This window comes from Alloyangia pacifica (assembly GCF_020524285.1).
GTDB classification, from domain to species: domain Bacteria; phylum Pseudomonadota; class Alphaproteobacteria; order Rhodobacterales; family Rhodobacteraceae; genus Salipiger; species Salipiger pacificus_B.
This window is the reverse complement of record NZ_JAIVKX010000003.1, coordinates 1-54,227: the sequence shown is the minus strand read 5'-3', so window position 1 is coordinate 54,227 and position 54,227 is coordinate 1. Positions and strand designations below refer to the sequence as shown.

Annotated in this window: 57 protein-coding genes and 1 tRNA gene; 37 read left to right on the top strand and 21 right to left on the bottom strand. The window is 68.9% G+C overall.

All coding sequences use genetic code 11. The features are described 5' to 3' along the window. The first annotated feature begins 118 nt into the window (after nt 1-118). Nucleotides 119-1,093: an N-acetyl-gamma-glutamyl-phosphate reductase gene (gene argC / locus LC039_RS04355; protein ID WP_226621843.1), complete on the top strand. Its 975-nt coding sequence runs from the start codon at nt 119-121 to the stop codon at nt 1,091-1,093. 156 nt (nt 1,094-1,249) lie between these two features. Here the strand turns inward: argC and LC039_RS04350 are convergent, their stop codons facing one another. Together LC039_RS04350 and LC039_RS04345 are read right to left on the bottom strand one after the other, a co-directional pair. Next, a complete protein-coding gene (locus tag LC039_RS04350; RefSeq protein WP_226621842.1) occupies nt 1,250-6,118 on the bottom strand; it encodes a translocation/assembly module TamB domain-containing protein in 4,869 nt (1,622 codons plus the stop codon). After that, entirely contained in the window at nt 6,115-7,911 is a 1,797-nt protein-coding gene (locus tag LC039_RS04345; protein ID WP_226621841.1) for an autotransporter assembly complex protein TamA, read from the bottom strand. The genes LC039_RS04350 and LC039_RS04345 overlap by 4 nt, the downstream gene beginning before the upstream one ends. A gap of 239 nt (nt 7,912-8,150) precedes the next feature. Here LC039_RS04345 and LC039_RS04340 point away from each other — a divergent pair, with 239 nt between their 5' ends. Next, nucleotides 8,151-9,062, top strand: coding sequence for an NAD-dependent epimerase/dehydratase family protein (locus LC039_RS04340; RefSeq protein ID WP_226621840.1), 912 nt, complete (start codon nt 8,151-8,153; stop codon nt 9,060-9,062). 18 nt (nt 9,063-9,080) lie between these two features. Further along, nucleotides 9,081-9,644 carry a DedA family protein gene (locus LC039_RS04335; protein ID WP_226621839.1) on the top strand — a complete coding sequence of 188 codons (564 nt, stop codon included), beginning with the start codon at nt 9,081-9,083 and terminating at the stop codon, nt 9,642-9,644. A 60-nt stretch (nt 9,645-9,704) separates the two neighbouring features. Here the strand turns inward: LC039_RS04335 and LC039_RS04330 are convergent, their stop codons facing one another. The 4 genes from LC039_RS04330 to LC039_RS04315 form a co-directional block, all read right to left on the bottom strand. Then, a complete protein-coding gene (locus LC039_RS04330) occupies nt 9,705-9,992 on the bottom strand; it encodes an HlyU family transcriptional regulator (RefSeq protein ID WP_226621838.1) in 288 nt (95 codons plus the stop codon). Nucleotides 9,993-10,008: 16 nt separating this feature from the next. Next, nucleotides 10,009-12,006 carry an RNA polymerase sigma factor RpoD gene (gene rpoD / locus LC039_RS04325; RefSeq protein ID WP_226621837.1) on the bottom strand — a complete coding sequence of 666 codons (1,998 nt, stop codon included), beginning with the start codon at nt 12,004-12,006 and terminating at the stop codon, nt 10,009-10,011. A 141-nt stretch (nt 12,007-12,147) separates the two neighbouring features. Next, nucleotides 12,148-14,142, bottom strand: a complete 1,995-nt coding sequence (gene dnaG, locus LC039_RS04320) for a DNA primase (RefSeq protein WP_226621836.1) — start codon at nt 14,140-14,142, stop codon at nt 12,148-12,150. 152 nt (nt 14,143-14,294) lie between these two features. After that, on the bottom strand, nt 14,295-14,576 hold the full coding sequence (locus LC039_RS04315) for a hypothetical protein (protein WP_226621835.1): 282 nt from the start codon (nt 14,574-14,576) through the stop codon (nt 14,295-14,297). A 175-nt stretch (nt 14,577-14,751) separates the two neighbouring features. Here LC039_RS04315 and LC039_RS04310 point away from each other — a divergent pair, with 175 nt between their 5' ends. From LC039_RS04310 to LC039_RS04295, 4 genes are read left to right on the top strand one after another with little or no spacing between them, the layout of a single operon-like run. After that, entirely contained in the window at nt 14,752-14,976 is a 225-nt protein-coding gene (locus LC039_RS04310) for a hypothetical protein (RefSeq protein ID WP_226621834.1), read from the top strand. Continuing rightward, nucleotides 14,973-16,493, top strand: coding sequence for a CHAD domain-containing protein (locus LC039_RS04305; protein ID WP_226621833.1), 1,521 nt, complete (start codon nt 14,973-14,975; stop codon nt 16,491-16,493). Before LC039_RS04310 ends, LC039_RS04305 begins: the two co-directional genes overlap by 4 nt. After that, nucleotides 16,490-17,242, top strand: coding sequence for a ParA family protein (locus LC039_RS04300; RefSeq protein ID WP_226621832.1), 753 nt, complete (start codon nt 16,490-16,492; stop codon nt 17,240-17,242). Before LC039_RS04305 ends, LC039_RS04300 begins: the two co-directional genes overlap by 4 nt. Continuing rightward, the gene (locus tag LC039_RS04295) at nt 17,239-17,712 is read left to right on the top strand and encodes a CYTH domain-containing protein (protein ID WP_226621831.1); all 474 of its coding nucleotides are present in this window, start codon (nt 17,239-17,241) and stop codon (nt 17,710-17,712) included. The genes LC039_RS04300 and LC039_RS04295 overlap by 4 nt, the downstream gene beginning before the upstream one ends. Nucleotides 17,713-18,088: 376 nt before the next feature. Here the strand turns inward: LC039_RS04295 and LC039_RS04290 are convergent. Beyond that, nucleotides 18,089-18,163, bottom strand: a tRNA-Thr gene (locus tag LC039_RS04290). Between the two features lie 135 nt (nt 18,164-18,298). Here LC039_RS04290 and LC039_RS04285 point away from each other — a divergent pair. The 3 genes from LC039_RS04285 to LC039_RS04275 are packed head-to-tail and all read left to right on the top strand — an operon-like array spanning nt 18,299 to nt 20,207. Then, entirely contained in the window at nt 18,299-18,472 is a 174-nt protein-coding gene (locus LC039_RS04285; protein WP_226621830.1) for a hypothetical protein, read from the top strand. Further along, entirely contained in the window at nt 18,472-19,743 is a 1,272-nt protein-coding gene (gene murA, locus LC039_RS04280) for a UDP-N-acetylglucosamine 1-carboxyvinyltransferase (RefSeq protein ID WP_226621829.1), read from the top strand. The genes LC039_RS04285 and murA overlap by 1 nt, the downstream gene beginning before the upstream one ends. Next, on the top strand, nt 19,740-20,207 hold the full coding sequence (locus LC039_RS04275; RefSeq protein WP_226621828.1) for a DUF2948 family protein: 468 nt from the start codon (nt 19,740-19,742) through the stop codon (nt 20,205-20,207). The genes murA and LC039_RS04275 overlap by 4 nt, the downstream gene beginning before the upstream one ends. A gap of 70 nt (nt 20,208-20,277) precedes the next feature. Here the strand turns inward: LC039_RS04275 and LC039_RS04270 are convergent, their stop codons facing one another. Continuing rightward, complete coding sequence (locus tag LC039_RS04270) at nt 20,278-20,691, bottom strand: c-type cytochrome (protein ID WP_226621827.1); 414 nt, start codon at nt 20,689-20,691, stop codon at nt 20,278-20,280. 169 nt (nt 20,692-20,860) lie between these two features. Between LC039_RS04270 and hisD the strand changes: the two genes are divergently transcribed. From hisD to LC039_RS04205, 13 genes are all read left to right on the top strand, one after another. Continuing rightward, a complete protein-coding gene (gene hisD, locus LC039_RS04265) occupies nt 20,861-22,162 on the top strand; it encodes a histidinol dehydrogenase (protein WP_226621826.1) in 1,302 nt (433 codons plus the stop codon). Between the two features lie 143 nt (nt 22,163-22,305). After that, complete coding sequence (locus tag LC039_RS04260; protein WP_226621825.1) at nt 22,306-22,785, top strand: UPF0262 family protein; 480 nt, start codon at nt 22,306-22,308, stop codon at nt 22,783-22,785. 4 nt (nt 22,786-22,789) lie between these two features. Next, nucleotides 22,790-23,236, top strand: coding sequence for a low molecular weight phosphatase family protein (locus LC039_RS04255; RefSeq protein ID WP_226621824.1), 447 nt, complete (start codon nt 22,790-22,792; stop codon nt 23,234-23,236). Further along, on the top strand, nt 23,233-23,631 hold the full coding sequence (locus LC039_RS04250; RefSeq protein ID WP_226621823.1) for a ketosteroid isomerase-related protein: 399 nt from the start codon (nt 23,233-23,235) through the stop codon (nt 23,629-23,631). Before LC039_RS04255 ends, LC039_RS04250 begins: the two co-directional genes overlap by 4 nt. Beyond that, the gene (locus LC039_RS04245; RefSeq protein ID WP_226621822.1) at nt 23,628-24,245 is read left to right on the top strand and encodes a GNAT family N-acetyltransferase; all 618 of its coding nucleotides are present in this window, start codon (nt 23,628-23,630) and stop codon (nt 24,243-24,245) included. Before LC039_RS04250 ends, LC039_RS04245 begins: the two co-directional genes overlap by 4 nt. Nucleotides 24,246-24,378: 133 nt before the next feature. Further along, complete coding sequence (locus LC039_RS04240; protein WP_226621821.1) at nt 24,379-25,263, top strand: carbon-nitrogen hydrolase family protein; 885 nt, start codon at nt 24,379-24,381, stop codon at nt 25,261-25,263. Between the two features lie 108 nt (nt 25,264-25,371). Continuing rightward, nucleotides 25,372-25,590 (top strand): translation initiation factor IF-1, encoded by a 219-nt coding sequence (infA, locus tag LC039_RS04235; RefSeq protein ID WP_005978431.1) that lies wholly within the window; start codon nt 25,372-25,374, stop codon nt 25,588-25,590. Between the two features lie 66 nt (nt 25,591-25,656). Continuing rightward, a complete protein-coding gene (locus LC039_RS04230) occupies nt 25,657-26,235 on the top strand; it encodes a Maf family protein (protein ID WP_226621820.1) in 579 nt (192 codons plus the stop codon). Nucleotides 26,236-26,251: 16 nt separating this feature from the next. After that, entirely contained in the window at nt 26,252-27,295 is a 1,044-nt protein-coding gene (locus tag LC039_RS04225) for a ribonuclease E/G (RefSeq protein ID WP_226621819.1), read from the top strand. Then, complete coding sequence (locus tag LC039_RS04220; protein WP_226621818.1) at nt 27,292-27,480, top strand: DNA gyrase inhibitor YacG; 189 nt, start codon at nt 27,292-27,294, stop codon at nt 27,478-27,480. Before LC039_RS04225 ends, LC039_RS04220 begins: the two co-directional genes overlap by 4 nt. Before the next feature lie 187 nt (nt 27,481-27,667). Further along, entirely contained in the window at nt 27,668-28,405 is a 738-nt protein-coding gene (locus LC039_RS04215; protein WP_226621817.1) for a 5-oxoprolinase subunit B family protein, read from the top strand. Next, nucleotides 28,402-29,427: a biotin-dependent carboxyltransferase family protein gene (locus LC039_RS04210; RefSeq protein WP_226621816.1), complete on the top strand. Its 1,026-nt coding sequence runs from the start codon at nt 28,402-28,404 to the stop codon at nt 29,425-29,427. Before LC039_RS04215 ends, LC039_RS04210 begins: the two co-directional genes overlap by 4 nt. Nucleotides 29,428-29,454: 27 nt before the next feature. After that, entirely contained in the window at nt 29,455-30,231 is a 777-nt protein-coding gene (locus tag LC039_RS04205) for a LamB/YcsF family protein (RefSeq protein WP_226621815.1), read from the top strand. 31 nt (nt 30,232-30,262) lie between these two features. Here the strand turns inward: LC039_RS04205 and LC039_RS04200 are convergent, their stop codons facing one another. The 6 genes from LC039_RS04200 to LC039_RS04175 all read right to left on the bottom strand — a co-directional run bounded on the left by LC039_RS04200 (nt 30,263) and on the right by LC039_RS04175 (nt 36,313). Beyond that, nucleotides 30,263-31,291: a siderophore-interacting protein gene (locus LC039_RS04200; RefSeq protein WP_226621814.1), complete on the bottom strand. Its 1,029-nt coding sequence runs from the start codon at nt 31,289-31,291 to the stop codon at nt 30,263-30,265. Between the two features lie 15 nt (nt 31,292-31,306). Further along, nucleotides 31,307-32,119, bottom strand: a complete 813-nt coding sequence (locus tag LC039_RS04195) for an ABC transporter ATP-binding protein (RefSeq protein WP_226621813.1) — start codon at nt 32,117-32,119, stop codon at nt 31,307-31,309. Then, nucleotides 32,116-33,093, bottom strand: a complete 978-nt coding sequence (locus tag LC039_RS04190; RefSeq protein WP_226621812.1) for a FecCD family ABC transporter permease — start codon at nt 33,091-33,093, stop codon at nt 32,116-32,118. Before LC039_RS04190 ends, LC039_RS04195 begins: the two co-directional genes overlap by 4 nt. Beyond that, a complete protein-coding gene (locus LC039_RS04185; RefSeq protein ID WP_226621811.1) occupies nt 33,090-34,076 on the bottom strand; it encodes a FecCD family ABC transporter permease in 987 nt (328 codons plus the stop codon). The genes LC039_RS04190 and LC039_RS04185 overlap by 4 nt, the downstream gene beginning before the upstream one ends. Further along, nucleotides 34,076-35,071, bottom strand: a complete 996-nt coding sequence (locus LC039_RS04180) for an ABC transporter substrate-binding protein (RefSeq protein ID WP_226621810.1) — start codon at nt 35,069-35,071, stop codon at nt 34,076-34,078. The genes LC039_RS04185 and LC039_RS04180 overlap by 1 nt, the downstream gene beginning before the upstream one ends. Nucleotides 35,072-35,266: 195 nt before the next feature. Beyond that, complete coding sequence (locus LC039_RS04175) at nt 35,267-36,313, bottom strand: zinc ABC transporter substrate-binding protein (RefSeq protein ID WP_226621809.1); 1,047 nt, start codon at nt 36,311-36,313, stop codon at nt 35,267-35,269. 149 nt (nt 36,314-36,462) lie between these two features. Here LC039_RS04175 and LC039_RS04170 point away from each other — a divergent pair, with 149 nt between their 5' ends. Genes LC039_RS04170 through LC039_RS04160 form a run of 3 tightly spaced genes read left to right on the top strand, consistent with a single transcriptional unit; the run spans nt 36,463 to nt 38,524 of the window. Then, complete coding sequence (locus tag LC039_RS04170) at nt 36,463-36,954, top strand: transcriptional repressor (protein WP_226621808.1); 492 nt, start codon at nt 36,463-36,465, stop codon at nt 36,952-36,954. Further along, a complete protein-coding gene (locus LC039_RS04165) occupies nt 36,951-37,730 on the top strand; it encodes a metal ABC transporter ATP-binding protein (RefSeq protein ID WP_226621807.1) in 780 nt (259 codons plus the stop codon). The genes LC039_RS04170 and LC039_RS04165 overlap by 4 nt, the downstream gene beginning before the upstream one ends. Then, nucleotides 37,730-38,524 carry a metal ABC transporter permease gene (locus tag LC039_RS04160; protein WP_226621806.1) on the top strand — a complete coding sequence of 265 codons (795 nt, stop codon included), beginning with the start codon at nt 37,730-37,732 and terminating at the stop codon, nt 38,522-38,524. Before LC039_RS04165 ends, LC039_RS04160 begins: the two co-directional genes overlap by 1 nt. Before the next feature lie 63 nt (nt 38,525-38,587). Here LC039_RS04160 and LC039_RS04155 read toward each other — a convergent pair whose 3' ends face one another. From LC039_RS04155 to LC039_RS04145, 3 genes are all read right to left on the bottom strand, one after another. Beyond that, nucleotides 38,588-40,513, bottom strand: a complete 1,926-nt coding sequence (locus tag LC039_RS04155; protein ID WP_226621805.1) for a capsular polysaccharide biosynthesis protein — start codon at nt 40,511-40,513, stop codon at nt 38,588-38,590. 116 nt (nt 40,514-40,629) lie between these two features. After that, the gene (locus LC039_RS04150; protein ID WP_226621804.1) at nt 40,630-41,772 is read right to left on the bottom strand and encodes a polysaccharide biosynthesis/export family protein; all 1,143 of its coding nucleotides are present in this window, start codon (nt 41,770-41,772) and stop codon (nt 40,630-40,632) included. A gap of 95 nt (nt 41,773-41,867) precedes the next feature. Further along, entirely contained in the window at nt 41,868-43,178 is a 1,311-nt protein-coding gene (locus LC039_RS04145; RefSeq protein ID WP_226621803.1) for a capsule biosynthesis protein, read from the bottom strand. Between the two features lie 155 nt (nt 43,179-43,333). Here LC039_RS04145 and LC039_RS04140 point away from each other — a divergent pair, with 155 nt between their 5' ends. From LC039_RS04140 to LC039_RS04090, 11 genes are all read left to right on the top strand, one after another. Continuing rightward, nucleotides 43,334-43,921, top strand: a complete 588-nt coding sequence (locus tag LC039_RS04140; protein ID WP_226621802.1) for a riboflavin synthase — start codon at nt 43,334-43,336, stop codon at nt 43,919-43,921. Nucleotides 43,922-43,965: 44 nt separating this feature from the next. Then, nucleotides 43,966-44,391 (top strand): bleomycin resistance protein, encoded by a 426-nt coding sequence (locus LC039_RS04135; protein WP_226621801.1) that lies wholly within the window; start codon nt 43,966-43,968, stop codon nt 44,389-44,391. 217 nt (nt 44,392-44,608) lie between these two features. Beyond that, nucleotides 44,609-44,767 (top strand): hypothetical protein, encoded by a 159-nt coding sequence (locus tag LC039_RS04130; protein WP_226621800.1) that lies wholly within the window; start codon nt 44,609-44,611, stop codon nt 44,765-44,767. A gap of 127 nt (nt 44,768-44,894) precedes the next feature. After that, the gene (locus tag LC039_RS04125; protein ID WP_226621799.1) at nt 44,895-45,815 is read left to right on the top strand and encodes a cation diffusion facilitator family transporter; all 921 of its coding nucleotides are present in this window, start codon (nt 44,895-44,897) and stop codon (nt 45,813-45,815) included. Between the two features lie 111 nt (nt 45,816-45,926). Further along, a complete protein-coding gene (locus tag LC039_RS04120; RefSeq protein WP_226621798.1) occupies nt 45,927-46,553 on the top strand; it encodes an ATP-dependent Clp protease proteolytic subunit in 627 nt (208 codons plus the stop codon). A 157-nt stretch (nt 46,554-46,710) separates the two neighbouring features. Further along, nucleotides 46,711-47,976 carry an ATP-dependent Clp protease ATP-binding subunit ClpX gene (gene clpX, locus LC039_RS04115; protein WP_226621797.1) on the top strand — a complete coding sequence of 422 codons (1,266 nt, stop codon included), beginning with the start codon at nt 46,711-46,713 and terminating at the stop codon, nt 47,974-47,976. Nucleotides 47,977-48,064: 88 nt separating this feature from the next. Next, nucleotides 48,065-48,619 (top strand): hypothetical protein, encoded by a 555-nt coding sequence (locus LC039_RS04110; protein WP_226621796.1) that lies wholly within the window; start codon nt 48,065-48,067, stop codon nt 48,617-48,619. A 6-nt stretch (nt 48,620-48,625) separates the two neighbouring features. Beyond that, the gene (locus LC039_RS04105; RefSeq protein ID WP_226621795.1) at nt 48,626-48,988 is read left to right on the top strand and encodes a RidA family protein; all 363 of its coding nucleotides are present in this window, start codon (nt 48,626-48,628) and stop codon (nt 48,986-48,988) included. 80 nt (nt 48,989-49,068) lie between these two features. Continuing rightward, a complete protein-coding gene (locus tag LC039_RS04100) occupies nt 49,069-49,452 on the top strand; it encodes an NADH:ubiquinone oxidoreductase subunit NDUFA12 (RefSeq protein WP_226621794.1) in 384 nt (127 codons plus the stop codon). Between the two features lie 17 nt (nt 49,453-49,469). Next, complete coding sequence (mlaD, locus tag LC039_RS04095; protein WP_226621793.1) at nt 49,470-49,919, top strand: outer membrane lipid asymmetry maintenance protein MlaD; 450 nt, start codon at nt 49,470-49,472, stop codon at nt 49,917-49,919. Further along, nucleotides 49,916-50,278, top strand: coding sequence for a DUF2155 domain-containing protein (locus LC039_RS04090; protein ID WP_226621792.1), 363 nt, complete (start codon nt 49,916-49,918; stop codon nt 50,276-50,278). Before mlaD ends, LC039_RS04090 begins: the two co-directional genes overlap by 4 nt. Here LC039_RS04090 and aat read toward each other — a convergent pair. From aat to LC039_RS04070, 4 genes are all read right to left on the bottom strand, one after another. Further along, nucleotides 50,242-50,877 carry a leucyl/phenylalanyl-tRNA--protein transferase gene (gene aat / locus LC039_RS04085; protein WP_226621791.1) on the bottom strand — a complete coding sequence of 212 codons (636 nt, stop codon included), beginning with the start codon at nt 50,875-50,877 and terminating at the stop codon, nt 50,242-50,244. The two genes, LC039_RS04090 and aat, sit on opposite strands and share 37 nt — an antisense overlap. Before the next feature lie 66 nt (nt 50,878-50,943). Beyond that, nucleotides 50,944-52,296 (bottom strand): acetyl-CoA carboxylase biotin carboxylase subunit, encoded by a 1,353-nt coding sequence (gene accC, locus LC039_RS04080; RefSeq protein ID WP_226621790.1) that lies wholly within the window; start codon nt 52,294-52,296, stop codon nt 50,944-50,946. Nucleotides 52,297-52,305: 9 nt separating this feature from the next. After that, complete coding sequence (gene accB, locus LC039_RS04075; protein WP_226621789.1) at nt 52,306-52,797, bottom strand: acetyl-CoA carboxylase biotin carboxyl carrier protein; 492 nt, start codon at nt 52,795-52,797, stop codon at nt 52,306-52,308. A gap of 210 nt (nt 52,798-53,007) precedes the next feature. After that, nucleotides 53,008-53,925 carry a hypothetical protein gene (locus tag LC039_RS04070; protein WP_226621788.1) on the bottom strand — a complete coding sequence of 306 codons (918 nt, stop codon included), beginning with the start codon at nt 53,923-53,925 and terminating at the stop codon, nt 53,008-53,010. Nucleotides 53,926-54,227: the final 302 nt, after the last annotated feature.

Below are 54,227 nucleotides of genomic sequence, written 5' to 3'. Positions count from 1 at the left end.
CACGGTAGCCCTACAGGTAGATACCGCTCGCCGGAGCCTCTCCGACCCGCGTTCCTGAACCCCCGCAGCCCTCGGCTCCGGGGGTTTTCTGTTTTCTGCACTCTGGAAGGACATCACCATGAGCATTCGCGTCGGCATTGTCGGCATCAGCGGTTTTGGCGGCGGCGAAGCGCTGCGTCTGATCGCGGGCCACCCGTCTTTCGACCTTGTCTACGCCGCGGGCGAAGGCAGCGCGGGCAGCCGGCTGGTCGACCGCTTCCCCGGGGTTCCGCAAGCGCTTGCGGATCTGGTGATCCGGAAGTGGGATCCGGAGGCGCTCCCCGACCTCGACCTGCTGTTCGCCTCGCTGCCCACCGGTGCCTCGGCCGAGGCACTGGCGCGGGTTCCCGAGGGGGTGAAAATCGTCGACATCGGCGGCGACCATCGCTACGCGCCGGGCTGGACCTATGGCCTCGCGGACGTCTGGCCGGAGCAGATCAGGGGCAAGACCCGGGTGGCCAATCCCGGGTGCTTCCCCGCCGCAACGCTGATCGCGCTGGCGCCGCTGCTCGCGGCCGGTCTGATCGCACCGGGCAATATCGTGATCGACGCCAAGACCGGCATTTCCGGCGCGGGCCGGGGCGGCGGCGGAAGCTTCGGCTACGCCGAGAGCAACGAGAACCTGCAGCCCTATGGCCTGCTGCAGCACGTCCATATGCCCGAGATGGCGACGACGATCGAGCAGATCGGCGGCGGCAGCGCCGCCGGTCTGGTGTTCACGCCGCATCTGGTGCCGATGACCCGCGGGGTGCTGGTCACCATCTATGGCCGCGGCTCAGCCACCACCGCGCAATGCCAGCAGGCGGCCCGGGCCTTCTACGCGGAGCGGCCCTTCGTTCGTGTCACCGACCGGCCACCGCAGACCAAGTGGGCGACCGGGTCGAACCTTGCCTTCGTCGGCTACGCGGCCGACCCGGAGCGCGATCTGGTGATCGCGATGGGTGCGGTCGACAACCTTGGCAAGGGGGCCGCCGGACATGCGGTGCAGAATGCGAACCTCATCTGCGGGTTGCCGGAAACCGCCGGGCTGGAGGGCGCGCCCGTCTGGCCGTGACCGACCGCGCAGCGGCGGCTTCCAGCCCGTGGGATCGGGGAAGCGTTGCCTCTGGATCGCCCGAGGGCATTGGTCCGCTGCCGCCCCCGGGAACCTGCCCGTCTCAAAAGCAAAGGGCCCCGCGAGGGGCCCTTTTCGCAGCACGCAGGTGCGTGCCTAGTAGTCGTGCTCGTAGTAAAGACCGATGGTGCTGTCGCCCTCCGAGGTCACGCTGCCCTTGGCCTTGAGGCTGGGGGTGATCTTGATGTTGAGGTTCACCGCGCTGCTGCCGCCGGAGTTCACCTCGACATCGGTGTAGATGTCCTCGGAGATGTACTTGCCGAGCCGCAGCCCCGCCTCGCCCTCGTCGTTGGTGGTGACGTCGAGGTCATCCAGCCCGAGCCCCTGCCGCAGGTTGTCCACTGCGCCGGAGCCCCGGCCCGCGAGGGTATTCACCGCCGCGGCGATCTGCAGCGCCTGGAAGCCCGAGATCTCGGTGATGTCGCGGCCGAAGAGCAGCAGCGCCAGAACCTCCTCCTCGGGGCGCGAGGGGTCCGAGGTGAACTCGACCTCCGGCTCGGTGGCCAGTCCGGTGATGCTGACAGTCACCGTGGTGCTCTCGACCTCCGAGGTGGCGGCAATGTCCAGCGTCGGGATGAAATCGCCGGTGAGCGCCATGGTCGCGGTGTCCAGTGTCAACCGCTGGCCGAGGATGTCGAGCCGGCCGCGGATCAGGTCGAAGCGCCCCTGCGGGATCACGTCGGTCGAGCTGCCGGTGATGCGCAGCGCGCCGCCCAGCTCCATGTCGAGGCCCCGGCCGCGCACGAAGATCTGCTGCGGGGCCCGGATCACTAGGTCGAGCGGCAGAGAGTAGGCCGCGCCGCTGGTCTGCTGTTCCTCGTCGATCAGACCGGCCCGGATGCGGGTGATGCGCGAGCCGAAAGGCTCCCGGACATGGGTCAGCGCGAAGCCGCGGCTTCCCGGCCCGAGCCCGGTTTCCGGGATGCGGATCTCGGCGTTGTCGATGAGGATCTCGCCGCCGATGGTCGGTCCGGTGAGCAGCGGCCCCGAGATCGTGACGTTGCCGCCGAGCTGCACCTGGTAGAGCCGACGGTCCTCGAGCACCAGCTGGTTGAGCGCGATGTTGAGGTCCGCGGGATAGTTGCCGCTCATGCCGATGGTGCCGTCGACATTGATCTGCCCGCCGGTGGCGAGCGCCGTCGTGGCCGTCAGATTGGTCTGCCCGCCGGCGATATTGGCGTTGAGGTTGAGCCCGGTGAACTCGAGCCCGGCGGTGGGCACGATGACCCTTGCGCCGTTGACCGTGACGTTGCCCGACAGCGAGTTGACCGCCAGCGGCCCGTTCAGCCGCATGTCGATGTTCGCCATGCCGGACAGCAGGTTGGGCGCGGCGACCTCGTTGGCCAGCTCGAGCGGCGCGTTGCCGGTGATCGCGAGGTCGGCGCTGCCGAAGTCCTGCGCGATGCTCCCCGAGACCTGCGCCTGCGTGCCGCCCGGGGCGGTGAGGTTGGTCTGCACCTGGTACTGGCCGCCGTTCAGCGCCAGCGTGCCCTCGGCGGTGGCGCGGCCCGGAAGCTGCGGCACCAGCAGGCCGAGATCGCGCAGCGCGACGTTGTAGGTGATGCTGCTGTCGCCGGTGCCGTAGGTGCCGTTGGCGGTGGCGGTGATCTCGGCGGTCTGCACCTCGAATTGCTGCACGTTCAGCGCGCCGTCCGCGTCTCGGCTCAGCTGCACCACGGCGCTGCCGTCGCCGCCGACCAGCTGGTCGACGGTGGGGATGCCGACCGCCAGCGACCGTGTGTCGAGCCGCCCGTCCGCCGAGAGGCTGCCATCCGCAAGGTTGTAGGCGACGGTGCCGTCGAAGTTGACCCCGCCCGCGAGCGGTTGGCCGACCAGCGGCGCATAGGCGCCAAGCGAAGCGACGGAGGCGGTGCCGTCGAAGCCCAGGGTGCCGAGCTGGCCGTCGCCGAGCTTCTCGGCGGTGAGCTGGCCCTGCGCGCTCGCCTCGCCCGGGCCGGAGCCGGTGAAGTCGAGCTGGTAGGCGCCGTCGCTCTCCTGCAGCGTGCCGCGGAGCTGCGCGCCGCCGGTGACGCCGGGCTGGATCAGCGACATGTCGGGCAGCGAAATGTCGAAGCTCGCGTCGCTCAGGCCGCTGGTCTCCGATGGCGCCTTGCCGAGCAGCGCGGCGGTGTAGACATCTCCCTGCGCGGTGACCCGGATCGCCTGGCCGTTCACGTCGAGCTGGCGGATCTGCACCAGGTCGCCGTCATAGGCCACCGAGGCGTCGAGATCGACGGTGCCGGTGAGCAGCCCGTCGACCTGCGCGATGCCGGTGCCGAGGTCGCGGGTGGTGCCGTCGAGCACGGCGTCGGCGGCGCCGGTGGCCATGTCGTAGGAGACGTCGGCGGTCAGGTTCAGCCCGCCCGACAGCGCCCGCCCGGCGAGCGGCTCGTAGATCGACAGGTCCGAGGCCGCCACGTCGCCGTCGAAGGTGACCGTGCCGAGGCTGCCATCGGCCAGTTTCTCGGCGCTGGCCTGCCCGTCGATGCGCAAATCGCCGGGGGCGGAGGCGTCGAGGTCGAGCTGGTAGGCGGTGCCGTCTTCCTGCAGCGTGCCGGTGATCCGCGCGGGGCCGGTGATCTCGGGCTGGATCAGCGACATGTCGGGCAGGGAGATGTCGAAGCTGGCGTTGCTCTGGCCTGCGCCGGGGGTGGGCGTGCCGCCGAGCAGAGCGGCCGTATAGACCTCGCCCTCGGCAGTGACCTGCACCGCCTGGCCGTTCACGGTGAGCTGGCGGATCTGCGCCAGATCGCCGTCATAGGCCACCGAGGCATCGAGATCGACGGTGCCCGTGAGCAGCCCGTCCACCTGCGCGATGCCGGTCTCGACGTCGCTCAGCGTGCCGTCGAGCACGGCGTCGATGGCGCCGCCGTCGAGCGTGTAGGTGACGTCGGTCTTCAGGTCGACGCCGCCCGCCAGAGGTTTTCCGGCGAGCGGGGCGAAGGCCGAGAGATCCTGTGCGGCGGCGTCACCCTCGAAGCGCACGGCGGCGATGCCGCCTTCTTCAAGCTTGGTGGCAGTGACCAGACCGTCGAGATCGGTGCCGCCCGGTGCGCTGCCCTCGATATCGAGGCGATAGGCCTCGGGGGTCTCGTCGAGCGTGCCGGAGACCTGCACGGCGCCCGAGAGCCCGTCCTGCACCTTCGAGACGTCGGGGATCGAGATGTCGAAGGTGCCGGTGCTGCCGCCGGTCTGCAGCTTGGCTTCGGCGACGGCGGTCAGGCCCTCGCCCGAAAGATCGAGGCGGCGCAGCTCGGTGCCTTCCTCGTTGCGCACGGCAGAGGCGAAGAGCTCGACCTCGCCCTCGAGCAGGCCGTCGGCCTGCGGTACTCCGGTCTTCAGGTCCAGCGTGCGGCCCTGCGCGGTGATGTCGAAGCGGCCCGCGACCGGCTCCAGCGTGCCCTTCACGGCAAGGTCGGCATCGCCGCCCAGCTCGCGCCCGGCAAGGCCGGAGAAGCGGCCGATGTCCTCGGCCTTCACGCTGAGATCGGGCTCGATTATGATATTGCCGCTGTTGCCGAGGCCCGAGAAGGTCACGTCGCCGGCGAGCGAGAGGCCCGCGCCGCCGAAGTCGATCTGGCGCAGGTAAAGCGGATCGCCCGCCTGCCAGTCGATCTGCATGACGCCCTTCAGCTCCTCGCCCGCGGCGTCGGCCATCGAGGCGTCGGCGAAGTCGAGGCCCGAGGCGTCGAAGGTCAGCTGCGCCTCGACCCCGCCGGGCAGGGAGTCGCCGGCGCTGCGGCGGATGGTGCCGCGCCCGGCGATGTCGGCGCGGGCGATCACCATGTCGGGGCGGTCGATGCCTTCGGCGACAAGATCAAGCGTGAAGGCCTCGCCCTGCGACGCGTCGAAGTCGAGGGTCAGCGTGGCATTGTCGACCATGGTCACGTCGCCGGACATGGCCAGCCGCACCGGGCTGCCATCGTCCGAGGCGATCTCGCCATCGAGCTGCATCAGCTCGGGCCAGCCGTCGGCGCCGATGCGCGCCGAGCCGGTGAGCGAGACCATGGCGGTCTGCAGATCCAGCGTGTCGAGATCGAGCGTGCCATCGGCACCCTGCAGGCCCGAGACCTGCAGGCTCTGTTCGGGGCCGAAGAACTCGCGGTGCTCCTCGGGCAGCAGCGGGCGCAGGTCACCAGACAGGTCGGCGCTGAACTGGCGCCCGGCCTCGGAGCTGCCCTGCAGCGTGACCTGCCCGCCGAGCCGTTCCTCGCCGTCGGTGGCAAGCTGCAGGTCGGCGGTGAAATCGTCGAGCTCGCCCTCGCCCTGCACGGTCATCGCCAGCGAGGGGGCGCCGGGCAGGCCGAGTTTGCTGCCGACGATGCCGCCGCTTTCCTCTTCCAGCGCGACGTCGATGTTCAGCGCGCCGCTCTCGTTGGCATAGCTGCCCGCGAGGGTCAGCGAATCCTGCGGCCCGTCGAGGCGGTTCACCGACAGGTCGGCCTCGCCCTCGCCATCGGCGAGCCGGGCCGAGCCCTGCACCTCGAGCGCGATTTCCTCGCCCATCAGCGGGGCGCCGAGTTCGACGCGGGCGATGTTGAGCGCGCCGATGTCGACCGAGACCGGCAGCTCCGGCAGGGCAAAATCGCCCGACGCCTCGGGGGCGGGGGGCTCTCCCTCGGAGATCGGGGCACGTGCGACGGCCAGCCGCTCGGCGCTCAGCTCGTTGACCACGAGCTGGCCGCGCAGCAGCGCGGTGCGGCGCCAGTTCAGCGTGGCGTTCTCGAGCGTCAGCCAGACGCCCTCGGAATCGGCGATGGTCATCCGCTCCAGCGTGGCCTCGGAGCTCAGCGCGCCGCGAAACCCGACGATGCGCACATCGCGCCCGGCGCCGGAGAGCGAATCCTCGATCAGCCGTTCGAGAAAGCCGCCGCCGTCCTCGTCTTCCTCCTGCGCGAGGGCAGGGGGCACCGCCAGAATGAGCGGCAGGATCAGAACAAAAAGAAATCTCTTGAGAAGGGTCAAAACGCCTGTCCTATCCCGAGGTAAATCTGAACGCCGTCGCCGGTGTCGCCACCGGCGGGCATGGCGACGTCGAAGCGCAGCGGGCCGATGCCCGTCTTGTAGCGCACGCCGATGCCGGCGCCGGCGTGCCATTCGCCGTCATCGCCGCCCGGGGTGCTGTCGCGCCCGACGTAGCCCGCGTCGTAGAAGAGCACCGCGCCGAGGCTCTCGCCGATGTCCTGCCGAAACTCCGCTGAAAGGCCCGCGAAGCTGCGGCCGCCGATGGTGTCACCGTCGCCGACGTCGATGGCCAGCGACTGGTAAGGCTGGCCGCGCACGGTGCCGGCGCCACCCGAGTAGAACAGGTAGTCCGGCGGGGTCTCGTCGATGTCCGGCCCGACCACCGAGCCGAGCATCACCCGCCCGGCCAGCACCGAGCGCTCGCGTTCGCCAAGCGCGAGGTAGCCGCGGAAGTCGCCGTAGAGCCGTGCGCCGTTGGGATCGTCGCGCAGGTTCAGGAAGGGGGTCGCTTCGGTCAGGATGTAGAAGCCCTTGCGCGGATCGAACTCGTTGTCGCGGCGGTCGTATTCGGCTTTCATCGGCAGGGTCAGCAGCTCGAAGGTCCGGTCGCCAAGGTCATCGGAGGTTTCCGAGTAGAGATAGCCGACACCGATCTCGGTGTAGAGATACTCGGTGAGCTGGCGGCTGATGCCGAGGGTCAGCTCGATGCTGTCGAGGTCGTAATTCGGCTCCTGCAGGTGCTGCAGCTCGGCCTGCAGGTAACCGTCGGTCTCGGAGCCGATCACCGCGGGCACGTCGAGCCGGCCGGTGAGCGTGTAGTCGAGCGTGTCGGTCTGATCGCTGATGTCGGTGATCGAGGCGTCGAAGCGCAGCCGCTCGGCGCCGCCGAGAATATTGCGGTGCAGCCAGTAGCCGGTCAGCGACAGGCCCTCGAGCGAGCTGATCTCGGCGCCGGCGCCGATGCGGCGGGGCTTCGAGTCGACCACCTGCAGCGTGTAGTCGAGCGTGCCGTCGGGATTGGGCTGGTCGTTCTCGCGCAGGGTGACCGTGGCGAAGGCGCCGGTGCGGGTGAGCCGATCAACCGCCGCGTTGACCTCTGCGGGGTCATAGATCTCGCCGGTGGGCAGCCCGGCGATCCGGCGGCGGGCGCTGCCCCGCACCTCGCTCTTGCCGACATTCAGCAGGCGCCCGAAGCGCAGCCGGGGGCCGGTGGTCACGCCGAGATCGACGTCGACGTAGCGGCTCACGTGGTTGGCGGTCACGTTCTCGCGCGTCAGCTCGGCCTTGGGGTAGCCGACGTTGCGCCAGCCGTCGACGGCGGCCTGGGCGGCGCTGGTGATGGTACTGGCGCGGGCGCGCTCGCGCCGCGCGAAGTCATTGGGCAGCTCGGTGCCGGGGGCCAGCGGCGCAACATCGGTGCGGCCGAAGCGGAAGCTGGGGCCGCGCTTGACCAGCACGTCGACCCGGTTCACCGCATCCGGGGTGCTCAGCAACGGGATGTCCGCCGCCTCGCGGCCGTCGATGCGGATCGACACCTCGGGGCCGTAATAGCCGTTGGAATAGAGCGTCTCGACGATGATCCCGTAGTCCTGCAGCGCCGCGGCGAGCACGTCCGGTCCCTCGGTCTTGCCGTCGGATTTGACCCGCACCAGCGCGGAAAAGCTGGTGATCTGATCCTGGATATCCTCGTCGAGTTCGGGAAATGCGAAGCTGAGCGTTTCAAAGGCCGAGGCCGGCAGGGCGGCGAGGCCCAGGGCGAGGCTCAGGGAAATCAGAGAGTGCCGAGGGCGCAATGAACTGTCCTTTCTCGAAACCATGCGGGCACCTTAACGCAGCGGAACACGGGCGGCTAGGCGCAGCGGCAATAAGGGCAGTGTTCCGGGTGATTTAGCGCGCACCGGTCACAGGCCCATCCCCGGCGCGAAAGGCGTGTGGCCAGGGGGCGGCGCGGAGCGGCTGCCGCTTGCCGGGACCTCGGAGCCTGTCTATCCCGGTAGGGGACATTTCCGGATCGAAAAGGCAGGGCATCAGCATGGCGACGCAGACTTACGTGACCGGATGCGCGGGCATCCTCGGCTTCGAGATCCTGCGCCATTTCCACGCGGCGGGGCTGCCGGTCACCGGGATCTCGCGCAGCGCGCTGCCCGAGGGCGCGCCGGAGCTGCCGCACGTGCGGGTGAGCGACGCGCTGCACCCGGGCTGGCTGGCGCCGGGCGATGCGCATGCCACCATCGTGCATTGCGCCGGCCTGTCGGACGCGCGGCGGCGCTTCGGCTCGATCGCCGAACTGGCGCAGGAGGTCACCCGCCCGCAGACCGACTTCGTCGAGGCGTTGGTGGCGCGCGGCTGGCGCGGGCATTTCGTCTACCTGTCGACCGCGGCGGTCTATGGCGACACCGAGGATCTGCCGATCCCGGAGACCCGCGAGCCGCAGCCCAAGGGCTACTACGCGCTGCACAAGCTCTCGGTCGAGGAGGCGCTGCTGTTCCTCGCGGCGCAGCACGGCTTCCGGCTGACCCTGCTGCGGCTCGGCAATCCCTATGGCACGGCGATGCCGGGGCGCGAGCGCGGGGTGATGCGGCTGCTGCTGGATGCGCTGGCCAGCGGTGCCGCCTTCACCGTCTACGGCAGCGGCGAGACCTCGCGCGACTACCTGCACATGGATGATTTCTGCGCAGGGGTCGAACGGGTGGTGGCCGGACCGCTGCCGGGCCCGGTGACCCGGCTCAACCTCGGCGCGGGGGAGGGCTGTTCGCTCAACGGGCTGATCGCGAAGATGGAGGCAGCAACCGGCCGGAATCTCAACCTCGTCAGCGAGCCCTCGGCACTGGAGGTGAAGTCGAGCGTGCTGGACATCTCCCGCGCCCGGGAGGTGCTGGGCTGGGCGCCGCGGGTGTCGCTGGACGAAGGACTGGCCCGCATGGTCGCGGACTACGGGATGTAAAAGGGGGGTGCCACGCGGATGATCGATGCGCTGATCGCCAAGTACGGGTTGATCATTGTCTATCTCGGCTGCGCGCTCGAGGGCGACACCGTGGCGATCACCTCGGGGCTTCTGGCGCATCACCAGCTCCTGCCGCTCTGGCCGACGCTGGCCGCCGCCTGGGCCGGGGGCTGGACGGCGGATGTGGCGATCTTCCTGCTGGCGCGGCGCTACCGCGACCACCCGCGGGTGCTGCGCATCCTGGCGCATCCGGTCTCGAAGGGCATGGCGCGGCGGTTTCTCGGGCGGCCGGTGCTGCTGGCCTCGGTGTTCCGCTTCCTGCCGGGGATGCGCACGGTGACGCCGGTGCTGCTGGCCACCGGCGCGCGGCTGCGCCCGGCGCTCTACCTGCCGATCACTTGCCTCTCGGCGTTGGTCTGGGCGGTGGCAATGGTGGTGATCGGCCATGGCATCGGCACTCTGGTGCGCCGCATCTGGGGGCACGTCGACCGCACCGAGTTGCTGCTGGCGCTGCCGGTGCTGCTGGTGGCGCTCTTCGCCGGGCACCGGCTGTGGCGGATGCGGCGGGACCTTGAGAAGTAGCCGGGCAAAGAGAAACGCCGCCCCGGGGGGCGGCGTTCTGCATTGGGACAGGCCGACGGGTCAGCCGAAGAGTCGGGCGCCCTGTTCGTCGATCATCTGCTTGGCCTTGCGCAGCGAGGCTTCCACGGCCTCTCCGTGGTCGCGGATGACGTCGGCGCGGATCAGCTCGTGCACCTTGGTCTCGCCGTTCACCTCGCCCTCGATCCGGGCGGCGATGCGGAACTGACCGTCTGCCGGCTGCGGTTCGGGGTAGATGCGGAAGCCGTTGTACTCAACGGCCTCCGCCTGAGGCTGGGCCTTTGCGGTGTCGGAGCTTCCGCCGCCGAACAGGCGGGACCAGAAAGACATGGGCGAACCTCCGGGCTTACTGGTCGAGGAAGGAGCGCAGCTTGCGCGACCGCGACGGGTGCTTGAGCTTGCGCAGCGCCTTGGCCTCGATCTGACGGATCCGCTCGCGCGTCACCGAGAACTGCTGGCCGACCTCTTCCAGCGTGTGGTCGGTGTTCATGCCGATGCCGAAGCGCATCCGCAGAACCCGTTCCTCACGCGGGGTGAGCGAGGAGAGCACGCGGGTGGTGGTCTCCTTGAGGTTCTCCTGGATCGCCGAATCGAGCGGCAGGATGGCGTTCTTGTCCTCGATGAAATCGCCGAGCTGCGAGTCTTCCTCGTCGCCGATCGGCGTTTCGAGCGAGATCGGCTCCTTGGCGATCTTCATCACCTTGCGGACCTTCTCGAGCGGCATCTGCAGTTTTTCCGCCAGCTCTTCCGGGGTCGGCTCGCGGCCGATCTCGTGCAGCATCTGGCGGCCGGTGCGGACCAGCTTGTTGATCGTCTCGATCATGTGCACCGGGATGCGGATGGTGCGCGCCTGGTCGGCGATCGAGCGGGTGATGGCCTGGCGGATCCACCAGGTGGCGTAGGTCGAGAACTTGTAGCCGCGGCGGTACTCGAACTTGTCCACCGCCTTCATCAGGCCGATGTTGCCTTCCTGAATGAGGTCGAGAAACTGCAGGCCGCGGTTGGTGTACTTCTTGGCGATGGAGATCACGAGGCGCAGGTTGGCCTCGACCATTTCCTTCTTCGCCTGGCGTGCCTCTTTCTCGCCCTTCTGCACCTGCTGGACGATGCGGCGGAATTCGCTGATGTCGAGGCCGACGTACTGGCCGACCTGCGCCATGTCGGCGCGCAGCTCTTCGGCCTTGTCCGAGAAGCGCTCGATGAACATCTGCCAGCCGCGGCCGTCCTTGGCCGCCATGTGATCCATCCAGTTCGGATCCAGCTCGCGGCCACGGTACTCGTCGATGAACTCGCGGCGGTTGATGCGGGCCTGGTCGGCCAGTTTCACCATCGAGCTGTCGATCGACATGATGCGCTTGTTGATGCCGTAGAGCTGGTCGATCAGCGCCTCGATGCGGTTGTTGTGCAGGTGAAGCCCGTTCACCAGCACGACGATTTCCGAGCGCACGCGCTGGTATTGCGCCTCGTCCTCGGCCGAGAAGGAGCCGTCCTCGTTCAGCGTGGCGCTGATCCGGGCGTCCTGCATCTCCGAGAGGGTCTCGTAGTCGGCGGCGATCGTGTCGAGGGTTTCGAGCACGCGCGGCTTCAGCGCGGTCTCCATCGCGGCCAGCGACATGTTGGCCTGATCGTCCTCGTCCTCGTCGTCATCGCGGCGGATCGGGTTGCCGTCGGCGTCGAGCTCGGGCTCGTTGCTCTTCGGTTTCTGCGCCGCGGCCTCGGTGGTGCCGGTGCCGACCACGGGCTCGTCGAGCTCGCCGTCCTCGTCGAGCTGGTTGCCGAAGGTCGCCTCGAGGTCGATCACGTCGCGCAGGAGGATTTCCTCGCCGAGCAGTTCCTCGCGCCAGATGGTGATCGCCTGGAAGGTCAGCGGGCTCTCGCAGAGGCCTGCGATCATCGTGTTGCGGCCGGCCTCGATGCGCTTGGCGATGGCAATCTCGCCCTCGCGCGAGAGCAGCTCGACCGAGCCCATCTCGCGCAGATACATGCGCACCGGGTCATCGGTGCGGTCGAGCTTTTCGGTGCCCCCCGACGACACGGCGACGTCGCGGCCGCGCGAGGCGTCGACGAGATCGGTCGACCCCTTGTTCTTGTCGTCGCCGTCCTCGGATTCCTCGTCCTCTTCGGTGACCTGGATGCCCATTTCGGAGAGCATCGACATCACGTCTTCGATCTGGTCGGAGCTGACCTGATCGGGCGGCAGAACCTGGTTCAGCTGGTCGTAGGTGATAAAGCCACGCTCGCGCGCCTCGGCGATCATCTTCTTGACCGCGGCCTGGCTCATGTCGAGGCTGTGTGCGTCGTCCTGAGTTTCCGGCTTGGCGTCGTCGTTGTCTTTGGCTGCCATGAAGTGCTCCGTCAAAGGGAGGGGCCGGTTCTGGCCGGCACTCGCGCAAGTGAAGTGATTCGATTTCGCGAATCATGGGGGGAATCAAATGATTCGGCCACCCGTGTACCCGTTTTTCCTCCAGTTTCCCTAAATGGTCATCTAGTTCTGACCCTTGGAAAAGCGAATCTGCTGCAGCAGCGCGTCGAAGGCGCTGCGTTCTTCTTTGTCCATCCGGGCGCCGTTTGCGCCCACGTCGAATTCCACATCGTCTTCCGAGCGGTTCATCACCGCCTGGTTGCGCGCCTGTGCTGCCTGACCCAACCGCCAGGTAAGGGCTTCGTCCGCAAGGCTTTCCATATCCTCCAAAGCCTCCGCAAGTTCAGCCACGAGACCTGCCTGGGCGGCGATTTTGGCGAATTCCTCGGCCACCGTGAGGCGGGCGAGCTCGGTGTCACCGAAATGTCGCAGGCAGGGTACGACTGCCACATGGCGTGCCGCGAGGAGGGAATCAAGGGCCTCGGGTCCGATTCTCTGCATCGCCTCGTCCTGCAGCGTGTCGGGGTCGTCGGAAACGCCGGAGAGCAGCAGGCTGCGCAGGGTCGCATGAGCGGGGTCCTGGCACGGCAGGGTTTCCAGCGGCGCCTCGAACTCCGGCAGCAGCCCGGGGTAGCGCAGCAGCACGGCGAGAATGACATCCTCGCGCAGCCGCAGCTCGGCGGTCTCGCCGGCGGCCACCAACAGCGACGACTTGGCCGCGGCGCTCGGCGCGATGGTCACCGCCTGGCCCCAGCGCTGGTTGCGCTGGCCGCTGCGGAACGGGCTGCGTTGGCCGGAGCCGCCGAAGCTGCCGCCCGCATTGCCGCCGCGGCGGGCGCGGAAAAGCTGCCAGCGCAGATCCTTGATCTCGTCGCCGTAGTGGCGGCGCAGGTCGGGATGCTGGATGCGCTTGATCGCGGCGCGCAGCGTGGCGTCGAGCGCCGCCTTGCGCTCGGGGCTGTCGAAGACCTTGCCCTCGGTCTCGCGCCGCCAGAGCAGCTGCACCATGGGCAGCGCCTGGTCGAGCACCGCCTTCACCGCCTGCGGCCCCTTGGCGCGCAGCAGGTCATCGGGGTCCTGCCCCTCGGGCATGATGGCAAAGCGCAGCCCCTTGCCCGGCACCAGAAGCGGCAGGGCGAGGTCAATCACCCGGTAGGCGGCGCGCAAGCCCGCCTTGTCGCCGTCGAGCGCAATCACCGGCTCGTCGGCGATGCGCCAGAGCAGGGCGAGCTGGTTTTCGGTGACCGCGGTGCCGAGCGGCGCCACGGAGGCGCCGAAGCCCGCCTCGCTGAGCGCGATCACGTCCATGTAGCCCTCGGCGACGATCAGCGGCTGGCCCTTGCCCGCTGCCTCGCGCGCGGGCGCATGATTGTAGAGGTTGCGGCCCTTGTCGAAGAGCTCGGTCTCGGGCGAGTTGAGGTATTTCGCGTTGTCGCGCGGGTCCATCGCGCGCCCGCCGAAGGCGATGGCGCGGCCGCGGCCGTCGCGGATCGGGAACATGATGCGGTTGCGGAACACGTCATAGGGCGCGCGGCCCTTGTCCGAGGGCTTGGCGAGCCCGGCGCCGAGGATCAGATCCTCGGCCACGCCCTGTCCGCGCAGGTGGTCCCAGAGATTCTGCCAGCCAGCGGGGGCGAAGCCCAGCTCGAAGCGGTCCTGCACGTCCTGCTTCAGCCCGCGGCGTTCGAGGTAGTCGCGCGCCTCGGCGGCGGCGGCGGTGCGCAGCTGCATCCGGTAGAAGCGCAGCGCCTGCTCCATCACCTCGGCGAGCTGGCTGCGGCGGTCGGCCTTCTGCGCCGCCTGCGGGTCGCGCGCGGGCATCTGCATCCCGGCCTCGCGGGCGAGGATTTCGACGGCTTCCATGAAGTCGACGTTCTCGCTCTCGCGGATGAAGGAGATCGCGTCTCCCTTCGCGTGACAGCCGAAGCAATAGTAGAAGCCCTTGCGGTCATCGACGTGGAAGGAGGCGGATTTTTCCTGGTGGAACGGGCAGGGCGCCCACATGTCACCCTTGGCCTGGTTCGATTTTCGGTTGTCCCACATGACCTTGCGGCCCACGACCTGAGACAGGCTCGTGCGCGTGCGCAACTCGTCGAGGAAACCGGGTGGAAGACTCATGCTCGGAGTATCAATGCACAATGGGGCCGAGTCCATGCGACTCGACCCGGGATTTCATCATTCGTTGCGGATAGCCGACTCCGGTGCCACGCGGAAGCGCGACGTCGGAGCCGTTCAGGGGTGAGGGCAGCGGTGCGGGCAGATGCGCGCGCTCACTGCGAGAGGCACTTCTGCTCCCAGTCGCGGCCGACGTCGAGGGTCAACTGGTCCTCGGGCAGCTCGTAGATCCATTGCGCCAGCGTGGCGCCGGTGTCGCGGTCGAGCGCCCGGCGCAGTTCGCGCTCGGTGCGTCTGAGGGGAATTCCGTCCTTACGCGCCTGCACTGCTTCCATGACCGTCTTCGCCGAGGTCTCGCAGCGTGCCGCCTTGTCACTCTGCGCGGAGGCGGGCGTGGCGGCGGCAAGCACCAGCCCGAGTACTAAGAGGTTCCGCATGGTCTGCATCTCCTTCGTCAGCCATGCGATCCATCTATTCATTCGCCGCGCGCCTGTCATCAACAGGCCCTTGTTCATTCACGAACAGATGAAGTGACCGGCCTGCGGGACCGCGTGACCGGCTCGCGCGAGTCTCCGGGAAATCGCGTTGCAGGCCCGGGGTTTGGGTGACATCATGACGTCACTTTTTAAGCGGGTGATCGACATGGCGAAGGTCAAGCTGTCCAAGGACAAGGGCGGAAAGGATGGGGAGGAAAAGAAGAACACCTCCCTGCGGCTCAGCGGCAAGACGCTGAAGGCGCTCAAACTGCGGGCGATCGAGGAGGATTCGAGCGTGCAGAAGATCGTCGAGACGCTGATCGAGGACTACCTGGGCAAGAGCAGAAAGAAGGCACGATGACTCCAGAAGACCTACCGCTCTATCTGCTGCCCGAGGCGGGGCCGGAGGGGCTGACGGATGCGGTCTCCGGCGGGATGGTCGCGGCGCTGTCCTGGCAGGAGGGTGCGGCCCCTTTCCTGGTGCGCGACACGTTCGACCAGGAGCTGCGCACCTCCGGTCGGATGCTGATCGCGACCGAGGGCCGGAGCGAGCTGCTGCAGCCGGGCGGCGCGCCGCTCTGTCAGGCCGGCGGAACGGCAGCCCGCTTCGTCGCCGACTTCCCCGAGGGGCCGGTGAAGGCGGCGCTCTCGGACCTCTCGCCGCTGCGCTGCCTGCTGCCTGTGGGGGCTGGCGCGCTGCGGCGCGGAACTCTCGCGCTGCTGGACGATGAGCAGAAGACCCAGGCGCGCGCGGTGCTGCTGGAACTCGACGCCACCGACGGCGGCAGGGCGACGGTGCTGCAGCTGCAGGGGCTGCGCGGCTACGACAAGGCATTGGCGCGGCTGCGTCGCATGATCGAGGCGGCGGGCGGCAGCGCGCTCGACGATGACGCGCTCTACAGTCAGCTCTTCCCGGGGCTCGACGCGTACAGCCCCAAGCCGGTCGTGCCGCTGGACCGCTACACCGAGGCGTTCGACGCGGCGAGTGATATCATCGCCGCCTATCTGCCGGTGGCGCGGGCCAACGAGGCCGGGGTCATCGCCGATGACGACACCGAGTTCCTGCACGACTACCGCATCGCGCTGCGCAAGATCCGCTCGGTGCTGAGCCTGTTCAAGGATGTCTACGAGCCGGAGCTGACCGCCGAGCTGAAGACGCGCTTCTCGGCGCTCATGGTGCCGACCGGCCGGCTGCGCGATCTCGATGTCTACCTGCTGGAACGAGACGCCTTCTACGGCATGGTGCCGGACAGCCTGCACGCCGGGCTCGACCGCATGTTCGCGCTGTTTGCCGAGGAGCGGAAGGAGGCGCAGAAGGCCCTCTCCGGTCACCTGCGCAGCGCCGGCTACCGCAAGGAAATCACCGCGCTCATCAAGCTCTTCGACAAGCGCAAGAAGTTGGCGCAGGGGAAGCGGGCCGATCTGCCTGCCTACGACTTCGCCTGCAAGCTGATCTGGAAGCGCTACCGCAAGATCTGCGCCATCGCCGAGGGCATCGATGCGGGCACACCGGACCACGAGGTCCACGAGCTGCGCATCCACTGCAAGAAACTGCGCTATCTCATGGAGTTCTTCACGCCGCTCTTCCCGGCGGGGCCGTTCAAGCGGCTGATTAAGCCGCTGAAGAAGCTGCAGGACAACCTTGGCCTGTTCAACGACTACTCGGTCCAGCAGGAGAGTCTGCAGGAGTTTCTCGGCCGCCTCGAGGGGGGCACGCCGGGCAACCTGCAGGTCGCGCAGAGCGTCGGCGCGCTGGTCCTCGTGCTGCACGAGCGCCAGCTGGCCGAGCGCGCGCGGGTGGTGGACAGCTTTGCCGCCTTCAACAGCGACGAGACCCGCCAGACGTTCCGCGATCTATTCCACGGGGGAAAAGAATGAAGATCATCGCCTGCTATTCCAACAAGGGCGGCGTGGGGAAGACCGCGACCTCGGTCAACCTCGCCTATGCGCTGGCGCAGGGCGGGCGCCGTGTGCTGCTCTGCGATCTCGACCCGCAGGGCGCGTCGGGGTTCTATTTCCGGGTGAAGCCCTCGAAGAAGCTGACAGAGGCCCGCTTCTTCGAGGACGTGGCGCGTTTCACCAAGGCGATCCGCGGCAGCGATTTCGACAACCTCGACATCCTGCCCGCCAATATGACCTTCCGCGACTTCGATGTCTTCCTTGCGCGGATGCGCAACTCGCGCTCGCGGCTGAAGAAGGCGCTGAAGGCGGTGAAGGGCGACTACGACGTGATCCTGCTGGATTGCCCGCCGAACATCTCGACCCTGTCGGAGAACGTCTTCCGTGCCTCGGATGCCATCGTCGTGCCGGTGATCCCCACGACGCTCTCGCAGCGCACCTTCGAACAGCTCAAGGAGTTCTTCCGCGAGCACGACCTGCCGGTGAAAAAGCTGCACGGCTTCTTCTCGATGGCGCAGGGGGTGAAGTCGCTGCATGGCGATACGATGGACGAGATGCGCCGCGAGCACGGCAAGCGGCTGCTGAAGTCGGCGATCCCCTTCACCTCGGACGTCGAGCGCATGGGCGTGCATCGCGCGCCGGTCATGGTCTCGGCGCCGTCGAGCACGGCGAGCACAGCCTATGGCGCGCTGCATGATGAGCTCGTGGCGCGGGTGTTCGGCAAATGAGCGGCGGTGTGGAGATCGAGCGCAAGTTCCTCGTCGCCCGCCTGCCGGTTCTGGAGGGGCTGAAGGCCAAGCCGGTGCGGCAGGGCTACGTCACGCTCGAGGGCGATTCCGTCGAGCTGCGCCTGCGCGAGAAGGGTGGGGCCTATTTCCTGACGCTGAAGTCCGAGGGCGGGCTGACGCGCATGGAGCGCGAGATCGAGATCGGCCGGGAGCAATTCGAGGAACTCTGGCCTGCAACCGGGGGACGGGTGGTCGAAAAGACCCGCTACGTCGGCGCGCTGGCGGATGGCACCGGCTTCGAGCTCGACGTCTTCGCCGGGGCGCTGGCGCCGTTGGTGCTGGTCGAAGTGGAATTCGACACGGTCGAGGCCGCCCGTGCCTTCACTCCGCCGGACTGGTTCGGCGCGGATGTCACCGAGGACCGCCGCTACCGCAACCGGGCGCTGGCCGATGACGGCGTGCCCGGCTGAGCGGGCATTTGCGCGCCCGCGAGTCGCACGGGGTAGGTCACTTCGCGCGAGTCGCGGGCGGTTTTCGAGCCGGGGCGATGTGGAATCGGGAGGAGGTGTCGCGACCCGTTTTCCGGCCCGCAGCCGGATGGCGTTGGGGCGGCTTGTCAGGCGTCGGAGCGGCGCTTTCCTCGGGCCCTCCGCGGGTGTCGTCGCGGCAGGTCTTGAGGCGGCGGTGCGGTCCAGGTGGCGCGCATTCCGACAAGTCTCTGATTGTCGGGAAAAAGCCGCGTGTACGAACGACAACCGCGACGTGCGGAACCCTGCGATGCGCCGTGCAGGCGCTGCGGCGCGCACCAACTCGTACCGAGAAACGTAAGTTTTTCAGGGGGATGAGTGGTGCTGCTGGAGAGAATTGAACTCTCGACCTCTCCCTTACCAAGGGAGTGCTCTACCTCTGAGCTACAGCAGCGCCGTCTTGCCTTTTTGGCGTCCCGCGCTTGTTTGCGTCGGTGTGCCTCGTGGCGTGGCGCGGTGTCTAAGGGCAAACGCCGGGGGGTGCAAGCGCAATCTGGACGGTTTTTTGCGTCTCAAGTAAAGAAAGTTCATGAAGCCCAAATCGAGCCCGCAAAAAAAGCCTGCGACCGACCGGGATGCCCGCCTCAAGGCGGCGTTGAAGGCGAATCTCGGACGGCGCAAGGCACAGGCGAAGGCGCGCGATGCCGCGTCACCAGACGACAATAAGCCCGAAGACGGGCCGAGCAGTGAAAAGGACAGCTAATGGATTCGATCGTCGTCACGGGCAATGGCCCGCTCTCGGGACAGATTCCGATTGCCGGTGCAAAGAACGCCTGCCTCACGCTGATGCCGGCGACGCTGCTGTCGGACCAGCCGCTGACGCTGACCAATGCGCCGCGCCTGTCGGACATCCGCACCATGACGCTGCTGCTGCAGTCGCTGGGAGCGGAGGTGCAGGCGCTGAACGACGGGCAGGTGCTGGCGATGTCGAGCCACGCGCTGACTTCGACCCGCGCCGACTATGACATCGTGCGCAAGATGCGCGCCTCGATCCTCGTGCTCGGCCCGCTGCTGGCGCGCTTCGGCCATGCCGAAGTCTCGCTGCCCGGCGGTTGCGCCATCGGCGCGCGCCCCGTGGACCTGCACCTCAAGGCGCTCGAGGCGATGGGCGCCGAGCTCGACCTGCGCGAGGGCTACGTGCATGCCAAGGCGCCCTCGGGCGGCCTCAAGGGCGGTATCGTCGAGTTCCCCTTCGCCTCTGTGGGCGCCACCGAGAACGCGCTGATGGCCGCGACGCTGGCCAGGGGCACCACGGTGGTCCGCAATGCCGCGCGCGAGCCCGAGATCGTCGACCTGGCGCAATGCCTGCGCAAGATGGGCGCACAGATCGAGGGCGAGGGAACATCCACCATCGAGATCCAGGGCGTCGAGACGCTGGGCGGCGCGACCCACCGTGTGGTCACCGACCGCATCGAGCTCGGCACCTACATGCTGGCCCCGGCGATCTGCGGCGGCGAGGTGGAGTGCCTCGGCGGCACCATCGAACTGGTGAAGAGCTTCTGCGAGAAGCTCGACGAGGCCGGCATCGGCGTCGAGGAAACCCCGACCGGCCTCAAGGTGGCGCGCAAGAACGGCCGGGTGAAGGCTGTGGACGTGACCACCGAACCCTTCCCGGGCTTCCCGACCGATCTGCAGGCGCAGATGATGGCGCTGCTCTGCACCGCCGAGGGCGAGAGCGTGCTGGAAGAGAAGATCTTCGAGAACCGCTTCATGCATGCCCCCGAACTGCTGCGCATGGGCGCGAAGATCGACGTCTCGGGCGGAACCGCGCGGGTCACCGGAGTCGACAAGCTCCGGGGCGCGCCGGTGATGGCCACCGATCTGCGCGCCTCGGTCTCGCTGATCCTCGCGGGTCTCGCGGCGGAGGGCGAAACCGTGGTAAGCCGGGTCTACCATCTGGACCGCGGCTACGAGCACGTGGTCCGCAAACTGCGCGGCGTGGGCGCCAAGATCGAACGGGTGAAGGGCGAGTGACCGAGGACGCAAGATTCGAGGACGCGGGCGGGCAACCGCTCAATCTCGGGGCGATGGACCCCGAGGATCTGCAAGTGCTGTCGGCGCTGGCGCAGGATTCGGTGCTGACGGTCGGCGACGTGGCGTGGGAAAAGCGCCACCACCGGCTGGCGCTGCTGATCAACCGGCTGCGCCGCGAGGACGGCGTGCATGCCTCGCCGCCCGAGCGGGTGCGCGCGCTGCTGGTGATCGAGAATGTGCAAAAGGTCGCGGCGCAGGGGGTGAACCCGGGCGAGCGCGACACGGTGCTGTCGCTGCTCTCGGTGACTTTCGAGCCGGGCGAGGATGGCGCGGGATTCGTCGAGCTGACCTTCGCCGGCGACGGCGCGCTGCGCGCCGAGGTCGAGGCGCTGGAGCTTCGGCTCAAGGATGTGACCCGGCCCTACACCGCGGTGTCGGGGCAGGTGCCGGATCACGGGGCTTGAAGCAAAGCGCCTGATGTACGGGGCCTGAGGTACAGAGGCTAGTGCACCGGGGCGTAGACCCCGCTGCACCCTACTGCGCCTGAATAGATTCCAGGTGCTGCGCGAGGGCGAGAATGCGTCCTCGCGTAACGATCTCGCTGGCATAGGCGCCGATCTCCACCGACAGCGCTTCCTTGAACCGCTGCCCCCAGACCGGCATCGGGTAGCCGTGGCCGCGAATGCCGCTCCGCCCGTCGATGATCTGGATCACCTCGAGCATCGGGAATTCCCCGTCGTTGTTCGCCGAGATCTGCGTCAGGTCGGGCAGATCGACGGTCATCAACTCGGCCAGCGGCCCGTCGCCGACGCCGGTCTCGCCGTGACAGGCGGCGCAGGCGTTCATGTATTCGGTCTCTCCCGCGCTTTGCGCGAGGGCGGTCCCGCCCGCGCAAAAGGCGGTCAGGGCCAGCGCCAGTCCAAGGGCGCCAATGGATTTTTCAAACATTATAGCTCCTCCGAAATGCATCGGCTCTCCCATGCCGACTCGGAGATATTACGCCAGCGGCATGTGTTTGGGGCTGATCCATGTCAAGGGATGCGGGCGAATCCCCTTCCGCGCCACTTGAGCCGGGCGGCGCTTCTCTCTAAGCAGTCCCGCGACAAGGAGACCGCCCATGCCCGTCTTTCTCGACACGACCGACCCGGACTTCGAGCTGGAGTTCGCCCAGCTTCTCAGCGCCAAGCGCGAGGACAGCCCCGACGTGGATGACATCGTCGCCGGGATCATCGCCGACGTGCGTGCCCGGGGCGATGCCGCCGTGCTGGAGATGACCGCGAAGTTCGACCGGCTGGAGCTCGACGCGGCGGGGCTGCGCTTCACCGCCGAGGAAATCGACGCCTATTGCGCGCAGGTGCCCGAGGCCGAGCGCGCCGCGCTGGAGATCGCCGCCGAGCGCATCCGCGCCTACCACGTGCGGCAGATGCCCGAGGATGCGCAATGGACCGACCCCGACGGCGCCACCCTCGGCTGGCGCTGGACGCCGGTCTCCGCCGCGGGCCTCTACGTGCCGGGCGGGCTGGCGAGCTATCCCTCCTCGGTGCTGATGAACGCCATTCCGGCCAAGGTCGCCGGGGTCGAGCGGCTCTGCATCGCCGTGCCGACGCCCGACGGCGTGGCCAACCCGCTGGTGCTGCTGGCGGCGCGCATCGCCGGGGTCGACGAGATCTACCGCATCGGAGGCGCCCAGGCGATCGCCGCGCTGGCCTATGGCACCGAGAGCATCGCCCCGGTCGACAAGATCACCGGCCCGGGCAACGCCTTCGTCGCCGCCGCCAAGCGCCGGGTGTTCGGCAAGGTGGGCATCGACATGATCGCCGGTCCGTCGGAGATCCTGGTGATTGCCGATGGTGAAAACGATCCGGAGTTCATCGCCCTCGACCTGCTCAGCCAGGCCGAGCACGACGAGAGCGCCCAGTCGATCCTGATCACCCCCGACGCCGGCTTCGCCCGCAAGGTGACCGACGAGGTTGAACGGCAGCTCGAGAGACTTGAACGCCGCGGCATCGCCGGAGCGAGCTGGCGCGATTTCGGCGCGGTGATCATTGCCCGCGATCTCGACGAGGCGGCCTCCCTGTCGAACCGGGTGGCGCCCGAGCACCTCGAGCTCTGCGTCGCCGAGCCCGAGGCGCTTTCGGAGAAGATCCGCCACGCCGGCGCGATCTTCCTCGGCCAGTGGACCCCGGAGGCGATCGGCGACTACGTCGGCGGGCCGAACCACGTGCTGCCCACCGCCCGCTCGGCGCGCTTCTCCTCGGGGCTGTCGGTGCTGGATTTCGTCAAGCGCACCACGCTGGCGAAGATGTCGCCCGAGGCGCTGCGCGCCATCGGCCCGGCCGCCGAGACGCTGGCCAATTCCGAGAGCCTGCAGGCGCACGGACTGTCGGTCACCGCGCGGCTGCGCAAGCTCAACGGCTGAGCAACGGCTGAGCGCCGGGGCAGGCACCCGGCGGCGGACGTCGGGGCAGGGGGTCGCCGCCTCCGCCCCATGAGTCGCAAGCCGCATTGCGGCAAGCGCTTTCATTGGCTACTGATTCCCGAGCCGCTGCCGAGGACGCGCCCATGAGCACCATCGCCCGTATCGAGCTTGACGACGACAACCTGCCGCCTCCGACCCCGGAGATCGAGCAGGAGCGGCGCGTGGCGATGTTCGACCTCATGGAAGACAACAGCTTCACCCTGCCGGCGCGCAACGGTCGCGATGTGCCCGAGGGCCCCTATGCGCTCGGCCTGTCGATCCGCGACAAGCGGCTGGTTTTCGACATCACCACCGAGGGCGGCGATCCGGCGGCGGAGTTCCACCTCTCGCTGGCGCCCTTCCGGCAGGTGGTGAAGGACTACTTCCAGATCTGCAAAAGCTACTTCGATGCGGTGAAGACCGCCGCGCCCAGCCAGATCGAGACCATCGACATGGCCCGCCGCGGCATCCACAACGAGGGCGCGCGCATCCTGCAGGAACGGCTCGAGGGCAAGGCCGAGGTCGACATCGACACCGCGCGGCGCCTGTTTACCCTCATCTGCGTGCTGCATTTCGGGGGCTGACCGCGTGCCGAAGCTGCCGCAATCGGTGCTCTTCTGCTGCGACCACAACGCGGTGCGCTCGCCCATGGCCGAGGGCATCATGAAGAAGCTCTACGGGCAGGGCACCTACGTGCAGTCCGTGGGCGTGGTGAACGACCTGGAAATCGACGGTTTCGCCATCGCGGTCTGCCAGGAGATCGGCGTCGAGCTGTCGCGTCACCGCTCGCGCAGCTTCGAGGAGCTCGAGGAGATGGGCGAGACGCTGTCGGGCTTCGACCTGATCGTCGCCATGTCGCCCGCCTCGCAGCGCGCCGCGCTGGAGCTGACCCGCTTCTTTCACCTGACGGTGGAATACTGGCCGATCATGGATCCCACGGGGCTCGGCGAGACCCGCGAGACCAAGCTCAACGCCTACCGCCAGACCCGCGACCAGATCTTCGACAAGCTCAAGACCCGATGGGGAGACACATGACGGCCACCGAAACGATCCAAGCCTACTTCGCCGCCTTCAACGCCAAGGACACCGAGGCGATGCTCGAGCTGCTGTCGCCGGACATCGCGCATCACGTCAACGAGGGGCAGATCCGCTCGGGCAAGACCAAGTTTGCCGAGTTCTGCGCCCACATGTCCCATTGCTACGACGAGCACCTGACGGACCTGGTGATCTTCGAGGCCGAGGGCGGCACCCGTGCCGCCGCCGAGTTTACGGTGAACGGCACCTACCTGCGCACCGACGCCGGGCTGCCCGAGGCGAAGGGCCAGACATACCACCTACCGGCGGGCTCGTTCTTCTCGCTGGACGGCGGCAAGATCACCCGCGTGGTCACCTACTATAACCTCGCCGACTGGATCCGGCAGGTCTCGTGACGGCCAAGGCCACCGTGACCGAGGTGCGCGTGCTCACCGGCGCGGCGCTCGACGCCGCGCTCGATGACGTGGCGCGGCTGCGCATCGCCGTATTCCGCGACTGGCCCTATCTCTACGACGGCGATCTCGCCTACGAGCGGACCTACCTCGAGAGCTATCGGACCAGCGCCGGGGCGGTGCTGGTCGGCGCCTTCGACGGCCCGCGCCTCGTCGGCGCCGCGACCGGCACGCCGATGGAGGATCACGCCGAAGACTTCGCCGCCCCCTTCGCCGCCACCGGCCTCGCATTGCAGGACATCTTCTACTGCGCCGAGTCGGTGCTGCTGCCCGAGGCGCGAGGCCAGGGGATCGGCCACCGCTTCTTCGATGCGCGCGAGGCCCATGCCCGCGCGCTCGGTCGCCGTTACAGCGCCTTCTGCGCCGTGCAGCGTCCGGCGGACCATCCGCTGCGCCCCGCCGGTTACGCCCCGCTCGATCCGTTCTGGCGCAAGCGCGGCTACGCGCCGCTCGACGGCGTCATCGCCTGCTTCCGCTGGCGCGACGTGGATCGGGACACCCAGACCGACCACGCCCTGCAATTCTGGCTCCGAGATCTCGACACAGACATCGCCTAGCCCTTCTTCTCTTTCCAAATACGCCGGGGGAGTCCGCGCAGCGGACGGGGGCGGAGCCCCCTTCTTGCCCAGACACGCGCCTGACATGCGGGCGACGCCTTCTCCGGCCCAACAGCAATACGGACCCTGACCCATGAAGATCGCCACCGCCGCCTACCCGATGGATTTCCTTAAGGACTGGGACGTCTATGCCGCCAAGATCGAGGCCTGGGTGGCCGAGGCCGCGGGGCAGGGCGCCGAGCTGATGGTCTTCCCCGAGTACGGCGCAATGGAGATCGCCACGCTGGCGGGCCGCGCCGCGGCGGGCGATCTCGAGGCCTCGCTGCACGCCGTGTCCGAGCGCATGCCGCAGGTGGACGCGCTGCATTCGGAGCTGGCGGGCAAGTACAAGGCCCATATCCTTGCCGCTTCCGCCCCGGTCTTCGATGCCGCGATCGGCCCGCGCCCGGTCAACCGCGCGCGCTTCTTCGCGCCCGGCGGCGGCATGGAGTTCCAGGACAAGCAGATCATGACTCGCTTCGAGCGCGAAGACTGGCACGTGGTCGGCGGCGCGCCCCTGCAGCTCTTCGACACGGCGCTCGGCAAGATCGGCATCCTGATCTGCTACGACAGCGAATACCCGCTGCTCGGCCGGGCGCTGCGCGATGCCGACCTGCTGCTGGTGCCCTCCTGCACCGAGGCGCAGGCAGGCTACAGCCGCGTGCGCATCGGCGCTATGGCCCGGGCGCTCGAGCAGCAGTGCATCGCGGTCATGTCCTCGACCGTGGGCGACTGCGACTGGTCCGAGGCGGTGGACACCAACACCGGCATGGGCGGCGTCTTCTGCCCGCCCGACACCGGCTTTCCGGCCACCGGGGTGATCGCCGAGGGCAGCCTCGGACAGCCCGGCTGGACCTATGCCGAGGTTGATCTTGACGCCGTCGCCCGGGTCCGCAACGATGGCGTCGTGCTGAACCGCAGCCACTGGGACGATCAGTCCGGCCGCGACGGCCCCGTGACCCTGCGGGCGCTGCGCTAGAGCCTATTCCCGACAATCTGCAATTGTGGTCTTGAAAATTGCGCCGTTTGGGCGCATATGCATCCGCGTTCCGCGAAAGTCAGCGGAACGGCATTTTCAGGAGAAAGCATGGCCAAGGAAGATACGCTCGAATTTCCCGGTGTCGTGAAGGAACTCCTGCCCAACGCGACGTTTCGGGTCGAGCTTGAGAACGGCCATGAGATCATCGCGCACACGGCAGGCAAGATGCGGAAAAACCGCATCCGGGTTCTCGCCGGCGACAAGGTTCAGGTGGAAATGACGCCCTATGATCTGACCAAGGGCCGGATCAACTACCGCTTCAAGTAAATCCGCATGACCCGGAATCTCATGGCGGAGCCCGCGTTCGCAGATGTGGACACGGCAGGTCCGCGCATGAAACTCGTTCTCGGCTCCGGCTCGCCCCGGCGGCGCGACCTGCTCGCGCAGCTCGGCGTCGTGGCCGACGACATCCGCCCGCCCGACATCGACGAAGATCCGATGCCGGGCGAGCTGCCACGCCCCTACTGCGTGCGTCTCGCGCGCGAGAAGGCGCAGGCGATTCCCTCCGCAGACGACGAGATCGTGCTCTCGGCCGACACCACCGTCGCGCTCGGGCGCCGCATCCTCGGCAAGCCCGCCGACGCCGGCGAGGCCGCGGAGTTTCTCACCAGGCTCTCGGGCCGCCGTCACCGGGTGATCACCGCCGTCGCGGTGCGCCGCGGCGATCGCATCTGGGAGCGTGATGTCGTCACCCAGGTGCAGATGAAGAACCTGTCGAACGAGGAACTGAACGCCTACCTCGCCTCGGGCGACTGGCAGGGCAAGGCCGGGGGCTACGGCATCCAGGGCCTCGCCGGGGCGTTCATCCCGTGGATCAACGGCAGCTTCACCTCGGTCGTCGGCCTGCCGCTGGCCGAGACCGCGAACCTGCTGCTCGCGGCGGGCTACCCGCTGTACAAACCCGCAGACTGACCAAAAGGGGCCTCGCATGAAGGGACGCACCATTGCGCTCGACCACCTCGGCGAGGCGGAAGCCGCCGCGCTGATCGTCGACGGCAAGCTCGAGGACCTGCTGATCGAGAGCGATCACGCGCGCCCGGGCACCATCTACCGCGGCATCGCGCAGCGCCCGATGAAGGGGCAGGGCGGCATGTTCCTCGACACGCCCGAGGGCTCGGCCTTCCTGCGGCAGGTCAAGGGGCTCGCGCCCGGCCAGCCGCTGATCGTGCAGGTCACCGGCTTCGCCGAGCCGGGCAAGGCGATTCCCGTCACCACCCGCATCCTCTTCAAGTCGCGCTACGCCATCGTCACGCCGGGCGCGCCGGGGCTGAACATCTCGCGCCGCATCAAGGACGAGGACATCCGCGAGAGCCTGCTGGAGATCGCCCACGAGGTGATGCCGGGTGCCAAGGACGCCGAGAACGGGCTGATCCTGCGCTCCTCCTGCGCCGAGGGCGATCCGGATGACATCGCCGAGGACATCGCCGCCATGGCCCAGCTCTGCGAGCAGGTGATGGCGGATGTCTCGGGCAAGGCCGAGCTGCTGGTCGCGGGCGACGGGCCGCACTCGATGGCCTGGCGCGAGTGGGAAGAGGGCGACGTGGACGCAGAGCCGGGCGCCTTCGAGCGCCACGACGTGCACGAGATGATCGCCGCGCTGCAACGCCCGCTGGTGCCGCTGCCCGGCGGCGGCTCGATGAGCGTCGAGCCGACCCGCGCGCTGGTCGCGGTCGACGTCAACACCGGCGGCGACACCTCTCCGGCGGCGGGGCTCAAGGCCAATATCGCCGCCCTGCGCGAGTTGCCGCGGCAGCTGCGCCTGCGCGGTCTCGGCGGGCAGGTCATCGTCGATCTCGCCCCGATGCCGAAGAAGGAGCGCCGCCAGGTCGAGAGCGTGCTGCGCGCCGCGCTGAAGACCGATGCCACCGAAACCATCCTCGCCGGCTGGACCCAGCTGGGGCTCATGGAGCTGCAGCGCAAGCGCGAGCGCGTGCCGCTGAGCGAGGTGCTGAAACCGGGGATGCTGCCATGAGCTGTCCGATCTGCGCCAAGCCGACCGACGAGAAATACCGCCCCTTCTGCTCGAAGCGCTGCGCCGATGTCGATCTGGCGAAGTGGATGTCGGGCAGCTACGCCGTGCCGTCCGAGGATCCGCAGGACGTCGAAGAGGCAATCGAGGCCGCGGAACGCGAGCGCACCAAGCAGACCCGACACTGAACGCGCCGCGGGGCTCTGCCCCTGCCGGGCAATGCGCGGCTGTTGAGGGTAGCGGGGGGGCTCTGCCCCCGCCGCGCTGCGCGCGACTCCCCCGGGATATTTTTGCCTAGGCGAAAAGCCGAGACGCCGTCGCGGAAGGACGCCATTGCCTGTTGCAGCGGCCCGGGACTGCGCTAACGTCCGGCGCATGACTGACACGTACTCCTACCCCCTGCTGCGGACCGCCGGCATCGACGGCATGCTGGTGAGCTTCGGCGACCGGCTCGGCGAGGCCGCCAATCGTGCCGCGCTGGCCTTTCGTGCCGCGCTCGAACGTGAAAGCTGGGATGGAGTGGAGGAGATTTCCTCGTCGCTGGTCTCGGCCTACCTGCGGTTCGATCCCCTGGCGCTGAGCCATGCCACGCTCGAGGCGCGGCTGCGCGGGCTGATCGCTTCGCGCGACTGGCTTCGGGCGGAGCTGCCGCATGGGCGGCGGCTGCACCGCATTCCCACGGTCTACGGCGGCAGCCTCGCGCCGCAGCTCGGCGAGGCGGCGCAGGCCGCGGGCATGTCCGAGGCCGAGGCGGTGGCTTCGCTCTCCGCGGCGCGGGTCCGGGTGACGGCGCTGGGTTTCGCGCCGGGTCAGCCCTATCTCGGCGAGCTGCCCGAGGCCTGGAACATCCCGCGCCAGCAGGCGCTGACCCCGCGCGTGCCGCAGGGCGCGCTGGTGCTGGCGATCCGGCAGTTCGTGATCTTCTCGGTCACCGCGCCCACCGGCTGGCGCCACGTCGGCCAGACCGCCGCGCCGCTGTTCCGGCTGGGCGCCGAGCGGCCCTTCCTGCTGGCACCGGGGGACGAGGTGGAATTCCCGCAGGTCTCGGAGGAGGTCTTTGCCAAGATGTGCGATGACCCCGAGGGCGGCGCCACCTGGGAGGCGCTGCCATGACCGGGACCGCGCACCGCGAGCTGATCGTGCATCGCGCGGGGCCAGCGGTCACCGTGCAGGACGGCGGGCGCCCGGGCTGGATCGCCTACGGGCTCTCGCGCGGCGGCGCGATGGACCGGCTGGCGCTGGCCGAGGCCGCGGCGCTGCTCGGGCAGGGCGAGAGCGCGGCGCTGGAGATGGGCGGCATCGGCGGGCGCTTCGAGGCGGGCTGCGATCTGCGCATTGCCCTCACCGGCGCGCCGATGCGCGCCAGCATCGACGGCGCGCCGGTCCCATGGCACGCCTGCCACGCGCTGCCCCAGGGGGCGGTGCTGGAGATCGGGCCGCTGCAGGCCGGGGCCTATGGCTACCTCTCGGTGGGCGGCGGCCTCGTGCCCGAGGAACTCCTGGGCGCGGTCTCGGCGCATCTCACCGCCGGGCTGGGCCGGGCGGTCGAGGCGGGCGACCGCATTCCCGTGGGCGAGGACCGGGGCGGCGCGGTGGCGCGCAAGCTGCCGGTCGAGGACCGTTTCTCGGGCGGCGCTTTGCGCGTCGTCGAGAGCCTGCAGACCCGGCTCTTTCCCGAAGAGCAGCGCGCGCGGCTCGAGACCGCCCGCTTCACCCGCGACGCCCGCGCCAACCGCATGGGCGTCAAGGTGGTGCCCGAGGGGGCGCCCTTCGGTGTCGAGGGCGGGCTCTCGGTGGTTTCGGAGATCATCACCCCCGGCGACATCCAGGTGACCGGCGACGGCGCGCCCTTCGTGCTGCTGGCCGAGTGCCAGACGACGGGGGGCTATCCGCGCCTTGCCACGGTGATTCCCGCCGACCTGCCGCGCATCGCGCAGGCGCCGGCCGGGGCCGAGCTGCGCTTCGGCTTCGTGAGCATGGAGGAGGCGCTGGCCGCCGAGGCGGCCTATCGCGCCTCGCTGAAAGACCTGCCGCGCCGGGTCGAGCCGCTGGTGCGCCATCCGGGCGACGTGCCCGACCTGCTGGGCTACAAGCTGGTCAGCGGGTTTTCCAACGGCGAACATCACGATCACTAGACACGACAGGCAATAGGGGAGCGCGGGATGACCAGCGTCGATCTCAACGCGGATATGGGGGAGAGCTTCGGTCCCTGGGTCATGGGACAGGATGCGGCGCTTCTGGAGGTGATCACCTCGGCGAATATCGCCTGCGGCTTCCACGCCAGCGATCCCGACGTCATGGCGGCGACGATGAAGCTGGCGGTCGAGCGCGGTACCGGCATCGGCGCGCATCCGGGCTTTCCCGACCTGCAGGGTTTCGGGCGGCGGCGCATGCAGCTCTCGTCGGCCAGCCTGCGCAACCTGACCGCCTACCAGCTTGGCGCGGCACAGGCGATGGCCGGCATGGCGGGCGGCAGGGTGCGGCACCTGAAGCTGCACGGCGCACTGGCCAACATGTGCGCCGAGGACAAGGGCATGGCGCTGGCGGCCTACGAGGGCGCGCTTTCGGTCGATCCCGAGATCATCGTCATGGTGCTGGCGGCGACGCAGCAGCAGGCGGCGGTCGAGGAGCTGGGTTGCCGCTGGGCCGGTGAGATCTTTGCAGACCGCGCCTACAACGACGACGCGACGCTGGTCGATCGGTCGCTGCCCGGCGCGGTGATCCATGACGCCGAACTGGCGGCGGCGCGCATGGTGAAGATGGTGCAAGCCGGGGCGATCATCACCGAGAGCGGCAAACACACCCCGGCGGCGGTGGACACCATCTGCTTGCATGGCGACGGCAAGACGGCGCTGCAGATCGCCCGTGCGGTGCGCGCGGCGCTCGAGGAGGCGGGCGTGACGCTGGAGGTCTTCCCGGGGCGCACCGGCGGGGTCTGAGACCCGGCGTTGCCGTGCTGGTGGGCCGGGCTCAGCCCTTGATCCAGTAGGCCGAGAAATACCCCCGCTCGCGCGGCAGCCCGAGGGCCTTGAACCGGGCCTTGGCGGTGCGGGCGATGGCTTTCTCGGCGGCGACCCAGACGAATTGCCCGTCCTCAATGTCGGTGATCTCTTCCAGCGCGGCGGCCAGCCCGCCAGCGTCGCCGCGGGAGAGCCAGCGCAGTTCTATGCCCTCGGGCACGGTCAGCGCAGGGCGGTCCTGCTCCGACGCCGTCTCGAGGATCACCGTTCCGCGCGCGTTTGCCGGCGCGTGTTCGAGGATGCGGCGGATGGCGGGCAGGGCGGTCTCGTCCCCGGCGAGCAGCAGATGCGTCGCCTCGGGGAAATCGCCGCCGCCCGGTCCCATCACGCCGACCGTCTCGCCCGGAACCGCGCGCCGCGCCCAGTCGGTGGTGCGCCCGCCCTCATGCTCGAAGATGTCGAAGGCAAACCGCCCCGCCTCGGCGTCGAGCCAGACGAAGGTATAGGCCGCCCGGTGCAGCGCGCAGGCGCCGTCGGGCCAGATCGTGCGCCCCTGCTCGGTCAGCTCGGGCCAGCGCGGGCTGGTCCCCTCGGGCGGCAGCAGCAGCGAGAAATGCATGCCGCCGGTCAGCAGCGCGGCGATGCCCTCGCAGGCCATCTCGACGCGCAGGAAGTTCGGGGTGATGCGCCGCGTGCCGAGCACGCTCGCGAGGTGGAAGTTCGGCGGCGTGCGGGTGGCGCCGATGCCGCTCCAGGTCATGCGCGTGCTGGCCTCGGGCAAAGCCAGGTCGAGGAAGTAGATCATGCTCTCGCGGCACTGGTGCAGGGGTACCTCGCCCTCGGCGGCGATCTGCACGGCGAAGCCGGTGTGGTCGAGCCGCAGGTCGATTTCGGCCTGGGCATAGCGGGCGGTGAGCTGCGTGCCGCGCTGCTCCAGCGGGATGCCGTAGTCTTCGAGCTGGGCGCGCAGCCGGGTGACGAAGCCTTCCGGCAGCGCGCCGTCGAAGCGGCTGGTCGAGACGGGGCGGTGCAGGGTCATGTGCTCTCCTCTCGCTCAGAGCGGGATGATCATCGGCGTGCCGGTCACCGGGTCGGGATCGACCCGAGCGGCAAGGCCGAAGGCGGTCTGCAGGTTGGCGGGTGTCAGCACCTCCCAGGGGGTGCCGGTGGCAATGAGGCCATCGCGGCCCAGCAGCACCAGCCGGTCGGAGAAGCGCGCCGCGAGGTTCAGGTCGTGCAGCACCGAGACCACGGTCAGCCCGGCCTCGCGGTTGCGCCGGCGCAGCAGCGCCAGCACGTCGATCTGGTGCACGAGGTCGAGATAGGTGGTCGGCTCGTCGAGCAGCAGCAGCGGCGCGGCCTGCGCCAGCACCAGCGCGATCCAGGCTCTCTGGCGCTGGCCGCCGGAAAGCTCGCCGAGGGGGCGCTCGGCGAACTCGGTCATCTGCACGGCGGCGAGCGCCTCGGCGCAAGCGGTCGCATCCTCGCCACGCCAGGGGGTGAAGAGGCCGCGCCAGGGCGTGCGGCCGCGCTTGACGAGGTCGGCGACGGTGATGCCCTCGGGGGCGATGGGGGATTGCGGCAGGATCGCCAGTTCGCGGGCCAGCGCGCGGGTGTCGCGTCGGTGGATGTCCTCGCCGTCGAGCAGCACGCGCCCGGCGGAGGGCGCGAGCAGCCGCGCCATGGCGCGCAGCAGGGTGGACTTGCCGCAGCCGTTCGGGCCGAGGATCGCGGTCATCGCGCCGCGCGGCAGATCGAGCGACAGCTCCGAGATCACCGGGCGCTCGGCATAGCCCAGCGAGAGGCGTTCGGCGGTGAGGCCGCCATGCGGGCGGTCGCGGAGGCCGGTGTGCATGTCGAGGGTCATAGCTCGCCTTTCTCCATTTCGCGCGACAGGCGCCAGAGCAGGTAGGGGGCGCCCAGCAGGCCAGTCATCACCCCGGCGGGCAGCTGGATGCCCGGTAGCGCCGCGCGGGCGGCAAGATCTGCCACCACCAGCACCAGCGCGCCGGTGCCCGCGGCGGAGAGCATCCGCCCCTGCAGGCGCTGCGCGCCGGTAAGCCGCGCGCCGAGCGGGCCGGACATCAGCGCGATGAAGGGCACCGGACCGGCCACCGCCACGCCCGCCGCCGCCAACAGCACGGCGGTTCCGGCCAGCGCCAGGCGCGCCCGCCCGACCCGCAGGCCGAGCCCGGCGGCCAGGTCCTCTCCCAGCTCCAGCGCCGCCAGGCGGCGCAGCTGCGCCAGCGCCAGCGCTGTGAGCGCAGCGCCGATGAGCCAGACCTGCGCCACGTGGGTCCAGTCGCGCGCCGCCAGCGAGCCGGTCAGCCAGCGTTGCGCCTCGGCGGCCTGCGGGTGCGGCAGCAGGGTCAGCAGGAAGCTCGACAGCGCCGAGGCGATGAAGCCGATGCCGAGCCCGACGAGGATCATGGTCAGCGGCGGCGTCGCATGGCCCCGGCGCTGCGACAGCAGCACGACCAGCAGCGCCGCCACCAGACCGCCGCCCGCCGCCAGCAGCGGCGGCGGCAGGGTGAGGCCGAGCGCGATGGCGGCGATGATGGTCAGCCCGGCACCGGCGGTGAAGCCCATGATGTCCGGCGCTGCCAGCGGGTTGCGGAAGAGCGCCTGGAAGAGCGCGCCGGACAGGCCCAGCACCGCCCCCGCGCCGAGCGCCGTCAGCACCCGCGGGCCGCGGATCGTGCCCAGCACCAGCGCGCCGGGGCCCTCGCCACTGCTCAGCCCCTGCCAGAGCAGCGCCGGGCTCAGCCGCACCGGCCCCAGCATCAGCGCCGCCAGCGTCGCGGCGAGCAGCAGCAGGCAGAGGGTCAGCGCGCCTCTCATGCGGTGGCCCCGGGGCGCAGGCGGCGCGCCACCCAGAGGAACACCGGCCCGCCGATCAGCGCCGTCATGATGCCCGCGCGGACTTCGGCGGGCGGCATCACCACCCGGCCCAGCGTGTCGGCAAAGAGCAAGAGCGCCGCGCCCAGCAGGGCCGAGGCGAGAAGCTCGCGGCGCAGCGCGTGGCCCGCGACGAGGCGGGCGAGCGGCGGCACCATCAGCCCGAGGAAGGCAATCGGCCCGGCCACCGCCACGGCCGCCCCGGTGCAGAGCGTCACCACCACCAGCGCCGCGGCCTGCACCCGGCGCGGCTTGGTGCCGAGCCCGCGCGACAGCGCCGCGCCGAGCGAGAGCGCCTCGATCTGCGGCGCGACGGCCAGCGCGAAGACGCCCCCGGCACCGGCGATCAGCGCCATTTCCAGGAGCGGGCGGCTGGCGGCCTGGGTCAGCGAGCCCGCCACCCAGAAGCGGAACATGTCGAGCGTGTCCTGCCGGATCAGCACGATGGCGGTGACCAGCGACAGCAGCAGCGCGTTCAGCGCCGCCCCGGCCAGCGTCAGCCGCACCGGCCCCACGTCGCCGCGCAGCCCGCCGCCGAGGATGAACACCAGTGCCGAGGCCATCGCCGCGCCGGGAAAGGTCAGCAGCGCCACCGAGGCCGCGTCCGGGGCGCCCAGCACCGTCGCACCGATCAGCAGCGCGAAGGCGGCGCCGGAGTTCACCCCGAGAAGGCCGGGATCGGCCAGCGGGTTGCGGGTCATCACCTGCATGATCGTGCCCGCGACGCCGAGCGCGCCGCCGGCGATCAGCCCCGCCGCCAGCCGCGGCAGGCGGATCGCCATCAGGGTCACGTGGTCGGGGTTGGTCGGATCGTAGGCGCGCAGCGCCTCCAGCGCCACGGCCGGCGTCACCGGGCGCGCGCCGACCGACAGGGCGAGCACCAGTGCCAGCGCCAGCAGCGCGAGAAGGCCAAGCAGGCGGAGCATCAGAGCAGACCGGCCTCCTCGGCGCTCGGCACCACCGTTGCCGGGTCGCCGTCGAGGGCCGCGGCGATCTCTGGCTCCAGCCGCTCCAGCGCGTAGGGCATCGACAGCACACTGCCGAAGGAGAGTGCGCCCGACAGCAGCGCGTCGCAGAAGGCCTCGCGCCCCTCGGCGCTGGCGCGCAGGGTGCGGCGCATGGCGAGGACGGCCAGATCATCCGCCTGCCCGCCCCCCGAGAGCCACAGCAGCAGGTCGGCGTCGATCGGCGAGAGGTCCTCGGGCGAGAGCGCGGTGTAGAAACCGTCGGGCCCCTGCATCTGCGCCAGCGCCTCGGGCAGGTGGAAGCCCAGCTCGCGCAGCACCTGCACCCGGCTGTCGCTTGCGAGGAAGGCGCTGGTCTGGCCACCCTGATGGATGGCGCAGGCGGCGCTGTGGCCCTGCCAGTCGGGATGGCGGGCGCGCAGCGCCTCGAATTGGCCCCGCAGCTCGGTGATCAGCGTTTCGGCGCGCGCCGTGGTGCCGGTGGCGCGGGCGAGCATGCGCAGCTCGGCGTCCCAGGGCATGCCGTAGGTGGTGTACTCCGGTGCCTGCATCAACACCGGCGCGATCTGCGAGAGCAGCGCGTATTCGGCCTGGCTGATGCCCGAACCGATGCCGACGATGAGATCCGGCGCGAGGCTGGCGACGGTCTCGATCGAGACCTCTCCGGTCATCAGCACCGGCTGCGCAGCGCCGAGAAGCGGCTGCGCCCAGGGCCAGACGCCGTAGGGGTGATCGCCGTACCAGTAGCGGATCGCCTGCGGCACGACCCCGAGCGCAAGCAGGCTGTCCTGCGTGGTGTAGCCGAGCGAGACGACGCGCTTGGCCGGCGCCGCGAGACCCGTCTCGCCATAGGCGTGCTCGAAGCGCAGCTCCTCGGCGGCGCGCAGCATCGGCGCGGCGAGCAGGCTGGTGGCCCCGGCGAGGAAGCCGCGGCGGCTGAGGTGGGCGAGGGGCATGTGCATCCGGGCTCCTTGCGCGGGTCTGGCGCCGGGAGGTCCGGGAGGTCTGAGCGTGGCACACCCCGGCAACGCGGCGCCCGCGTCCTTTATCCAAGCTAATTAGTCGGGAAATGAGACGAGGAAAAGCCCCTTTGCCATCAAGGCAAAGGGGCGTCGCGCAGCCGTGAGTGGTGGAGCGGACTTACCGTGGGCTTACTGAGCCGCGCAGGTCGCGATGCGCTGCGCCATGTCCTCGATCAGCGCCGGGTAGAAGCCGGGGCCGGGCTCGAGCTTGGCGCCGAGCGGGTCGAGCTCGGCGACCGGGGTGCCGGCGCCTTCGGTCACCGCGGCGATGAGGCGCGGGTCGAATTGCGGCTCGGCGAAGACACAGGCGGCGTCGGCGCCGCTCAGCGCATCGCGCAGCGCGTCGAGCCGGGCCGGGCTGGGGGCGGTGGCATCCGAGAGCGAGATCGCGCCCAGCACCGTCAGGCCGAAGCTGTCCTCGTAGTACTGGAAGGCGTCGTGGAACACGACGAAATGATTGTCCTGCACCGGCGCGAGCGTGGCTTCGGCCGCGGCGCGGGCCTCGGCGATACGGGCTTGCGCGGCCTCGGCATTGGCGGCGTAGGTCTGCGCATTCTCCGGATCCTGCTCCGAGAGGCTCTCGGCGATCGCGGTCAGCCAGGCCGACGCATTGTCGATCGAGAGCCAGGCGTGCGGGTCGTCGCCCTCGTGGTGGTGGCCGCCCGCCTCGTGCCCGTGATCGTCATGATCGTCATGGTCGTCGTGATCGTGTTCGTCATGCCCGTGATCCTCGTGCGCCGCTTCGTCATGCGAATCGTGATCGTGCGCGTCCTCGTCATGGTCGTCATGCTCACCATGGTCATGATCGTCATGCGCGCCGGGCTCGGCGAAGAGCACGTCGTTGCGCGCCTCGAGGTGGCGGGTGCCGGGCAGGTCGAAGAGCGAGATCGCGGCGCCGTTCTGCGCGATCGAGTCGATCTTGCGTGCGAGGTCCGGGCTCAGCTCCTCGCCGATCCAGAACACCAGGTCGGCCTGCTGCAGGGCGCGGGCCTCGGAGGGTTTCAGCGCGTGGCTGTGCGGCGAGGCGCCGGCGGGAATCAGCAGCTCCGGCGTGCCGAGATCGCCCATCACGCTGGCCACCAGCCCCTGCACGGGGGCGATGTCGGTGACCACCTTGGGCACCTCGGCAAAGGCGGGGCTGGCAAGCAGCAGGGCGGGGAGGAGGGAACGGTACATCGGGGCCTCTTGCGTGGTGGTTCCGGAATCGGAGCATGTTATAACGTAACAATAGGCGGGCTTGATATCGGCAACACTATAACATATCAACCCCCATCTACCGCGTCTTCGATCACGGGGGCGAGATGTCAGACATCAGGGCAGGCGACATGACAGAGCACAGCGATCCGCTCGGCTTCACCCATCACGACCACGCGCATTGCCGCGAAAGCGCGTTGCAGGCGGCGGAAGACACCTGCGCCCGCGAGGGGTTGTCGCTGACCAAGCAGCGCCGCCGGGTGCTCGAGCTGCTGCTGCGCAAGCACAAGGCGATGGGCGCCTACGAGCTGCTCGACGCCATGCGCGAGGATGGCCAGCCGGCGCAGCCGCCGACCGTCTACCGGGCGCTGGACTTCCTCGTCAGCAATGGCTTCGCGCATAAGATCGAGCGGCTCAACGCCTTCGTCGCCTGCGCCCATCCGGGCGAGCGGCACAAGCCGGCCTTCCTGCTCTGCAGCGACTGCGGGCTGGTGGCCGAGATGCGCTCGCAGGGCATCGGAGAGGCGGTGAGGGCCGCCGCCGAGGAGCTGGATTTCGCGCTTGAGCGCATGGTCGTCGAGGCCGAGGGGCTCTGCCCGCAATGCCGCGGGGCGCGCGCATGAAGCTGATCGAGGCGCGCGGCCTGCAGGTCACGCTGGGCGAGCACCCGGTGCTGCAGGGCGTGGATTTCCACGTCGACCCCGGAGAGATCGTCACCATCGTAGGGCCGAACGGCTCGGGCAAGTCGACGCTGCTGCGCACGCTGATCGGCGCGGTGAAGCCGCAGGCGGGCAAGGTGACGCGCAAGCCGGGGCTGCGGCTCGGCTACGTGCCGCAGAAGCTGCAGATCGACGCCACCTTGCCGCTGACCGTGGCGCGCTTCCTGTCGCTGCCGCATCGGATCAGCCGCGCCGAGGGCCGCGCGGCCTTGGAGGAGGCCGGGGCGGGGGCACTGGAGGGGCGCCCCATGTCGGGCCTCTCGGGCGGGCAGTTCCAGCGCGTGCTGCTGGCGCGGGCGATCCTCGGCAAACCCGAGGTGCTGCTGCTCGACGAGCCGACGCAGGGCCTCGACCAGCCGGGCTCCGCGGCCTTCTACCGGCAGATCGAGCAAATCCGCGCGCGGCTCGGCTGCGCGGTGGTCATGGTCAGCCACGAGCTGCACGTGGTGATGAGCGCGAGCGACCGTGTGGTCTGCCTCAACGGCCACGTCTGCTGCCAGGGCCACCCCGAAACGGTTGCGCAGGCGGCGGAATACCGGGCGCTCTTCGGCACCGGCACCCATGGCGCGCTGGCGCTCTACCGGCACGAGCACACCCATACGCACGACCACGGCCACGATCACGCGCATGACCACGGTCATGACCATTCCCATCACGATCACGCGGGACACGGGCACTGATGCTGGACGATTTCCTTGTACGCGCGGCGCTGGCGGGGCTCGGCCTTGCGCTCGCCGCGGCGCCGCTCGGCTGCTTCGTGTCGTGGCGGCGGATGGCCAATTTCGGCGATGCCACCGCCCATGCGGCGATCCTCGGCGTGGCGCTCTCGCTGGCGCTGTCCCTGCCGGTCTTTGCCGGGACGCTCTTCGTGGCGCTGGTCATGGCGGTGCTGGTCGGCGCGCTGAGCGAGCGCGGGCTCGGCATCGACACGGTGCTCGGCGTTCTGGCGCATGGCGCGCTGGCGATCGGCCTCGTGGCGATCACCTTCGTGCCCGGCGCGCGGCTCGACCTCTCGGCCTATCTCTTCGGCGACATCCTCGCGGTGACGAAAAGCGATCTTCTGGTGATCTGGGGCGGCGCGGCGCTGGTGCTGGCGCTGCTGCTCTGGCGCTGGCAGGCGCTGCTCACCGCAACGCTCTCGCCCGACCTCGCCCACGCCAGCGGCATCGACCCGCGGCTCGAGAGCCGGGTGCTGACCGTGGCGCTGGCGCTGACCGTGGCGGTGGCGATCAAGGTGGTGGGCGTGCTGCTCATCGGGGCGATGCTGCTGATCCCGGCGGCGGCGGCCCGGCCCTTTGCCCGCACGCCCGAGGCGATGGCGCTGACGGCGGCGGGAATTGGCGGGGTCTCGGCGCTGGCGGGGCTGGAGGGCGCGCTGCTCTTCGACACGCCCGCCGGGCCGAGCATGGTCTGCGCCGCGACGCTGATCTTCGCGGTGACCGCGAGCCTCGGGGCGCTGCGCGCGCGGCGCTGAGCGCCAGACGCGCCGCCCGGGACGGGGCCTGCGCTTGTCAGCGCCAGAGATGGGCCCGGCGCCTCAGCGCCAGAGATGGGCCTGCGAGGCGAACACCCCCTGCAGTTTCGACAGCAGCCGGTTGGACAGGCCGGGGCGGGGGATCGTGCCGCGTTCCAGCCGGTCCGCGATGACCTCCACCGTGCAGGGCAGGCCGCTCACCGGATCCCGGTAGCGCGGGTAGGCAATGAGCGTCGCGTGCACGAGGGCCTCGAGCGTGGGACGCTGCCCCGCGAGGCGCCGCGCCGGGACCGGCCCGAGATCGCGCGTCAGCCCCCAGCCCGCGTAGAAGGGCGCGCCGAGCGTGGTGACGGGCAGGCCGCGCAGCAGCGCCTCGAAGCCGGTGAGCGAGGTCATGGTCCAGACTTCCTGCACCCCACGCAGCAGAGCGCCCATGTCCGCGCCCTCGACAGTGAGATCGGCCCATTGCTCCGGGCGCTCGACCGTGCCCTTGCGCAGCCCGGCGCTGACGTCCGGGTGCGGCTTCCACAGCAGCAGGGCGTCGGGGTTCTCGGCGCGCGCCCGGGCAAGCAGTGCGGCGTTGCTCTGAATGTCGGGGCTGCCGCGGCGGATCGAGGCGTCGTCCTCGACCTGCCCGACGACAAGGATGCGATGTCCCTCGGGCAGGGCGGGCGGGGCGCTGCCGAGGTTGTACTTGGTCAGCCCGGCGCCGGTCAGCCGCTCGATCAGCCGCTGCGTGCGGTCCTGCTGGTCGGGGCGCAGCTCGGGACTCTGCGCGATGATGTGCTCCAGCCGGGACGGCCGAGACGGATCGTAGTAGATGCCCAGATCGTCGAGCACCAGCGACAGCGGCGGTACCAGCTCGGCGCCCAGCCCGCGCGAGCGCAGGAAGCCATCTTCGACACGCACCGCATCCCCCTCGGCCTTGCCCGCCCAGGCCATGTGGCGGCGGCCCGTCTGTGCAGCCTTGCGCTCGGCGGCGGTGCCCTCTGCGAAGACCATCCCTTTCTGGCCGCCGAAGAAGCCCTGCAGCGCGCCCCGCTTCCACATCCGCATGCCCGAGGCGACCCAGCCAAGGTGGTCCTCGCGCCAGGTCCGGGTCTGCGCCTCGAGCGCGCCGAGCGCGTCCTCGAAGCGGCAGAGCGCATCTCGGCAGGGGTCGTACCAGGTGGGATAGAGGATCATCGCCGCGGCAAAGAGCTGCGCGCGGGTGAGGCTGCGGCCCCGTCGGGGCAGTGGCATCTCGTCCTGCGTCAGCCCCCATCCGGCGTAGAAGGGCGTGCCGAAGACGCGGGGCCGGTGCCCGGCGAGGATCGCCTCGAAGCCCATCTGCGAGTTGAGCGTGTAGACCGCCACCGCGCCCTCGAGCAGCGCCCAGGGCGAGACGGGATCGGAGCAGAGGCTGACCGGCCCCTGCGCGTCCTCTGGGTTGAAATGCCCCGACCGCAGGCCCTGCGCGGTCTCGGGATGGGTCTTGATCACGATGCGCGCGCCGGGGTTCTCCTCCTGCGCCCAGTAGAGCATCTCGAGGAAGCGGTTGCGGTCGCCGTCCGAGGCGCGGACCGAGGCGTCACCCTGCGTCTGGTCGATGACCAGCACGTAGCCGGGCTCGGGCACCGGCTGCGCGGGATCGAAGCCGGTGTATTTGGTCAGATGTGCCTCGCGCAGCCGGGCAATGCCGCCGCGGGCGCGCTGCAGCAGGGCGTGGTCGTCGAGCGGATGGGTGGCGAGCAGCGTTTCCAGATCCGACGGCGTGCTTGCGTCGAAATGTACGCCGGTCCGGTCGAGCAGCAGGCCCAGCGGCGGCTCGCCCTTCCGGCCCGGGTGCAGCGAGCGCAGGAAGGCGTCCTCGACCCGCAGCAGGGAGGCGCCGCTGCGCGCCGCCATCGCCTCGCCCCGCGCGGCATAGGGCGACTTGCCCCAGACGCCGACGTGATCCTGCGCCGCGGGGCGCCCGAGCGAGATCTTCCATCCCGCCAGCGCCAGCATCCGCCTCAGCCGGGGCTGCGTGAGAAATCCGCCGGTGTAGACATAGAGACGCCGGGGGATTTCTCCCCCGGCGCTGCCCTGTCCCTCGTTATGATTATTCAGGGCCTTGTCCTTGGTCAGTTGGCCACGGCGTCGCGGACGGTGGAGACGGTGGCGATGGCGGTCAGCGTGCCGGTCAGCGAGGTGATCGCCTTGCTCCACTGGGCGTAGGGCGCCTCGGTGACGTAGAGCGTGTCCTGGTCGCGCACCACGAAGTCGCGCGCCATGAACATGCCGTTGGGCTTGGTCAGGTCGAGCACGTAGACCATGCGCTGCGCGCCGATCAGATCGCTGCGGCCGAGCACCTGGTTGGCAATGTCGGCGGGCTCGTTGCGGAACACGAAGACACCGGTCGGGTCCGAGGCCGAGGGCACCAGCCCGCCGACCTGCGCGATGGCCTCGACCGCCGAGAGCGTCTGCGTCTCGAAGGGCACGCGGGCCTGGGTGCCGGTGGCGCCGAGCGCGGTGAAGGCGCGGGTGTCCTCCTCGACGAGGATGCGGTCGCCGCCGCGCAGGGCGATGTCGTAGCGCGGGTTCTTGTAGAGGTCCTGGAACCAGATCTTGCCCTGGTTGCCGCCGCGCAGGACGGTGATCTGGGCGATCTCGGGCTCGATGGTGATGCCGCCAGCGCGGGCCAGCATCGACGACAGCGTGCGGGTCGGGCGCTCGATGGCGTAGACGCCCTGGCCACCGACCGCGCCGACGAGGCTGACGGTCGAGCCGTCACCGGCAAGGCGGCGCACCTCGACCTGCGGGTCGGGGGTCTGGTCCTGGAGCTTCTCGGTGATGATCCGGCGCACGGTCTCGGGCGAGTTGCCCGAGGCCTTGATACGGCCCGCGTAGGGCACGAAGATGAAGCCCGAGCCATCCACCTGCACCTCTTCGAGCGCGGTGGCATTGGTCTCGGCGGCGGCCAGCAGCCCGTCGTCGACGTTTTCCCAGATCGTCAGGCCGAGCGTGTCGCCGGGCTGGATGGTGTCGGAGCCGAGGACACCGGCACCCTGGAACTGGTCGGAAAAGCCGAGCGCGGGCACGACGGCGGTGGCACGGGTCACCCGGTCGTTCACGGTGACGATGAAGGCATCGCCCTCGCGCATCACGGAACCGGAGTAGATTTCATCCTTGTTGGGACCGACGCGCGGCAGGGCGCAGGATGCCAGAATCGACACTGCGGCCAGAAGGGCGGCGGATTTCGCCCATCGGGAGCGGGACTGTTTCACGGCTCGGTCTCCTCGACCTGTTCTTATCTGCCTCAGGTTTTTTGCGTAAGGTACGGAAATGCGGTTTCAAAAGCGAGTCCGGCCTTGGCGCAGGGTCAGCGGACCAGCCGCAACTGTTGCCGTGGCGCCGCGGTCCCGTTGCGCAGCGCGTCGTAAGGATCGTGTGGCGAGAGCATCATGTCGACCACCTGCCGCAGAAGTTGTCTGCGCCCGCGCGAGGCATAGAATCCGCCGGGAATCTGGCTGGTTTCAAGCAGATACCTCCGATAGTCCTTGTAGGCCCGGCTGTCGGGGCGGGTGGCTTGCGCGAAGAACTCGGGCAGCGGCTGGTCGGAGACGAACTCGGGCTTGGCATAGACCGCGCGGCCGAAGGTCCGGAGCGGAATGCCGCGCCAGAGCACCTGTTGACCGGCGGTGGAATTCACCGTCACCGCGCTGCGCGCGTCGTCGAGCAGTTTCGCCAGCTTGCCGCCGGGGACGAAATGCACCCGCTCCGCGATGCCGAGGCGGCGGGCGGCCTCGGCGATCATCCGGCGCAGCGGCAGCTGACCATTCTCCAGCGGGTGCGCCTTGAACACCAGGTGATGATGGCCCGGCGCGCCCTCGGCGAAGCCTTCCAGAACGAGCTCGACGAACTCGGCCATGCTCTCGAAGGGTGAATGCTTCCGGAAGCTGGAGTCATGCTCGAGCTGCAGCAGCACGAGGTGATACGGGTAGCCGCCGCGGCGGACGCGCAGGGTCTCGACGGCGCGCTCGATCCGGGTCAGCGGCATCAGCAGCAGGCGCCGCAGGTAGAGCTGGAACTCGCGCGCCACGGGCAGGTCGCGGTGGGCGCGGAAGCTGCGGTAGTCGCCGTTCCGAAACATCACGAACCAATGGTAGAGCGCGCCGTAGAAGATGTGCTGGCGCATGTCGCCCCAGTGGCCGGGGGGCAGGGGGGCTTCCATGTCCGACCGTTCGAGCGCCTCGCGCATGTCGGGCACACCCATCTGCATCAGCCGCGAGTGGCCATTGGCACCGCCACGCTCGTAGGTCACCCAGTAGGGGCGCATGTAGCCTTCCTCGAAGACATGGATGCGCAGCCCGCGGCGGCGGGCCTCGGCCACCGCCTCGGCGTGGATGCCACGTGTATCGCCGTAGAGCACGAGGTCGGTGACGCGCTTCTCGTCGAGCAGGACGGCGAAGCGGGTGGGCCAGTCCTCGGGGGTGCCGTTGTAGGGCAGGTAGCTCTCGCCGTGGAACCAGAAGGCGCGGTCGCCGGCGTTGAAGCCGACCCGCCAGACCTCGGCGCCGGTGCGGCGCAGCATGGCGCCGAGGCGATGAAAGAACGGCCCGTGCGGCCCCTGCAGGAAGAGGAAGACGCGGCGCGGCTGCGCGGCTGTTTGCTCTGCGGTTGCCTTGGACATGGGCACTCGTTAAGGATCGGCCTACTCGTAAGGGGTTGGCGCCCGGCTCTTCGGTCCGGTGGCCCTCCCTAGCGGCAGTATTTGACTAAAATAAGGCCCGTGACCAGCACGCAGCGGCGCGCAAGGTGGCTCGGGGTCAGCGAGAGGATTTGCAGATGTTCACCGGCATCGTCACCGACATGGGGGAAATCCGGGCGCTCGAGCAGGCGGGCGACCTGACCGCGCGCATCGGCACCGCCTATGACACCGCGGGCATCGAGATCGGCGCCTCCATCGCCTGCGACGGCGTCTGCCTGACCGTGGTCACGCTGGGCGAGGATTGGTTCGACGTGCAAATCAGCGCCGAGACCCTGTCGAAGACCAACCTCGGCACCTGGGAGGCGGGCAAGCGGGTCAACCTCGAACGCGCCTTGAAGGTCGGCGACGAGCTGGGCGGGCATATCGTGTCGGGGCATGTGGACGGGCTCGCCGAGGTGGTCTCGATCCAGGACGAGGGCGACAGCACCCGCGTGCAGCTCCGCGCGCCGGACGAGCTGGCGAAGTTCATCGCGCCGAAGGGCTCGGTGGCGCTCAACGGCACTTCGCTGACGGTCAACGAGGTGCAGGGCACCACCTTCGGCATCAACTTCATCCCGCACACCAAGGAGGTGACCACCTGGGGCGGCGTGAAGTTGGGTGACAAGGTGAACCTCGAGATCGACACCATGGCGCGCTACGTCGCGCGCCTGCGTGAGATGAGCTGAGGCCGGGGCGGCCTGCAAGGGCCGCCGATGTCCGAGGACCTGACATGAGCAACGCATTGGTGCCGGAATTCGCCGTCTCCGACTGGAGGCGTTCAAAGGCGTTCTACTGCGATGTGCTCGGTTTCGACTGTGCCTACGCGCGGGCCGAGGAGGGCTTCTGCTACCTGCGTCTCGGCGATGCCGAATTGATGATCGACCAGATCGGGCTGGGGCGCACCTTCGACGGCGGGCACCTGCCGCAAAGCCACCCGTTCGGCCGGGGGCTCAACGTGCAGATCCGCGTCACCGCGATCGCGCCGATGCTGGCGGCGCTGGAGCGGATCGGGCACTCGCTGTTCCTCGAGGTCGAGGAGAAATGGTACCGGACCGGCGCGGAAGAGGCGGGCAACCGGCAGTTCGTCGTGGCCGATCCGGATGGCTACCTGCTGCGCTTCTACGAGGAACTCGGATCCCGCCCGGCGCGGGCCTGACGGAGTTCCCAGCCTGCGTCACGTCTCGGGACACGGCGCGGGATCGGCCTTCGGGGCCAAACCCAAGCAATCGCATAGAATTGCCCCGGACCCGCGCGCTCGCAGCATCGTGAGCGGCGCCTTTCCGCCATTCTGCCGCGGCAGGGTGGTTTGCGCCGGATCGCGCCCCATATGGAACATCAGCGCCCCGAAAGACAGGCAAGAAGAAGGACGCCCGATGAACTTCCGCCACTGGATACTCTGTATCGCCGCCCTGCTGTCGCTCTCCGCGGCGCTGGGTCTGTTCCCGAAGAACGAGCAGGCCGAGCAGCCCGGGTACGAGATCACCCGCACGCTTGAACAGGCCGCTCCGCACCGGTCCGGCGGCGTTCTCTGAGCGCACCTTCTTCCGACATCTCCCGGTTTTCCGGCATCCCGCAGGGCAGGGCAGCCACTTGGCATGCCGCTGCCCTTATCCCGCTGCCCCTATTGACCTTCCCGGCGTACAGGCGCCTGATGCCCGCATGAGTCACCACCACCATCACCATCACCACCACGTGGATCCCGAGGCCGGCGACGTCCGCATGGCCCTGGCGGTCGGGGTGAACATGCTGCTGACCGTCGCGCAGGTGGTGGGCGGCATTCTGTCGGGCAGCCTGGCGATGATCGCCGACGCGCTGCACAATTTCTCCGATGCGATCTCGCTGATCATTGCGGCCTTGGCGCGCAAGATCGCCCGCCGCCCGGCCAATGCCGAGATGCCTTTCGGCTATGCGCGGGCCGAGACCGTGGCGGCGCTGATCAACTACACCACGCTGATCGTCATCGGCGTCTACCTGATGATCGAGGCGATCCTGCGCTTCCTGTCGCCCGAGCCGGTCGAGGGCTGGATGGTGGTGATCATCGCGGGGGTCGCGCTGGTGATCGACGTGGTGACCGCGCTGCTGACCTTTTCGATGTCGAAGGACAGCCAGAACATCCGCGCTGCCTTCCTGCACAACGTGGCCGATGCCATGGGCTCGCTGGCGGTGATCCTCGCCGGGACGCTGATCCTGCTCTTCGGCTGGACCTGGATCGACCCGCTGGTGACGCTGCTGATCGCCGGATACATCCTGTGGATGGCCTTTGCCGAGATCGGCGGCGTGATCCGCGTGCTGATGCTGGGCAGCCCGCCCGACGTGGTGCCGGCGCAGGTGCTGCAGGCGGCGCAGGCGATCGAAGGGGTGTCCGGTCTGCACAAGGCGCACCTGTGGCAGGTCGATGAACACACCGCCGCGCTGCAGGCGCATCTCGTGGTCGACGAAGGGGCCTGGGCCCGCGCCGACGGTATCAAGCGCGCGGTCAAGGACGAGATGCAGCGCCGCTTCGGTCTGCGGCAGGTCACGCTGGAGCTGGAATGCAGCCGGCACAGTTGCGCATCACCTCAGGACTGGGGCGATGCATGAGCGGGGGGAATCGGTGCGGCAGCCCTTGCAGCCCCCCAGAGCCGACACTAAGACTCGCTTAACGCGCGCGCGCTAGGCACCATTTGGACAAGACACAGCAGGCAGGCGAAGATGAAAGACCCTTTTGAAACATACATGAACACCCTCGTCCCCATGGTCGTCGAGCAGACCAGCCGCGGCGAGCGGGCCTATGACATTTTCTCGCGCCTGCTGAAGGAGCGCATCATCTTCCTCTCGGGCCCGGTGCACGACGGCATGTCCTCGCTGATCGTGGCGCAGCTGCTGCACCTCGAGGCCGAGAACCCGAGCAAGGAAATCTCGATGTACATCAACAGCCCGGGCGGCGTTGTGACCTCGGGCCTGTCGATCTACGACACGATGCAGTACATCAAGCCGAAGGTCTCGACGCTGGTGATCGGCCAGGCGGCCTCGATGGGCTCGCTGCTGCTCGCCGCCGGTGAGCCGGGCATGCGCTTCTCGCTGCCGAACAGCCGCGTCATGGTGCACCAGCCCTCGGGCGGCTACCAGGGCCAGGCGACCGACATCATGATCCACGCGGAAGAGACGCTGAAGCTGAAGAAGCGCCTCAACGAGATCTACGTGAAGCACTGCGGCCGCACCCTCGAGGAAGTCGAGCGGGCGCTCGAGCGCGACAACTTCATGTCGCCCGAGGACGCCAAGGAATGGGGCCTCATCGACGAGATCGTCGAGAAGCGGGGCGGCGGGGAAGACGCGTAACCCCCACGTCCCTGCCGCGCGCCAAACCGCGCGCGGCAATTTTGACATTGTGGACCGGAAAGGCCTGTCCTAGACTTTCCGGACTTGGCAGAGACGATAGGCCTCGTCGGGGCAACGGCCCCGACCAATGCGAACACAAGGCCTGGAAAGGTGCGACATGGCGACGAACTCCGGCGGCGACAGCAAAAACACCCTGTATTGCAGCTTCTGCGGCAAGAGCCAGCATGAGGTCCGCAAGCTGATCGCGGGACCGACCGTCTTCATTTGCGACGAATGCGTCGAGCTCTGCATGGATATCATCCGCGAGGAGACCAAAGGCGCTGGCCTGAAGTCCTCCGACGGTGTGCCCACGCCGCGCGAGATCTGCGACGTTCTGGACGATTACGTGATCGGCCAGATGAAGGCGAAGCGCGTGCTCTCGGTGGCCGTGCACAACCACTACAAGCGGCTCAACCACTCGCAGAAGAGCGGGGATATCGAGCTGGCGAAATCCAACATCCTGCTGATCGGCCCGACGGGCTGCGGCAAGACGCTGCTGGCGCAGACGCTGGCCCGCATTCTTGACGTGCCCTTCACCATGGCCGACGCGACCACGCTGACCGAAGCCGGCTACGTGGGCGAGGATGTCGAGAACATCATCCTGAAGCTGCTTCAGGCGAGCGAGTACAACGTCGAGCGCGCGCAGCGCGGCATCGTCTACATCGACGAGGTCGACAAGATCACCCGCAAGTCCGAGAACCCCTCGATCACCCGCGACGTATCGGGCGAGGGCGTGCAGCAGGCGCTGCTGAAGCTGATGGAAGGCACCGTGGCCTCGGTTCCGCCGCAGGGCGGCCGAAAGCATCCGCAGCAGGAATTCCTGCAGGTGGACACCACGAACATCCTGTTCATCTGCGGCGGCGCCTTCGCCGGCCTCGACCGGATCATCGCGCAGCGCGGCAAGGGCTCTGCCATGGGCTTCGGCGCCGATGTGCGTGACCCCGATCAGCGCGGCACCGGCGAGATCTTCAAGGAACTCGAGCCCGAGGATCTGCTGAAGTTCGGCCTGATCCCGGAATTCGTCGGCCGTCTGCCGGTGATCGCGACGCTCGAAGACCTCGACGAGGATGCGCTGGTGACCATCCTCACCCAGCCGAAGAACGCCCTGGTCAAGCAGTACCAGCGCCTCTTCGAGATGGAGGACACCACGCTCACCTTCACCGACGATGCGCTTCTGGCCATCGCGCGCAAGGCAATCGCCCGCAAGACCGGGGCCCGTGGCCTGCGCTCGATCCTCGAGGGCATCCTGCTCGACACCATGTTCGAGCTGCCGGGCATGGCCGATGTGACCGAGGTCGTGGTGAACGAGGAATCGGTGAACGCCGATGCCAAGCCGCTGCTGATCTACGCGGATCCCAAGAAGGAGCCTGCATCAGCCGGCTGACACGAGTGAACGACTGTTTTTCTGGTATGAGTAAATGACGTGGATTCTGACGCAACTTGTCCAGAGCGCCTTGAGAATGCTTGCCGTGGTGGCAGGCATTTTCTTTTTGGGGGGCTGGGCCTGGTTCGCCTACTTCCACGCGCGCGATCCCGAAAGTTTCCGGATTCCGAGCGTGCATGACGGGCTGAGGCCGCTCAACGAAGCCTCGGTCCTTCCCGGCGGGCCGCATGAACCCGCGCCCTCCGAGGATGCTGACTACGCGCGCAAGGTGTTTGGCGGCCTGCTGCCGATCGAGGAGGTGCTGGCCAGCAAGGCCAGCGCAGAGAGCGCTCCGGGCTGCACCTATGCCATCATCCGCACCGGCGAGGACATCGCCCGCACGCCGCCGACCTCGGCGCTCGGCACCGCCTGGTGGGAGCGTTTCGGCGGGGAGTGGCGGCAGTCTCCAGAACGTCTCTTTGGCGAGCTGCCGCTCGACGCGCTGGCCGAGTGCCGCGCCGCGTGGCCGGACGCGCTGGGGGCCGAGTTGCAGGCGGCGCTGGACGATCCCGGCAACTGGTACATGCGCAGCGCGTCGGGCGCCGACCTTCATATCTTTTCCGCCGAGGGCCGTCTAGCGGCGCGCATCCGGCATGGGAGCTGACATCACATGAGCATCAAACGCATATCCTCCGGTGGCGAGTTCGAGGCGAAGATCGGCTACTGCCGCGCCGTGGTCGCGGGCGGCTTCGTGCATGTCGCGGGCACCGTGGGGCAGGGCGAAACGGTGGTCGAGCAGTGCCGCTCGGCGCTGGCCACGATCGAGAAGGCCCTGGCCGAGGCCGGTTCGAGCTTTGCCGATGCGGTGCGGGTGACCTACTACCTGCCCGACGCCGCCGAGTTCGAGCCCTGCTGGCCGCTGCTGCGCGAGGCGTTCGGAGAGAACCCGCCGGTTGCGACAATGATCGAGACCGCGCTGATCGATCCGAAATTCCGCATAGAAATCGAATTGACCACACTCGCCCCGGCCTGAGGCCGCGCCGACATCGTCACCGCTGGACCTCGGCGGTGGATTTGGTCATACACGGGACAGGACTAAGCGAGGAGTCGTCCATGGGCATTCTCAACACGCTGCTGCGGGCCGTAACCTGGTGGAACGGGGCGACCCTGAACACCCAGCTCTACACGTCCCGCAAGGGCCAGCGCGTCGGCGAGGACGAGCAGGGCAACGTCTTCTACCAGACCAAGGACGGCTCGCGCCGCTGGGTCATGTACAACGGCGAGGCCGAGGCGACCCGCGTCAGCCCCGACTGGCACGGCTGGCTGCACCATACCTTTGATGCGCCGCCGACCGAGAAGCCGCTGCCGCACAAGGCCTGGGAAAAGCCGCATATCGAGAACCTGACCGGCACCGCCCTGGCCTATGCGCCGAAGGGATCGATCCGCCGCCCCGAGCCGGCGCCGCGCCGTGACTACGAGGCGTGGAGCCCGGAATAAGAGCCCGGAATACTCACATGTCCCACACTGCCACAGAGGTGACCGTCGGCGGGCTGGTGCTGGCCGGCGCCATCGCCTTCGGCGCCTACGCGGTCAGCGCCACCGGGTTTTCCGCGGGCGGCGACCGGGGGTATGCGCTGAGCGCCAGCTTCCGCTCCCTCGAGGGCATCACCGTAGGCAGCGACGTGCGGCTCGCGGGGGTCAAGGTGGGCTCGGTCAGCGAGATCAGCCTCAACCCCGACACCTATCGCGCCGACATGATGCTCACGGTCCAGAGCGATGTGAAGCTGCCCGACGACAGCTCGATCCTGATCTCTTCCGAGGGGCTGCTGGGTGGCAATTTCGTCGAGATCAGCCCCGGCGGCTCGCCCTTCTACTTTGGCGCGGGCGACGAGGTGCTGGACACGCAGGGCTCTGTCAGCCTGATTTCCCTGCTGCTGAAATACGTCGCAGGAGGAAGCGAATGAAACGCGCTCTGGCAGGACTTCTGATGCTGGCTGCGACGGCGGCCGGTGCGCAGCAGGAGGCCACCGAGACCGGCACCGGCGCAACGCTGCGCGGGCTCGACAAGCTCACCGGCCGGGTCACCGACCTCGAGGTCGCCTCGGGCGAGAGCGTCACCTTCGGGCGCATCGACATCGCGCTGCAGGACTGTCGCTATCCCGAGGGCAACCGGGCGGGCGATGCCTTCGCCTTCCTGACCATCCGCGAGGCGGGCGAGGCGGACCCGGTGTTCCGGGGTTGGATGATCGCCTCCTCGCCGGCGCTCAACCCGATGGATCACCAGCGTTACGACGTCTGGGTGCTGCGCTGCACCACCTCCTGACTTGACGCCGCGAGCGGCGTGCTGGCAAGCTGCGGCGTGACCAGAAGCGCCGTGGCGAGCTGCGCGCGATACTGGTGGCGCGGGATCTCGATCGCCCCCAGAGAGGCGAGGTGCTCGGTGAGGAACTGCGTGTCGAAGAGGATGAACCCCGCGCGGCGCAACAGGTCGATCAGCCAGGCCAGCGCGATCTTCGAGCCGTCCCGACGCCGCGAGAACATCGACTCGCCGCAGAAAGCCCCGCCCACCTCCAGGCCATAAACCCCGCCGACCAGCTCGTCCTGCATCCAGACCTCGATGGAATGGGCGTGACCGCGGCGGTGCAACTCTGTGAAGAGGGCGCGGATCTCCGAGTTGATCCAGGTCTCGCGCCGGTCCGCGCAGGCGTCGATCACCCCTGCGAAATCGCGGTCGAAAGTGACCTCGTAATCCTCCTTGCGCAGGCGCCGTGCGAGGCTGCGTGAGATGCGGAAACCGTTCATCGGGATGACGCCGCGGCGGCGCGGGTCGACCCAAAAGAGCTCGGGGTCGTCGCGGTGTTCGGCCATCGGGAAGATGCCGGCGCGATAGGCCTGCAGCAACAGCTCGGGGCTCAGAGTCATGCGGCCCCTCCCCGGGATCGGGAAGGGGCCGCAACAAGGGATTGCTCCGCTCTGCTCACGCGCGGATCAGGCGTCGGCGAGCTTGCTGGCCAGCCATTTCTCGAGCCAGTGGATCGAGTAGTTGCCGGTCTGGATGTCCTTCTCCTGCAGCAGCGCGGAGAAGAGCGGCAGCGTGGTGTCCACGCCGTCGACGATCAGCTCGCCAAGCGCGCGGTCGAGCCGCGACAGCGCCTCGTTCCGGTCGCGCCCGTGCACGATCAGCTTGCCGATCAGGCTGTCGTAGTAGGGCGGGATCGAGTAGCCCTGATAGAGCGCGCTGTCCATGCGCACGCCCAGACCGCCTGGAGCATGGTACTGGGTGATCTTGCCGGGGCAGGGCGCAAAGGTCGGCAGACGCTCTGCGTTGATCCGCACCTCGATGGCATGGCCGTTGATCTCGAGCTCGTCCTGCCCGAAGGAGAGGTCCATGCCCGAGGCCACGCGGATCTGCTCGCGCACGAGGTCCACGCCGAAGATCGCCTCGGTCACCGGGTGCTCCACCTGCAGGCGGGTGTTCATCTCGATGAAGTAGAACTCGCCGTCCTCGTAGAGGAACTCGATGGTGCCGGCGCCGGTGTAGTTGATCTTGGCCACGGCGTCCGCGCAGACCTTGCCGATGCGCGCGCGCTCCTCGGGGGTGATGCAGGGGCCGGGGGCCTCTTCGAAGACCTTCTGGTGGCGGCGCTGCAGCGAGCAGTCGCGCTCGCCGAGGTGGACCGCCTTGCCCTTGCCGTCGCCGAACACCTGGATCTCGATGTGGCGCGGGCGCTGCAGGTACTTCTCGATGTAGACCTCGTCGTTGCCGAAGGCGGCCTTGCCTTCTGCACGGGCGGTCTGGAAGGCGCGCTCCATCTCGGCTTCGTTCAGCGCGACCTTCATGCCGCGTCCGCCGCCGCCGGCGGTGGCCTTGATGATCACCGGGTAGCCGATGTCGCGGCCGACCTGCTTGGCGGTCTCGAGGTCGGGCACGCCGCCGTCGGAGCCGGGCACGCAGGGCACGCCGAGCGCCTTCATCGTGTCCTTGGCGGTGATCTTGTCCCCCATGACGCGGATGTGCTCGGCGGTCGGGCCGATGAAGGTGAGGCCGTGGTCCTCGACCATCTGCACGAAACGCGCGTTCTCCGACAGGAAGCCGTAGCCCGGGTGGATCGCCTGGGCGCCGGTGACTTCGCAGGCCGAGATGATGGCGGCCGGCGACAGGTAGCTTTCCGAGGACGAGGCGGGACCGATGCAGATCGTCTCGTCGGCCATGCGCACGTGCATGGCATCGGCATCCGCCGTCGAGTGGACCGCCACCGAGGCGATGCCCATCTCGCGGCAGGCGCGGATCACGCGGAGCGCGATCTCGCCACGGTTGGCGATGAGGATTTTGTCGAACATGGCTGCCTCCTACTCGAGGATGACCAGCGGGGCGCCGTATTCGACCGGGGCGCCGTCCTCGACGAGGATGCGCTTCACCGTGCCCGCGCGCGGGGCGGGGATGTGGTTCATGGTCTTCATCGCCTCGACGATGACCAGCGTGTCGCCTTCCTTGACCTGCGCGCCGACCGAGATGAACGACGGGGCGCCGGGCTCGGGCTGCATGTAGACGGTGCCGACCATCGGCGAGGTGACGGCGCCGGGGTGCGCGGCGGGGTCCTCGGGCAGCTCTGCGGCGGGGGCGGCTGCGGGGGCCGGCGCCGCGGCCGGTGCCGCTGCGGGGGCGGCAGCGACGGTGGTGGTCACCGGAGCCTGCGGTTGCACGCGGCTCACGCGAACGTTGAGGCTGTCTTCTTCGCCGTATTCGCGCTTGACCTGCAGTTCGGTCAGGTCGTTTTCACGGAGCAGCTCAGCCAGTGCCTTGATGAAGGCCACGTCGGCTTCGTGGTTGTCTTTGCTCATGCGGTCCTCGCCGGTGTTATGCTGGGCCCGGTCTGTGCAGGGCCTGATGATTTCGCGCTTATAAGACAAGCTTTCGCGCATGAAAAGCGAGCCTATGCGGGAAATCCGGCGAGAGAGGGGCGGCAAAAGCGGGGTTTCGGCCCGGGAACGGGGGCCGGGGCAGGGGTGATGCGCCTTCAACCGGCTCGGCAGTGGGCGATTTGCGCGGCTCTATCCTGCGCTGCCAGGCCCGGGGGAAGGCGTGTAGGATGCCGAATCAGTGCCATAGGCGCGTGCGGCGAGGGCGAAGGCCGGTGTGCTCGCAGCGGGGCGGTCGTCTTGCCACGGGTCGCCCGCGGGACGTGGCTGAGGCGTGGCCCCGGCGGTCGGCAGGCCATCCGGCGCGCCGCCGCCGCGCGGATTTCCGATGTCCTGCAGCCCTGTCTCGCTGGGCCCGCCTGCGGCGGTCTCGGCTGCCGCTCCCACCGACCGGGGAGGCAGCGCTGCTGCCGTATCGAAGCCGCTCGCGGCGTCTGCAGGGCGCGCCGGGCGGGAGGGGGCTACGTCGGAAATATCTGTGTCCTGAGGCGCCGTCTGGACCGGTGCCGCTTGGACTGGTGCCGCTTGGACTTGCGCCGCGAAGTGAGCGGCGTCGGGATAAGCGGCTTTAGATCCTTTTGCGCGGAATGGACCAGACGCGGCCTCCGTCTCGGGCTCGCTCATGGCGAAGACGTTCTGGGCCGAGACGCTCAAAGCTGACTCGCTCTGAACGGGGGCGCCTTGCATCAGGGGGTCGGGAGTGGGCTGGCGCGGTGCCTCTGCCGCCATGCGCGCGAGGGCCTTGTCGCGCAGTTCCTTCAGCAGCGCTTCGGCCTGTTCCTCGAGCAGGGCGGAGATGCGGATCTGCATGATCGAAGGCGGCGCGACGTGGTTCGCCGGGTCGGGCAGGCCGGTGAGGCTGCGCCAGAAGCCGGCGGGCGGCTGTCCCTCGGCGGCATGGTCGGCGGAGTGATCCGTGCCGGTGGTCGAAGACTCCTTGACCGGTTGCACCTTGGTCTCCTCGGCCGTCCTGACCGGGGCGCCGGGCAAGCCGAGGGGATGCCCGGTGGCCAGAGGTGCCACCACTTGGGGAACACCTGTCAACTGCATCGAAACGCTCCGTCTGCTATCGGCCCCACGGGATCGAGACTATCACAGGGCGGCGCAGCGGGCAGCAGGATGGCGCGAATTCTACCTAGTTTTCGATAAACTGGTTACCCGTGGCTTTGGCTGCAGGCGCCAGGGGCTGGGCAAGAAGAGGGCCCCCTGAGGGGCCCTTTCCCGTGTCCTAGTCCTTGTTTGCGCGGTTCTCGATGAGGTCGTCGACGACGGAAGGGTCGGCGAGGGTGGAGGTGTCGCCCAAGGCGCCGTAATCGTTCTCGGCGATCTTGCGCAGGATGCGGCGCATGATC

Coding starts and splice junctions, on each gene's coding strand:
- argC (WP_226621843.1), top strand. CDS start 119: ATGAGCATTCGCGTCGGCATTGTCGGCATCAGCGGTTTTGGCGGCGGC.
- LC039_RS04340 (WP_226621840.1), top strand. CDS start 8,151: ATGGCGACGCAGACTTACGTGACCGGATGCGCGGGCATCCTCGGCTTC.
- LC039_RS04335 (WP_226621839.1), top strand. CDS start 9,081: ATGATCGATGCGCTGATCGCCAAGTACGGGTTGATCATTGTCTATCTC.
- LC039_RS04330 (WP_226621838.1), bottom strand. CDS start 9,992: ATGTCTTTCTGGTCCCGCCTGTTCGGCGGCGGAAGCTCCGACACCGCA.
- rpoD (WP_226621837.1), bottom strand. CDS start 12,006: ATGGCAGCCAAAGACAACGACGACGCCAAGCCGGAAACTCAGGACGAC.
- dnaG (WP_226621836.1), bottom strand. CDS start 14,142: ATGAGTCTTCCACCCGGTTTCCTCGACGAGTTGCGCACGCGCACGAGC.
- LC039_RS04315 (WP_226621835.1), bottom strand. CDS start 14,576: ATGCGGAACCTCTTAGTACTCGGGCTGGTGCTTGCCGCCGCCACGCCC.
- LC039_RS04310 (WP_226621834.1), top strand. CDS start 14,752: ATGACGTCACTTTTTAAGCGGGTGATCGACATGGCGAAGGTCAAGCTG.
- LC039_RS04305 (WP_226621833.1), top strand. CDS start 14,973: ATGACTCCAGAAGACCTACCGCTCTATCTGCTGCCCGAGGCGGGGCCG.
- LC039_RS04300 (WP_226621832.1), top strand. CDS start 16,490: ATGAAGATCATCGCCTGCTATTCCAACAAGGGCGGCGTGGGGAAGACC.
- LC039_RS04295 (WP_226621831.1), top strand. CDS start 17,239: ATGAGCGGCGGTGTGGAGATCGAGCGCAAGTTCCTCGTCGCCCGCCTG.
- LC039_RS04285 (WP_226621830.1), top strand. CDS start 18,299: ATGAAGCCCAAATCGAGCCCGCAAAAAAAGCCTGCGACCGACCGGGAT.
- murA (WP_226621829.1), top strand. CDS start 18,472: ATGGATTCGATCGTCGTCACGGGCAATGGCCCGCTCTCGGGACAGATT.
- LC039_RS04270 (WP_226621827.1), bottom strand. CDS start 20,691: ATGTTTGAAAAATCCATTGGCGCCCTTGGACTGGCGCTGGCCCTGACC.
- hisD (WP_226621826.1), top strand. CDS start 20,861: ATGCCCGTCTTTCTCGACACGACCGACCCGGACTTCGAGCTGGAGTTC.
- LC039_RS04260 (WP_226621825.1), top strand. CDS start 22,306: ATGAGCACCATCGCCCGTATCGAGCTTGACGACGACAACCTGCCGCCT.
- LC039_RS04250 (WP_226621823.1), top strand. CDS start 23,233: ATGACGGCCACCGAAACGATCCAAGCCTACTTCGCCGCCTTCAACGCC.
- LC039_RS04240 (WP_226621821.1), top strand. CDS start 24,379: ATGAAGATCGCCACCGCCGCCTACCCGATGGATTTCCTTAAGGACTGG.
- infA (WP_005978431.1), top strand. CDS start 25,372: ATGGCCAAGGAAGATACGCTCGAATTTCCCGGTGTCGTGAAGGAACTC.
- LC039_RS04230 (WP_226621820.1), top strand. CDS start 25,657: ATGAAACTCGTTCTCGGCTCCGGCTCGCCCCGGCGGCGCGACCTGCTC.
- LC039_RS04225 (WP_226621819.1), top strand. CDS start 26,252: ATGAAGGGACGCACCATTGCGCTCGACCACCTCGGCGAGGCGGAAGCC.
- LC039_RS04220 (WP_226621818.1), top strand. CDS start 27,292: ATGAGCTGTCCGATCTGCGCCAAGCCGACCGACGAGAAATACCGCCCC.
- LC039_RS04215 (WP_226621817.1), top strand. CDS start 27,668: ATGACTGACACGTACTCCTACCCCCTGCTGCGGACCGCCGGCATCGAC.
- LC039_RS04210 (WP_226621816.1), top strand. CDS start 28,402: ATGACCGGGACCGCGCACCGCGAGCTGATCGTGCATCGCGCGGGGCCA.
- LC039_RS04205 (WP_226621815.1), top strand. CDS start 29,455: ATGACCAGCGTCGATCTCAACGCGGATATGGGGGAGAGCTTCGGTCCC.
- LC039_RS04200 (WP_226621814.1), bottom strand. CDS start 31,291: ATGACCCTGCACCGCCCCGTCTCGACCAGCCGCTTCGACGGCGCGCTG.
- LC039_RS04195 (WP_226621813.1), bottom strand. CDS start 32,119: ATGACCCTCGACATGCACACCGGCCTCCGCGACCGCCCGCATGGCGGC.
- LC039_RS04190 (WP_226621812.1), bottom strand. CDS start 33,093: ATGAGAGGCGCGCTGACCCTCTGCCTGCTGCTGCTCGCCGCGACGCTG.
- LC039_RS04185 (WP_226621811.1), bottom strand. CDS start 34,076: ATGCTCCGCCTGCTTGGCCTTCTCGCGCTGCTGGCGCTGGCACTGGTG.
- LC039_RS04180 (WP_226621810.1), bottom strand. CDS start 35,071: ATGCCCCTCGCCCACCTCAGCCGCCGCGGCTTCCTCGCCGGGGCCACC.
- LC039_RS04175 (WP_226621809.1), bottom strand. CDS start 36,313: ATGTACCGTTCCCTCCTCCCCGCCCTGCTGCTTGCCAGCCCCGCCTTT.
- LC039_RS04170 (WP_226621808.1), top strand. CDS start 36,463: ATGACAGAGCACAGCGATCCGCTCGGCTTCACCCATCACGACCACGCG.
- LC039_RS04165 (WP_226621807.1), top strand. CDS start 36,951: ATGAAGCTGATCGAGGCGCGCGGCCTGCAGGTCACGCTGGGCGAGCAC.
- LC039_RS04160 (WP_226621806.1), top strand. CDS start 37,730: ATGCTGGACGATTTCCTTGTACGCGCGGCGCTGGCGGGGCTCGGCCTT.
- LC039_RS04155 (WP_226621805.1), bottom strand. CDS start 40,513: ATGCTGGCGCTGGCGGGATGGAAGATCTCGCTCGGGCGCCCCGCGGCG.
- LC039_RS04145 (WP_226621803.1), bottom strand. CDS start 43,178: ATGTCCAAGGCAACCGCAGAGCAAACAGCCGCGCAGCCGCGCCGCGTC.
- LC039_RS04140 (WP_226621802.1), top strand. CDS start 43,334: ATGTTCACCGGCATCGTCACCGACATGGGGGAAATCCGGGCGCTCGAG.
- LC039_RS04135 (WP_226621801.1), top strand. CDS start 43,966: ATGAGCAACGCATTGGTGCCGGAATTCGCCGTCTCCGACTGGAGGCGT.
- LC039_RS04130 (WP_226621800.1), top strand. CDS start 44,609: ATGAACTTCCGCCACTGGATACTCTGTATCGCCGCCCTGCTGTCGCTC.
- LC039_RS04125 (WP_226621799.1), top strand. CDS start 44,895: ATGAGTCACCACCACCATCACCATCACCACCACGTGGATCCCGAGGCC.
- LC039_RS04120 (WP_226621798.1), top strand. CDS start 45,927: ATGAAAGACCCTTTTGAAACATACATGAACACCCTCGTCCCCATGGTC.
- clpX (WP_226621797.1), top strand. CDS start 46,711: ATGGCGACGAACTCCGGCGGCGACAGCAAAAACACCCTGTATTGCAGC.
- LC039_RS04105 (WP_226621795.1), top strand. CDS start 48,626: ATGAGCATCAAACGCATATCCTCCGGTGGCGAGTTCGAGGCGAAGATC.
- LC039_RS04100 (WP_226621794.1), top strand. CDS start 49,069: ATGGGCATTCTCAACACGCTGCTGCGGGCCGTAACCTGGTGGAACGGG.
- mlaD (WP_226621793.1), top strand. CDS start 49,470: ATGTCCCACACTGCCACAGAGGTGACCGTCGGCGGGCTGGTGCTGGCC.
- LC039_RS04090 (WP_226621792.1), top strand. CDS start 49,916: ATGAAACGCGCTCTGGCAGGACTTCTGATGCTGGCTGCGACGGCGGCC.
- aat (WP_226621791.1), bottom strand. CDS start 50,877: ATGACTCTGAGCCCCGAGCTGTTGCTGCAGGCCTATCGCGCCGGCATC.
- accC (WP_226621790.1), bottom strand. CDS start 52,296: ATGTTCGACAAAATCCTCATCGCCAACCGTGGCGAGATCGCGCTCCGC.
- accB (WP_226621789.1), bottom strand. CDS start 52,797: ATGAGCAAAGACAACCACGAAGCCGACGTGGCCTTCATCAAGGCACTG.
- LC039_RS04070 (WP_226621788.1), bottom strand. CDS start 53,925: ATGCAGTTGACAGGTGTTCCCCAAGTGGTGGCACCTCTGGCCACCGGG.